50 protein-coding genes and 2 pseudogenes (1 of these 52 cut by a window edge) are annotated in these 47,491 nt (G+C 67.7%); 20 read left to right on the plus strand and 32 right to left on the minus strand.

The features are described 5' to 3' along the window. From hypF to H7I57_RS13305, 13 genes are all read right to left on the minus strand, one after another. Positions 1 to 40, minus strand: partial view of a carbamoyltransferase HypF gene (gene hypF / locus H7I57_RS13250; RefSeq protein ID WP_264023988.1) — the 5' portion only. 2,252 nt of this gene lie to the left of the window's left edge; the window shows 40 of its 2,292 coding nt (coding positions 1–40); the start codon lies at positions 38 to 40; its stop codon lies beyond the left edge, outside the window. Further along, positions 37 to 285: a HypC/HybG/HupF family hydrogenase formation chaperone gene (locus H7I57_RS13255; RefSeq protein WP_264023989.1), complete on the minus strand. Its 249-nt coding sequence runs from the start codon at positions 283 to 285 to the stop codon at positions 37 to 39. The genes hypF and H7I57_RS13255 overlap by 4 nt, the downstream gene beginning before the upstream one ends. Positions 286 to 288: 3 nt before the next feature. Then, the gene (locus H7I57_RS13260) at positions 289 to 774 is read right to left on the minus strand and encodes a hydrogenase maturation protease (RefSeq protein WP_264024047.1); all 486 of its coding nucleotides are present in this window, start codon (positions 772 to 774) and stop codon (positions 289 to 291) included. Between the two features lie 12 nt (positions 775 to 786). Next, a complete protein-coding gene (locus tag H7I57_RS33740) occupies positions 787 to 906 on the minus strand; it encodes a DUF6893 family small protein (RefSeq protein WP_372510214.1) in 120 nt (39 codons plus the stop codon). Beyond that, entirely contained in the window at positions 897 to 2,258 is a 1,362-nt protein-coding gene (locus tag H7I57_RS13265; protein ID WP_264023990.1) for a hypothetical protein, read from the minus strand. Before H7I57_RS13265 ends, H7I57_RS33740 begins: the two co-directional genes overlap by 10 nt. After that, positions 2,255 to 2,908, minus strand: a complete 654-nt coding sequence (locus H7I57_RS13270) for a DUF6084 family protein (protein ID WP_264023991.1) — start codon at positions 2,906 to 2,908, stop codon at positions 2,255 to 2,257. The genes H7I57_RS13265 and H7I57_RS13270 overlap by 4 nt, the downstream gene beginning before the upstream one ends. Beyond that, the gene (locus tag H7I57_RS13275) at positions 2,905 to 3,561 is read right to left on the minus strand and encodes a DUF5947 family protein (protein WP_264023996.1); all 657 of its coding nucleotides are present in this window, start codon (positions 3,559 to 3,561) and stop codon (positions 2,905 to 2,907) included. The genes H7I57_RS13270 and H7I57_RS13275 overlap by 4 nt, the downstream gene beginning before the upstream one ends. Then, complete coding sequence (locus tag H7I57_RS13280; protein ID WP_264023998.1) at positions 3,561 to 4,502, minus strand: NifU-related iron-sulfur-binding protein; 942 nt, start codon at positions 4,500 to 4,502, stop codon at positions 3,561 to 3,563. The genes H7I57_RS13275 and H7I57_RS13280 overlap by 1 nt, the downstream gene beginning before the upstream one ends. A 3-nt stretch (positions 4,503 to 4,505) precedes the next feature. Then, positions 4,506 to 6,302, minus strand: a complete 1,797-nt coding sequence (locus H7I57_RS13285) for a nickel-dependent hydrogenase large subunit (RefSeq protein WP_264024000.1) — start codon at positions 6,300 to 6,302, stop codon at positions 4,506 to 4,508. 88 nt (positions 6,303 to 6,390) lie between these two features. After that, entirely contained in the window at positions 6,391 to 7,446 is a 1,056-nt protein-coding gene (locus H7I57_RS13290; protein WP_264024002.1) for an NADH-quinone oxidoreductase subunit B family protein, read from the minus strand. 129 nt (positions 7,447 to 7,575) lie between these two features. Continuing rightward, positions 7,576 to 8,382: a hydrogenase nickel incorporation protein HypB gene (gene hypB / locus H7I57_RS13295; RefSeq protein WP_264024004.1), complete on the minus strand. Its 807-nt coding sequence runs from the start codon at positions 8,380 to 8,382 to the stop codon at positions 7,576 to 7,578. A 2-nt stretch (positions 8,383 to 8,384) separates the two neighbouring features. Next, entirely contained in the window at positions 8,385 to 8,714 is a 330-nt protein-coding gene (locus H7I57_RS13300) for a hydrogenase maturation nickel metallochaperone HypA/HybF (protein ID WP_264024006.1), read from the minus strand. A 73-nt stretch (positions 8,715 to 8,787) separates the two neighbouring features. Continuing rightward, on the minus strand, positions 8,788 to 9,687 hold the full coding sequence (locus H7I57_RS13305; RefSeq protein ID WP_264024007.1) for an alpha/beta hydrolase: 900 nt from the start codon (positions 9,685 to 9,687) through the stop codon (positions 8,788 to 8,790). A 157-nt stretch (positions 9,688 to 9,844) separates the two neighbouring features. Between H7I57_RS13305 and recA the strand changes: the two genes are divergently transcribed. The 3 genes from recA to H7I57_RS13320 all read left to right on the plus strand — a co-directional run bounded on the left by recA (position 9,845) and on the right by H7I57_RS13320 (position 14,142). Then, complete coding sequence (gene recA / locus H7I57_RS13310; protein ID WP_264024008.1) at positions 9,845 to 11,998, plus strand: intein-containing recombinase RecA; 2,154 nt, start codon at positions 9,845 to 9,847, stop codon at positions 11,996 to 11,998. Then, positions 11,967 to 12,524 (plus strand): recombination regulator RecX, encoded by a 558-nt coding sequence (recX, locus tag H7I57_RS13315; RefSeq protein ID WP_264024009.1) that lies wholly within the window; start codon positions 11,967 to 11,969, stop codon positions 12,522 to 12,524. Before recA ends, recX begins: the two co-directional genes overlap by 32 nt. 91 nt (positions 12,525 to 12,615) lie before the next feature. Continuing rightward, on the plus strand, positions 12,616 to 14,142 hold the full coding sequence (locus H7I57_RS13320; RefSeq protein ID WP_264024010.1) for an FAD-dependent monooxygenase: 1,527 nt from the start codon (positions 12,616 to 12,618) through the stop codon (positions 14,140 to 14,142). Here the strand turns inward: H7I57_RS13320 and H7I57_RS13325 are convergent. From H7I57_RS13325 to H7I57_RS13350, 6 genes are all read right to left on the minus strand, one after another. After that, on the minus strand, positions 14,102 to 14,383 hold the full coding sequence (locus tag H7I57_RS13325; protein WP_264024011.1) for a hypothetical protein: 282 nt from the start codon (positions 14,381 to 14,383) through the stop codon (positions 14,102 to 14,104). The genes H7I57_RS13320 and H7I57_RS13325 overlap by 41 nt on opposite strands. After that, complete coding sequence (locus H7I57_RS13330; protein ID WP_264024012.1) at positions 14,380 to 14,796, minus strand: DUF1622 domain-containing protein; 417 nt, start codon at positions 14,794 to 14,796, stop codon at positions 14,380 to 14,382. Before H7I57_RS13330 ends, H7I57_RS13325 begins: the two co-directional genes overlap by 4 nt. A 28-nt stretch (positions 14,797 to 14,824) precedes the next feature. Further along, positions 14,825 to 15,706, minus strand: coding sequence for an amino acid ABC transporter permease (locus H7I57_RS13335; protein ID WP_264024013.1), 882 nt, complete (start codon positions 15,704 to 15,706; stop codon positions 14,825 to 14,827). A 28-nt stretch (positions 15,707 to 15,734) separates the two neighbouring features. After that, positions 15,735 to 16,418, minus strand: a complete 684-nt coding sequence (locus tag H7I57_RS13340; protein ID WP_264024014.1) for an amino acid ABC transporter permease — start codon at positions 16,416 to 16,418, stop codon at positions 15,735 to 15,737. A gap of 30 nt (positions 16,419 to 16,448) precedes the next feature. Next, entirely contained in the window at positions 16,449 to 17,252 is an 804-nt protein-coding gene (locus H7I57_RS13345) for a glutamate ABC transporter substrate-binding protein (protein ID WP_372510217.1), read from the minus strand. A 70-nt stretch (positions 17,253 to 17,322) separates the two neighbouring features. After that, on the minus strand, positions 17,323 to 18,051 hold the full coding sequence (locus H7I57_RS13350; protein WP_264024048.1) for an amino acid ABC transporter ATP-binding protein: 729 nt from the start codon (positions 18,049 to 18,051) through the stop codon (positions 17,323 to 17,325). 160 nt (positions 18,052 to 18,211) lie between these two features. On the opposite strand from H7I57_RS13350, the gene miaB reads away from it, so the two are divergent. Together miaB and H7I57_RS13360 are read left to right on the plus strand one after the other, a co-directional pair. Continuing rightward, entirely contained in the window at positions 18,212 to 19,744 is a 1,533-nt protein-coding gene (miaB, locus tag H7I57_RS13355) for a tRNA (N6-isopentenyl adenosine(37)-C2)-methylthiotransferase MiaB (RefSeq protein WP_275081238.1), read from the plus strand. Next, on the plus strand, positions 19,741 to 20,337 hold the full coding sequence (locus tag H7I57_RS13360) for an Rv2732c family membrane protein (protein WP_372510218.1): 597 nt from the start codon (positions 19,741 to 19,743) through the stop codon (positions 20,335 to 20,337). The genes miaB and H7I57_RS13360 overlap by 4 nt, the downstream gene beginning before the upstream one ends. A 5-nt stretch (positions 20,338 to 20,342) precedes the next feature. Here the strand turns inward: H7I57_RS13360 and H7I57_RS13365 are convergent, their stop codons facing one another. Next, positions 20,343 to 21,716 carry a DUF349 domain-containing protein gene (locus tag H7I57_RS13365; RefSeq protein ID WP_264024018.1) on the minus strand — a complete coding sequence of 458 codons (1,374 nt, stop codon included), beginning with the start codon at positions 21,714 to 21,716 and terminating at the stop codon, positions 20,343 to 20,345. Positions 21,717 to 21,927: 211 nt separating this feature from the next. On the opposite strand from H7I57_RS13365, the gene H7I57_RS13370 reads away from it, so the two are divergent. The 6 genes from H7I57_RS13370 to H7I57_RS13395 all read left to right on the plus strand — a co-directional run bounded on the left by H7I57_RS13370 (position 21,928) and on the right by H7I57_RS13395 (position 28,327). After that, positions 21,928 to 22,803 (plus strand): DMT family transporter, encoded by an 876-nt coding sequence (locus tag H7I57_RS13370; protein ID WP_264024019.1) that lies wholly within the window; start codon positions 21,928 to 21,930, stop codon positions 22,801 to 22,803. A 26-nt stretch (positions 22,804 to 22,829) separates the two neighbouring features. Further along, positions 22,830 to 23,531 carry a class III extradiol ring-cleavage dioxygenase family protein gene (locus tag H7I57_RS13375; RefSeq protein WP_264024020.1) on the plus strand — a complete coding sequence of 234 codons (702 nt, stop codon included), beginning with the start codon at positions 22,830 to 22,832 and terminating at the stop codon, positions 23,529 to 23,531. Between the two features lie 5 nt (positions 23,532 to 23,536). Beyond that, complete coding sequence (miaA, locus tag H7I57_RS13380; protein WP_264024049.1) at positions 23,537 to 24,454, plus strand: tRNA (adenosine(37)-N6)-dimethylallyltransferase MiaA; 918 nt, start codon at positions 23,537 to 23,539, stop codon at positions 24,452 to 24,454. 4 nt (positions 24,455 to 24,458) lie between these two features. Continuing rightward, a complete protein-coding gene (gene dapF, locus H7I57_RS13385; RefSeq protein ID WP_264024021.1) occupies positions 24,459 to 25,325 on the plus strand; it encodes a diaminopimelate epimerase in 867 nt (288 codons plus the stop codon). A gap of 45 nt (positions 25,326 to 25,370) precedes the next feature. After that, positions 25,371 to 26,768, plus strand: a complete 1,398-nt coding sequence (gene hflX, locus H7I57_RS13390; protein WP_264024022.1) for a GTPase HflX — start codon at positions 25,371 to 25,373, stop codon at positions 26,766 to 26,768. A 224-nt stretch (positions 26,769 to 26,992) separates the two neighbouring features. Beyond that, positions 26,993 to 28,327 carry a DEAD/DEAH box helicase gene (locus H7I57_RS13395; protein WP_264024023.1) on the plus strand — a complete coding sequence of 445 codons (1,335 nt, stop codon included), beginning with the start codon at positions 26,993 to 26,995 and terminating at the stop codon, positions 28,325 to 28,327. 6 nt (positions 28,328 to 28,333) lie between these two features. Here H7I57_RS13395 and H7I57_RS33745 read toward each other — a convergent pair. After that, a pseudogene (locus H7I57_RS33745) lies at positions 28,334 to 29,713 on the minus strand (molybdopterin dinucleotide binding domain-containing protein). 110 nt (positions 29,714 to 29,823) lie between these two features. Between H7I57_RS33745 and H7I57_RS13410 the strand changes: the two are divergent. Together H7I57_RS13410 and H7I57_RS13415 are read left to right on the plus strand one after the other, a co-directional pair. Continuing rightward, the gene (locus H7I57_RS13410; protein ID WP_264024025.1) at positions 29,824 to 31,017 is read left to right on the plus strand and encodes an acyl-CoA dehydrogenase family protein; all 1,194 of its coding nucleotides are present in this window, start codon (positions 29,824 to 29,826) and stop codon (positions 31,015 to 31,017) included. Positions 31,018 to 31,208: 191 nt separating this feature from the next. Next, complete coding sequence (locus H7I57_RS13415; protein WP_264024026.1) at positions 31,209 to 33,233, plus strand: LGFP repeat-containing protein; 2,025 nt, start codon at positions 31,209 to 31,211, stop codon at positions 33,231 to 33,233. Positions 33,234 to 33,244: 11 nt separating this feature from the next. Here H7I57_RS13415 and lexA read toward each other — a convergent pair whose 3' ends face one another. Continuing rightward, the gene (gene lexA / locus H7I57_RS13420; protein ID WP_264024027.1) at positions 33,245 to 33,934 is read right to left on the minus strand and encodes a transcriptional repressor LexA; all 690 of its coding nucleotides are present in this window, start codon (positions 33,932 to 33,934) and stop codon (positions 33,245 to 33,247) included. Positions 33,935 to 34,135: 201 nt separating this feature from the next. Here lexA and H7I57_RS13425 point away from each other — a divergent pair, with 201 nt between their 5' ends. After that, positions 34,136 to 34,627: a LysM peptidoglycan-binding domain-containing protein gene (locus tag H7I57_RS13425; RefSeq protein WP_264024028.1), complete on the plus strand. Its 492-nt coding sequence runs from the start codon at positions 34,136 to 34,138 to the stop codon at positions 34,625 to 34,627. 163 nt (positions 34,628 to 34,790) lie between these two features. Continuing rightward, positions 34,791 to 35,273 (plus strand): transcriptional regulator NrdR, encoded by a 483-nt coding sequence (gene nrdR / locus H7I57_RS13430; RefSeq protein WP_264024029.1) that lies wholly within the window; start codon positions 34,791 to 34,793, stop codon positions 35,271 to 35,273. Here nrdR and H7I57_RS13435 read toward each other — a convergent pair. The 4 genes from H7I57_RS13435 to sthA form a co-directional block, all read right to left on the minus strand. Then, entirely contained in the window at positions 35,261 to 35,947 is a 687-nt protein-coding gene (locus H7I57_RS13435; RefSeq protein ID WP_264024030.1) for a PhzF family protein, read from the minus strand. The two genes, nrdR and H7I57_RS13435, sit on opposite strands and share 13 nt — an antisense overlap. Positions 35,948 to 36,003: 56 nt before the next feature. Next, entirely contained in the window at positions 36,004 to 37,026 is a 1,023-nt protein-coding gene (locus tag H7I57_RS13440) for an alpha/beta fold hydrolase (protein WP_264024031.1), read from the minus strand. Between the two features lie 68 nt (positions 37,027 to 37,094). After that, a complete protein-coding gene (locus tag H7I57_RS13445) occupies positions 37,095 to 38,081 on the minus strand; it encodes a proteasome assembly chaperone family protein (RefSeq protein WP_264024032.1) in 987 nt (328 codons plus the stop codon). Between the two features lie 219 nt (positions 38,082 to 38,300). Then, on the minus strand, positions 38,301 to 39,707 hold the full coding sequence (gene sthA / locus H7I57_RS13450) for a Si-specific NAD(P)(+) transhydrogenase (protein ID WP_264024051.1): 1,407 nt from the start codon (positions 39,705 to 39,707) through the stop codon (positions 38,301 to 38,303). A gap of 183 nt (positions 39,708 to 39,890) precedes the next feature. On the opposite strand from sthA, the gene H7I57_RS13455 reads away from it, so the two are divergent. Next, complete coding sequence (locus tag H7I57_RS13455; protein ID WP_264024033.1) at positions 39,891 to 40,940, plus strand: DUF4192 domain-containing protein; 1,050 nt, start codon at positions 39,891 to 39,893, stop codon at positions 40,938 to 40,940. A gap of 26 nt (positions 40,941 to 40,966) precedes the next feature. Here the strand turns inward: H7I57_RS13455 and H7I57_RS13460 are convergent, their stop codons facing one another. From H7I57_RS13460 to H7I57_RS13470, 3 genes are all read right to left on the minus strand, one after another. After that, positions 40,967 to 41,659: an iron-dependent transcriptional repressor DtxR gene (locus H7I57_RS13460; protein ID WP_264024034.1), complete on the minus strand. Its 693-nt coding sequence runs from the start codon at positions 41,657 to 41,659 to the stop codon at positions 40,967 to 40,969. Between the two features lie 153 nt (positions 41,660 to 41,812). Further along, entirely contained in the window at positions 41,813 to 42,772 is a 960-nt protein-coding gene (locus tag H7I57_RS13465) for a sigma-70 family RNA polymerase sigma factor (protein ID WP_264024035.1), read from the minus strand. Between the two features lie 148 nt (positions 42,773 to 42,920). Then, positions 42,921 to 43,388 carry a DUF3099 domain-containing protein gene (locus H7I57_RS13470; RefSeq protein WP_264024036.1) on the minus strand — a complete coding sequence of 156 codons (468 nt, stop codon included), beginning with the start codon at positions 43,386 to 43,388 and terminating at the stop codon, positions 42,921 to 42,923. A gap of 60 nt (positions 43,389 to 43,448) precedes the next feature. Between H7I57_RS13470 and H7I57_RS13475 the strand changes: the two genes are divergently transcribed. Continuing rightward, positions 43,449 to 43,685 carry a DUF3039 domain-containing protein gene (locus H7I57_RS13475; protein WP_264024037.1) on the plus strand — a complete coding sequence of 79 codons (237 nt, stop codon included), beginning with the start codon at positions 43,449 to 43,451 and terminating at the stop codon, positions 43,683 to 43,685. Here the strand turns inward: H7I57_RS13475 and H7I57_RS13480 are convergent. Both H7I57_RS13480 and H7I57_RS13485 read right to left on the minus strand, forming a co-directional pair. After that, a complete protein-coding gene (locus H7I57_RS13480) occupies positions 43,675 to 44,694 on the minus strand; it encodes a YihY/virulence factor BrkB family protein (RefSeq protein WP_264024038.1) in 1,020 nt (339 codons plus the stop codon). The two genes, H7I57_RS13475 and H7I57_RS13480, sit on opposite strands and share 11 nt — an antisense overlap. 27 nt (positions 44,695 to 44,721) lie before the next feature. Further along, positions 44,722 to 44,913 (minus strand): DUF7455 domain-containing protein, encoded by a 192-nt coding sequence (locus H7I57_RS13485; protein WP_043408089.1) that lies wholly within the window; start codon positions 44,911 to 44,913, stop codon positions 44,722 to 44,724. Between the two features lie 132 nt (positions 44,914 to 45,045). Here H7I57_RS13485 and H7I57_RS13490 point away from each other — a divergent pair, with 132 nt between their 5' ends. After that, on the plus strand, positions 45,046 to 45,417 hold the full coding sequence (locus H7I57_RS13490; RefSeq protein WP_264024039.1) for a DUF952 domain-containing protein: 372 nt from the start codon (positions 45,046 to 45,048) through the stop codon (positions 45,415 to 45,417). A 13-nt stretch (positions 45,418 to 45,430) separates the two neighbouring features. Here H7I57_RS13490 and H7I57_RS13495 read toward each other — a convergent pair whose 3' ends face one another. Then, positions 45,431 to 45,799: a RidA family protein gene (locus H7I57_RS13495; RefSeq protein WP_264024040.1), complete on the minus strand. Its 369-nt coding sequence runs from the start codon at positions 45,797 to 45,799 to the stop codon at positions 45,431 to 45,433. Between the two features lie 47 nt (positions 45,800 to 45,846). Between H7I57_RS13495 and H7I57_RS13500 the strand changes: the two genes are divergently transcribed. Together H7I57_RS13500 and H7I57_RS13505 are read left to right on the plus strand one after the other, a co-directional pair. Then, a complete protein-coding gene (locus tag H7I57_RS13500) occupies positions 45,847 to 46,629 on the plus strand; it encodes a hypothetical protein (protein ID WP_264024041.1) in 783 nt (260 codons plus the stop codon). 308 nt (positions 46,630 to 46,937) lie between these two features. Then, a pseudogene (locus H7I57_RS13505) lies at positions 46,938 to 47,491 on the plus strand (hypothetical protein); the annotation flags it as partial.

The following is a 47,491-nucleotide window of genomic DNA, read 5'->3' on the forward strand; positions in this document are numbered from 1 at the left end:
CGCCGTGCACCATGACCCGCCGCCGGCACCGGCCGGTCATGGCGGATCCTCGCTCCCGCTGCCCATCAGCTTCAGGCCCGCCAGCGCGGTGTCGGCGCCCGCCTTGTCGGTCTTCTCGACGACGAAACCCATGTGGATGATCACCCAGTCACCGGCTTCGAACGTCTCCTCGGGCAGCATGCCGACGTTGACCTTGCGGGACTCGCCCGCGACATCGACGAGGGCGAGTTGGCCGCCGTAGCCCTCGAGCATGTGCAGAACCTGCCCGGGAATGCCGAGACACATCGCTCAGCCCTCCCGCGCCGCGGTGCGCGCCGACAGTCTGGCCACCACGTCCTCGACCGTGTGTACTGCGTCGGGCATCGCCGCCGCGACCACGTCCGAGAGACCGATACCGTCCTCGATACAGCCGACTTCACAACCGATCACTACGGTGTAGGGCGGTTCGCCGCCGAGCGCGCGCAGGCTCGCGAACACCGCCGCCGGGTCCATCGCGTGGGCATCCAGCCCGGTTGCGGCTGAGAGGTCGTGATCCGCCTCGAAGACGTGCAGGGTGCCCGGTGCGCCCCGGTTGGGCAGCGCGTCGACGAGCACCAACCCGCGGTAACCGTCGAGCAGGTCGTATGCCAGGTGCATGCCCCGGATCCCGTAATCCGTTGCCCGCACCGCCGGGTCGGTGAGCCGCGGCGTGACACGGCGCAACACCTCGGGGCCGAACCCGTCGTCCCCGAGGAAGATGTTGCCGATTCCGGCCACCAGAGTGGTTGGCGTGATGAGTCCGCCCTGCTACATCCGGCGCATCTTCAGGTACCGCTTGGCGTCGGGCACCGACCGAACACCGAGCGTCACCGCGAACACTATGACCACCGCCACCATCGCGGTGGCGATCCAGCCGACTACTGCCATCTCGAACTCCTTTCCGGGCTGAGCTCCTGAATGTCGAGAGGTTCGACTTCGTCAGGCGCGAAGTACAGGTAACGGCCGTACCACTCGTGCAGGTCGGCGGCCGGGTCGTCCTCGATCACCACCCCGATGTGGGTTTCTCCGTCGACCGTCTCGTGCACCGACGTAACGCGCGCGACCCGGTCCGCGTAGAACAGGTCCTGGGCGTCGGCGCGCCGCGTGGGACGCAGCCGCACCCGGCTGCCGCAACTCACCCGAACGCCGTCGACCAGCACGGCGTCCACCCCGGGATTCACGGCGTTGTCGGCCATCGGGTCCCACCAGTCGACGCCCTCGGGGATCTCGGGGATCAGCCCGGCAACGTCGGTTCGGGCATGCGGATCACGCAGCACACCATGCAGATTGAGCAATGCCTCCGGCGACATCGTGTCACACCGGTCGATGATCTGTGCGGCCAACGGATCGGTGGCGCGGGCCTGGGCCTTCTCCTCGTCGGTCATCGTCATGATGCGCAGCGTCAGGATCTCGTCGATCTCGGTCGAGTCGTACAGCGCGCCGTCGCTCTGTTCGGCGATCTCGGGATGGTCGTACAGGATGATCGGTGAGATCAGCATCAGGTCGCGGGCGTCGGGCGGTCCGGCCAGCACCGGGAAGCAGCGGTGGCGCCGGCACCGCGCCACCGCGGCGGTGGCCCCGGGTGGGGGTTCGAGCAGCGATACGAACTCCCCGCCCCGCACCTCGGTGAGCATATGAGTGCCTATCAGGGACGTGGCGATCGCCGCGTCCTTGTCGACGGCGGGCGCGGCGATGTTGCGGACCGCCACGCTGACCCGGGTCAATCCGTCGTCGGGTTCGGCGGACAGCATCAGTTCGGCCCGAAGTTCGCGCCGGGTCCGCACCAGCCGACCGCCGTCCACGGCTTCGATCTCGGTACCGGGTGGCACCACGAGAGGGAGGCGCAGCGTGTTCTCGAGTTCGGTCAGGGCGAACGGGCCGAACGAGATCTCGCGCTCGACGGCCTCATCCCACGTCAGCCACGACCGATCGCCGGCGACGAGTTCGTCCGCCGGCTCGAAACCGCCGTCGTCCGTGCGGTGTTCGACCGCGCGGTGCTGTAGCTGCAGGAAGCGCACCACGACCGACAGCGTCGTCGTACCGGCCGGCCGCACCAGCACGTCGGCGGACAGGGTGTCGTCCTCGCCGATGCCGCTGTGTTCGGCGTCCTGCGGGCCGAGCACCCCGAACTGCCAGCGGGACTGGTTCTTGGCCGACGTCGCGCGGTACGGGTACAGCAGATAGCCCTCGTAGAGAACGGCGTCGGCGACCGCACGGGCGCGGTCCCACACGGTGCTCATCGGACGTCCTCGCTGGCCCGCTCCAGCAGCGAGGTGATGGCCGCGTCGTGCGACAGGAGCCCGTGTGCGCGTCGGTACGACGCGAGCGCGTCGACGGTGTCGCGGTCCAGCCGCAGCCAGCCGGTGTTCGGGAAGTGCTGGTCGATGAGGTCCCGCCAGACGGAGACCGGCATGTCATGGCGGTCCTCGCGATCCCACGGCACCTGCTGGACCGAGAAGCCGCGTGCACCCTGCACGAAAACGGTTCCGCTGAACAGGAACTGAAGCGGGACCGCCCCGCCGCGCAGGGCGTGCAGATACTTCGCGGCGGCCACCTCGAAGTCGTAGGTGCACTCCAGCGGCAGGTCGACCTGGGTGGCCCCGCTGAACCCCGGCACCATCGCCGTGGTGTGCTGCCAGAGGAACGTGTGTTGCGTGGTGGACCACCGGTCACGGGTGCCGAACAGGTCGGTCAGGCCTTCGGCTTCGGCGTCGGAATAGGCGCGCCTCAGCGGATCGATGCGCACCTGGCAGCGCAACGCGATCGCGTGGACCGGTTCGTCACCGATGGCGGCGATGCCGACCCGCGCCACGAGTTTCGGCGTCACGGCGTACGGTTCCGGCGTCACGTCCAGCACCGCGAACGTCACCTCGGTCGTCGGTCCCGTCATCGGGGCACCACCTTGCTGCGGTGCGCGACGGTGTCGAAGAACTCGTCGATGTAGCGGCGCGCGTCCTGCCCGCCGTCGAAGCCGCGCCACAACATCCGCAGCCGGCCGACGAATTCGTAGCAGGCGTCGATCGGCAGCAGGTGGCACACCGGCGGCGCGGCCTGTTCCGCCTCCTCCGCCTCGTTCGGCGCAACCCGCACCAGCAGCGCCTCGGTGTCGTCGGCCAGCATGTCCACCCGCGGATCGGCGGCGCGAAGATCGTTCCAGGACTCCAGCTCCAGCTCGGACTCGGTGGCACCGGCCGGCCCCGGATAGAACGCCACCGTCCGTTCGAGGTGGGAGTTGCGGAAGAAGAACGCCAGACCGACCGGGATCTGCAGGGCGTCCCAGCGGCGGCGGTCGAGCGCGAAATCCGGGAAGGCGAGGTAGCGGTCGGGCACCGCGCGATACCGCAGGGCGGCATGGGGATCGGTGAACAGCAGATAACACCCACGGCAGACGCACATCAGCTGGCGGCCTTCGACGTTGACCACATGCTGGTGCTCGTCGGCGATCTGCTCGGCACACATCTCGCAGGCTTCGCCGGCAGGTCGTGGCGCGGTCCGTACCGCGCGGATGCGGGCCAGCACGTCGTAGGCGTTCCCGGCGCTCATCAGGCCACGCTCTCCGCCGGCGAGCCGGGCAGGGCCATCGAGAGCACGCCGTCGCGCGCCAACACCGGAACCGGGTCGAGACGCCCGGTGGTTCCGTCGATCGACGCTCCGGCGTGCACGACATCGAAGTGGGCGTGGCAGCGGGGGCACCGCAGAACCACGTCGGCCGAGGCCATCCGCCGGTGCAGCACCGCGCCGGCGAGGGACTCACCGCAACCGCCGCAGCGGTCCTGATAGGCGTACACGTCGTCGCCGACGCGACACGCGAGCACCGTCGTCTGCGCGACCCGGAAGCCACCGACCTCGCCGGGCGCCAGTTCGGCCAGGGCGGGCACCGGATGCCATGCGGCGGGGGCATGCCGAGCAGCGTGCACCCGGCTCAGCAGTGACTCCGTCGGGATCACCGTGGCTGTGTCCGGTTCCTGCGCAACGACTTCGATCGAGGCGATCTCGGGAGCGGCGGCACGCACCGCATCCTCGACGGCCAACTCGAGCGTGACGGCCGACGACGGGCAGCTCTTGCAGCTGCCCGAGAACTGCAACCGGACGGTGTGGTTCCCGGGGACCCCGACGACGTCCAGCAGGTGCACGTCACCGCCGTGCGACCCGAGATAGGGGCGCACGGTGTCCAGGGCGTCGGCGATGCGGCGCTCGACCGGGTGCGGGTGCAGACCGTGCACCAGCAGCAGGCTGGCGACGAGGTCGTCGGCGACGAGTGCGTCGGCCACCCCCGGGGCGCCCCGCACCGCGAGCCGCACCAACCGCTCCAGCCCGGCGCCGTAGAGGTCGGTGATCTCGCGGACCAGTTGCTCGGCGCGTTCCCGGGCGGCGGCGCCTCCCGCCGCACTCGCCTCGAGCAGCGCCTCGATCCGGTCGCCCGCCGTGCGCCACCGCGCGTCGTCCTCGGGTCCGTCCACGGGTGTCGATCCAGACGGGCCCATCCGTTATTCCCCGGTGACCGACTGGGTCGGGGAGTGCAACAGGTCCAGGCTCTTGCCGTCGCCCAGGTACATGTGCACCCCGCAGGGCAGACACGGATCGAAGCTGCGCACGGTGCGCATGATGTCGATGCCCTTGAAGTTCTCCCGGCTGTTCTCCTCGAAGATCGGCTGACCCTGCACCGCGTCCTCGTAGGGGCCGGGAGTGCCGTAGCTGTCGCGCGGATTGGCGTTCCACGGTGTCGGTGGATAGGGGTGGTAGTTGGCGATCTTGCCGTCGCGGATCACCATGTGGTGGGACAGCACCCCGCGCACCGCCTCGGTGAAACCACAGCCGATGCCCTCGTCGGGGACGTCGAACTTCTCCCAGGTCTTGGTGCGGCCCGCCCGGATCTCCACCAACGCCTTCTCGGCGAAGTGCAGTGCGCTGGCGGCGGCGTAGGCCTGGAAGTAGGTGCGGGCCCGGTTGCGCTCGATCGTGTTGCTGCCGTACTGCGGGATCTTCCACTCCAGTTCGACGGGGCCCTTCAGCGCCGTCTTGGGCAGATTGATCTGGACGCTGTGGCCGGTCGCCTTCACGTAGCCGATGTCGACCAGGCCGGCCAGCGCGGTCGACCACAGCCGGGCCAGCGGCCCGCCGCCGGTGTCCAACGCCAGATGATCGGTGCCGTCGAACCACCGCGGAGACATCACCCAGCTGTAGTTGTCGTCGAAGTCGCGTTTCTGCGGCTTGGGGTTGGTGTGCTGGTTCCACGGGTGCCGTCGATCCACCGGGTTTCCCAGCGGATCGGTCTTGACGAACATCTCCTGGTCTTCCCAGTCGTCGTAGTACGAACTGCCCAGCAGGATCCGGATGCCGAGGTTGATGTCGACCAGCGACGTGGTGACGAGCTTCCCGTCCACGACCACGCCGGGCGTGACGAACATCTTGCGGCCCCAGTTCTCCATGTCCTTGTAGGCGAAGTTGCAGTGCTCGGGGTCCTGGAACGACCCCCAGCAGCCAAGCAGCGTGCGCCGCAGGCCCACCTGGTCGTAACCGGGCAGTGCCTCGTAGAAGAAGTCGAACAGGTCGTCGTGCATGGGCACGACCTTCTTCATGAACTCGACGTAGCGCATCAGCCGGGTCATGTAGTCGGTCATCAGCTGGATCGTCGCGACCGTGCCCACGCCACCGGGGTAGAGCGTGGAGGGATGCACGTGCCGGCCTTCCATCAGGCAGAACATCTCCCGGGTCCACCGGCTGACCTGCAGTGCCTCGCGGTAGAAGTCGCCGGTGAACGGGTTGAGCGCGCGCATGATGTCGGCGATGGTCCGGTACCCGTGCATGTCCGCGCTCGGCGACTGGGTGTTCTCCGCCTTGGCCAGAACGCTCGGGTTGGTCTCGGAGACCATCTTCTCGCAGTAGTCGACCCCGACCAGGTTCTCCTGGAAGATGTTGTGGTCGAACATGTATTCCGCGGCCTCGCCGAGGTTGACGATCCATTCGGCGACATGCGGGGGCTGCACGCCGTAGGCCATGTTCTGCGCGTAACAGGAACAGGTGGCGTGGTTGTCGCCGCAGATGCCGCAGATCCGGCTGGTGATGAAGTGGGCGTCGCGGGGGTCCTTGCCCTTCATGAAGATCGAATAGCCACGGAAGATCGACGACGTGCTGTGGCACTCGACGACTTCCCGGTTGTCGAAATCGATCTTGGTGTAGATGCCGAGGCTGCCGACGATCCGGGTGATGGGATCCCACGCCATCTCCACCAGTTGGCCGGGATCGCGCTTCACGTGGGACGGCTCGGGGATGATCGTGGTCATCGAATTCTGCTTCTTTCGTCTAGATCGACTGCGCCAGAGAAAGATTCGGCACAGGATGTGTCGCCGAGGGCACCGAAGTGACCCGCACCTACCAGGTGCGGGTCGCGCCGGTCTCGAGTTTGGGGCCGCGACGGCGCCACTTGGGCTCCTTGTCGACGGTCTTGCCGGTGACGTGGCGCAGGCTGCGGATCACGGAGCCGTAGAGGCCGGATGCGGCGGTGGAGACCTTGCCGCCCGGTGGTTCGTCCATGAACGGCATGAACTTGTCGGGGAACCCGGGCATGGTGCAGCCGATGCAGATCCCGCCCACGTTCGGGCACCCGCCGATGCCGTTGATCCAGCCGCGCTTGGGGACGTTGCACTTCACCACCGGACCCCAGCAGCCAAGCTTGACAATGCATTTCGGCGAGCCGTACTCGGTGGCGAAGTCGCCCTGCTCGTAGTAGCCGGCCCGGTCACACCCCTCGTGAACGGTCTGACCGAACAGCCACTGCGGCCGCAGCGCGTCGTCCAGCGGGATCATCGGTGCCTGATCGGTCGCCATGTAGAGCAGGTACGTCAAGGTTTCCGACAGGTTGTCCGGCTGAATCGGGCATCCGGGCACACAGACGATCGGGATGCCCGCCTTGCTCTTCCACTCCCACCCGAGATAGTCGGGGACCCCCATGGCCCCCGTCGGATTTCCCGCCATCGCGTGGATTCCGCCGTAGGTGGCACAGGTGCCGACCGCGACGACCGCGGTCGCCTTGGGGGCGAGCCGGTCCAGCCACTCGCTGGTCGTCATCGGTTGACCTGTTGCCGGGTCGTTGCCGAATCCGCACCAGTACCCTTCGTCGTGGAGTTGCTCGTTGGGGATCGACCCCTCGACGACCAACACGAACGGTTCCAGTTCGCCTCTGTCTGCTCTGAAGAACCATTCGAGGAAGTCGTCCGCACCTCCGTTGGGCCCGCACTCGAAATCGATGAGGGGCCAATGCACGGCGATCTTGGGCAGACCGGGAAGAGCGCCAAGGGCGATCTCCTCGATGCTGGGTTGGGTGGCGGCAGTCAGCGCCACAGAATCGCCGTCGCAACTCAATCCGGCATTGATCCACAGCACGTGGATCAAGGCCTCTTCTGCTTTGACTGCAGCCTCCGTCGGCATTTGTCACAGCTTTCCGAGCTCCGGGCTGGGGAGCCCTGCGCCAATGGAGTCGACCCTCGCCCCTCTTGCGTGGCGCTGTCTCTGGGTCTACTCCGGCGGGTTTGTCTTGTCAACGGAATCTTGTGACATCTACCCGGTTTCGGGCCGGTTTGCCAGAACCCCGATCCAGTCGTACCAGTCGGAGATATCATCACCGGTGGTAGCCGACAGCGGCAATATTTTGACGCCGGCGTTCAGCGATCTTGCATACCCGGCGCACGCCTCGAGATCGAAGTCCACGTACGGCAGCAGGTCGATCTTGTTGATGACGATCAGCCCCGCCGCGGCAAACATGTGCGGGTACTTCAACGGCTTGTCGGCGCCCTCGGTCACCGAGATCACGACGACCTTGCTGTGCTCGCCGAGGTCGAACATGGCCGGACAGACGAGGTTGCCGACGTTCTCGATGAACAGCAGCGAGCCCGGCTCGGGATCGAGCGTGTCGAGGGCCCGCCGCACCATGTCGGCGTCGAGATGGCAGCCGGCCCCGGTGTTGATCTGCACCGCGCGGGCACCGGCGGCCCGGATGCGATCGGCGTCGAGCAGCGTCTCCTGATCTCCCTCGATGACGGCGATCGGCTGCTGTTCGCCGAGGTCGCGGATGGTGCGTTCGAGGAGGGTGGTCTTCCCGGCGCCTGGCGAACTCGTCATGTTCAGGGCCAGGATGTCGCGCTCGGCAAGCCACCTGCGGTTCTCGTCGGCGACCCGGTCGTTCTTCGCGAGGACCTTCTGCTCGAGGGTGATGGTCTCGGTGTGGAGGTGCTCGTGTGAATCGCCGTGCTCATGGGGATGGTCGTGCTCATGGGGATGGTCATGTCCGTGGCGATGCCGCGCGCCGTCGTGTCCGGCCAGCGTGACGACCGCGCCGTCTCCGCCGCAGCCGCAGGTTGCGCACATGGTCAGCTCACTTCCATCGACAGGATCTTCAGGTCCCGACCCTCGAGCACCTCGACGTCGGCACTCCCGCACGGACACAACAGGATCGGGTCACTCAGCTCGAAACGGGCGGCGCACGTGCGGCACTGCGCGGCACCGGGGCGCACGTCGACGTCGAGCGTCGCACCGTCGGCGACCGTCCCCTCGGTGGCCAGGCCGAAGCAGAACTCCATCGCGGCGGGCACGATCGCGCACAGCGCGCCGACCTCCAGCCTGACGCTGTGCACGCGCCGGCCCGCGGCGTGCTCGCACACCGCGTCGACAACACTCTGCGTGATCGCCATCTCGTGCATCGGTGCCCATTCTGCCTGGGTGAACCCACGATAGGCCCGCGTCCGGCCGGGCGTCCACGTTCGGTGCGCGCGGTCAGGCGCGGTCCGCGACGTCCGCCGCGAAGACTCGGCGCAGGAAGTCGATCTGGTCGGCCTTGACCTGCGGGTCGTGATAGATGTCGAAGTGCCCGTACGGGTAGTGGCGCAACTCGCCCCGCGGCGCCCGGTGTGCCGCCTCGATCGTCGGACCAGGTGGCGTGGTCGTGTCGCCGTCGCAGACGCACACCAGCAGCGGCATGCGAAGCCGTCCGGCCTTCCTGCCGGGCCGGTAGAACGGGAACCTCAGCATCAACCTCGCCGCGAACTCGTTGCGCCACAACGACCCCGGACCGACGAGGGCCTCGAATCCGGGCTTCGCGTCCGGCGCGGTGAGCGCCGCGTAGCTGCCCGGCACGCCCACCGCGGGCACCAGGCGAGGCGGACGTCCACGCCAGGCGCCGAGTTGATCCCGCAGCCCGGCCAGGGTCAGCGCCGCCGCGGTCCGCAGCGGCACCTCGCGCAGCGCGGCGATGGAGTCGGTGAACGGCGCCTGCGCTATCACCGCCGCGATCCGCGGATCGTCCGCGGCGACCGCGAGCACGTGGCCGCCGCTGAACGACGACCCCCACAGCACGATCCGGTCGGGATCGACGCCGTCGAGGCGGCGGGCCCATGCGACGACCGCTCGGTAGTCGTCCAGCTGCCTGCCGATGTCGAGCAGCTGGCGGGGCATGCCGGTGGACGCGCCGAAATGCCGGTAGTCGAAGAGCACCACGACGTAGCCGGCGTCGCGGAACGCCTCGGCGTAGGCAGGCAGCCCGTCGTCGCGGGTGGCGCTGAAGCCGTGAGCCATGACGACGCACGGGCGGGCCCGGCCGCCGGCGTGCGGGCGGTAGACGTAGGCGGCGAGCGCTTCACCTGCGGCGGGAATGCGGACCTCCGGTGGCGTCGTCATGCCCAAAAGGTAGTCCGTCGGCGTGTCCACTTGAATCGAACACCTGTTCGTCTACTGTGGTGATCGTTCGACGCAGTGACTTGTCGGTGCCCTGCCCTAACGTCACGGCCAACCGACCGAGAACCGGTCAAACAACGACTACCGGAAGAGGTACACCATGGCGCAAGCGCCCGATCGCGAGAAGGCCCTCGAGCTGGCCCTCGCCCAGATCGAGAAGAGTCACGGCAAGGGTTCGGTGATGCGGCTCGGCGACGAGGTGCGCGCACCGATATCGGTCATCCCGACGGGGTCGATCGCCCTCGACGTCGCGCTGGGCATCGGTGGACTGCCCCGCGGGCGTGTCATCGAGATCTACGGCCCGGAGTCCTCGGGTAAGACCACCGTCGCACTCCACGCCGTCGCCAACGCGCAGGCCGCCGGCGGCATCGCCGCGTTCATCGACGCCGAGCACGCCCTCGATCCCGATTACGCCAAGAAGCTGGGCGTGGACACCGATGCCCTTCTGGTGTCCCAGCCGGACACCGGTGAGCAGGCGCTGGAGATCGCCGACATGCTGATCCGCTCCGGCGCGCTGGACATCCTGGTCATCGACTCCGTCGCCGCCCTGGTCCCGAGGGCGGAGATCGAGGGCGAGATGGGCGACAGCCACGTCGGCCTGCAGGCCCGCCTGATGAGCCAGGCGCTCCGCAAGATCACCGGCGCGCTGAGCAACTCGGGCACCACGGCGATCTTCATCAACCAGCTCCGCGAGAAGATCGGAGTCATGTTCGGGTGTGGATCTTGGTATACCAACGTCACGCTGGCTGATGGTTCAACAGAGAAGCTCGGCAAAATCGTGAATCAGAAGATGGACGTTGAAGTCCTGTCCTACGACTTCGAGTCTGGGCAGATCGTGCCGCGCAAGGTGATCAACTGGTTCAACAATGGGAAGACCGAAGAATTCCTGCACTTCAAGGTCGACAGAGCTGGCGGCGGAACGGGGCGTGGTCACGCCAGCCTGGCGATGACACGAAACCATCTGATCAGAACCCCTGGTGGATGGCGCGAAGCCGAAGATATCTTGGTTGGTGACCGGGTGATGTTGGCGCAGCCCGCACTGCTCAGCGATCGACAGTGGGAAGTCATCCTTGGGTCGTTGATGGGAGACGGCTGCCTCTCTCCGGCTGTCCGGCAGGATTCCGAGAGTGCCCGGCTCCGAATGGGACACGGAGCCAGACAGGCGGAGTATCTCAATTGGAAGATCTCGCTGCTCAATAACATCCCTCATTGCCGCACTATCAATGGCAAAGGTGCGGTTTTCGCCGACTTCACCCCACTTGCTGAACTTCATGAACTGCGTAGTGCGGTGTACCTCGGTGACGGCAAGAAGTTCCTCTCCGAGGACTACCTCAAGGCGCTGACCCCGCTGGCGTTGGCCGTCTGGTATATGGACGACGGCAGCTTTACCGTGCGGTCCAAGGGGTTTCAACAGCGGACCGAGGGTGGCAGTGGGCGTATCGAGATCTGTGTGGAGGCGATGACCGAGGGGTCTCAACAGCGACTTCGCGATTACCTGCACGATACGCATGGGCTCGATGTGCGGTTGCGGCGGGCAGGTAAGGCCCGCAAGGCGGTTCTGGTGTTCTCTACTGCTGCCACCGCAATGTTCCAGCAGATGATTGCACCGTACGTTCATCCGGTAATGGCCTATAAGTTGTTGCCGCGCTTTCAGGGTCAGTTTGCAGTGGAACCGCAGTTCGTGGAGCCGACGATGCAATTGATGCCAGCGCGCGTCCTGGAAATCGAATCGAAGACGGATTACCAAAAGATGGACCGCTTCGACATCGAGGTGGAGGGCTCACACAACTACTTCGCCGACGGCGTCATGGTGCACAACTCGCCCGAAACCACAACGGGCGGAAAGGCCTTGAAGTTCTACTCCTCCGTTCGCCTGGATGTGCGGCGCATCGAGACCCTCAAGGACGGCACCGACGCGGTCGGTAACCGCACTCGGGTCAAGGTCGTCAAGAACAAGGTGTCGCCGCCGTTCAAGCAGGCCGAGTTCGACATCCTCTATGGCAAGGGCATCAGCAAGGAAGGCTCGCTCATCGACATGGGTGTTGAGCACGGCTTCATCCGCAAGTCGGGCTCCTGGTTCACCTACGAAGGTGAGCAGCTGGGCCAGGGCAAGGAGAATGCGCGCAACTTCCTGCTCGAGAACGTCGATGTGGCCAACGAGATCGAGAAGAAGATCAAGGAGAAGCTCGGTATCGGCGCCGTGGTGACTGCCGACTCGGTCGATGACGTCCTTCCCGCTCCCGTCGACTTCTAGCCACCAGGAGTCGGCCGACGAGTCCGCCAAGCGCGCGGAGCAGGCGCGGGCGCTGTGCCTGCGCCTGCTCACTGCGCGGGCGCGGACCCGTGCCGAGTTGGAGGGACAGCTCGCCAAGCGCGGCTACCCCGACGACATCAGTGCCGAGGTGCTGGACCGATTGGCGCAGGTCGGGCTGGTCGACGACGAGGACTTCGCCGAACAGTGGGTGCGATCACGGCGCGCCAATGCGGGAAAAGGCAAGCGCGCCTTGGCCGCCGAGCTGCGGACCAAGGGTGTCGACAACGAGGTGATCACTGCCGCGCTGGCGGACATCGACGCGGGAGCCGAGCGGACGATGGCCGAAAAACTGGTTCGGGACAAGCTGCGCCGCGAGAAGCTCGGCGATCCCGACGACAGGGACATCGAGAACAAGGTGACCCGCCGGCTCGTCGGGATGCTGGCGCGGCGCGGCTACAGCCAGAGCTTGGCCCTCGATGTCGTGACCACGGAACTGGCGAATGAGAGGGAGCGCCGCAGGGTTTAGCGGTGGTGATCGCTTCGTCCCCTTCTCACATTATTGGGTAACCCGGGGCTTGCGGCAAGACCCGGGTGTGGTCGCAGAATCGCCTGTCGTGATGACAACTTCGCAGAACGACCGTGGACCCGAGACCGCCGCAGACGACCACTCCGTGGTCATCGCGGGCGGTGGGCCGACCGGGTTGATGCTCGCCGCTGAACTGGCGCTGGCGGGTGTCGACGCCGCGATCGTCGAACGCCGACCCGATCAGGAACTGATCGGCGCCCGCGCGGGAGGGCTGCACTCGCGGACCCTGGAGGTGCTCGACCAGCGCGGCGTCGTCGAGCGCTTCCTGACCGAGGGGGAGACCGCGCAACTGGCCGGTTTCGCGTGGAATCGCCTGGACATCAGCGACTTTCCGACAAGGCACCCCTACGGGCTCGCGCTGTGGCAGGTCCACATCGAGCGCATCCTGGCCACCTGGGTGGACGAGTTGGCGGTGCGGGTCTACCGGGGAACCGAAGTCACCGGTATCGCGCAGGACAGGTACGGCGTCGACGTCGCCGTGTCCGACGGACCGGCGCTACGTGCCCGGTATCTCGTGGGTTGCGACGGTGGACGCAGCCTGGTCCGCAAGGCCGCGGGCATCGGCTTCCCGGGGTGGGAGCCGACGATGAGCTACCTGCTCGCCGAGGCGCAGATCGCCCCGGCGCCCGGTGTGGAACCGACGTGGGGGATCCGTCAGGACAGCCTCGGCGTGCACTCGATGAGCAGATCGTCCGACGACGGATCGGTGCGCATGATGGTGACCGAGGAGCACGTCGGTCCACTCGACGATCCCTCGCTGACCGACCTGCGTGACGGGCTCACCGCGGCCTACGGCACCGACTTCGGGGTGCACACACCCCGGTGGATCACGAGGTTCACCGATACCGCCCGGCAGGCGGCGACCTACCGCAAGGGACGGGTGCTCCTGGCCGGCGACGCCGCGCACATCCACCACTCCGTGGGTGGGCAGGGCCTCAACACCGGTGTGCAGGACGCGGTGAACCTCGGCTGGAAGCTTGCTCAGGTGATCAAGGGGACCTCGCCGGAGAGCCTGCTGGACGCCTACCATGCTGAGCGCCACCCGGTCGCTGCCCACGTGCTGCGCAACACGATGGCTCAGCTCGCGCTCCTGATGCGTCCCGACGACCGCACCAATGCGTTGGGCGACACCGTCTCCGAACTCCTCGGCATGGACGGGCCCCGCAAGCGATTCGGTGCCATGATGTCCGGTCTGGATATTCGCTACGACGTGGGTGAGGGGCATCCGCTGCTCGGTCGTCGCATGCCCGATCTGGACCTGACGATCGGTGACCGGCGCCTGCGTCTGTACACGCTGCTGCACGAGGCGCGGCCCGTCCTGCTCAACCTCGGCAGACCTGGTGCCCTCGACATCACCGGCCGGGAGAGTCGGGTGCAGCTGATCGACGCGAGATGTGCCGGGGTGTGGGAGCTTCCGGTGATCGGCGAGGTTGCTGCTCCCACCGCATTGCTGATCCGGCCCGACGGACATGTCGCCTGGGTCGGCGACGGCTCGGTGACCGGGCTGACCGGCGCGCTCACCACCTGGTTCGGGGCGCCCGAGCCAGCGCGGCGGTGAACCCGGTGAAGTCCATGTTCAGGTCTCGGGTGATCAGCCGGCGCACTGCGATCACGGCCACCGTTCCTGCGATCGTCGCCCAGGATTGGTCGACGCCGAGCCGGAGCAGGCCCGCGGCGAGGAACATATCGAGCATCACGCGCAGTGCGAGCAACGGATGGCGGAACGCGGCGAGCGCGGCGAGGCCGAGCAGGATTCCGGCGACACCGAAGGCCCATGAGGCGACGGCGACCAGGTTCATGGGGCCGGCGGCGGTTCGGCGGGAGAGCGCGGCGGCGACTTCTCCAGCTCGATCTCGCGCTGCTCCTGGGCGATCTCACGGGTCAGCGAGTAGTTCAGCAGCGTGCGGATGGTGGCGATCGCCGCCAGCTTGCCGATCTCCTCGAATGACGGTGAGATCGCCGTCCGCAGCACGTCGGCGGCGAGCTGGAACTCCAGGCCCAGCACCAGGAATCGGGCCAGCGACAGTCGCACCGCCGAGAACTGGCTGATGTTGCGGCGCGCCAGAGCGACGGCGAACTTCGCGATCGCGACGATCGCACCGATCATGATGACGACGGCGCCGCAGGCCTCGATGAGCCGCACCATCAGGTCGACCATGTCGCGCAGCGCCCACTCGGGCAGTATCTCGAATGCGTGCCAGGACTGGATCATGTCAGGGTCGGGGTGCGCACCGCGACGGTCATACGACCTTCGCCCCCGGCACGCCCTCCTGCTCGACCGCGTCGGGCTCCATCGGGGCACCGCCGCGCTGCGCTCTTCGCATGCGCATTTCGAGCCGTGTCGCGAACCACGACAGCGCGAAGTTGACGCTGATCATCAGCAGCGCGATGACGATCAACGCCGGAATGTAGTTGCCGTAAGACGAACCGACGACCGTGCCCTGGCGCACCATCTCGACGAACGTGATCTGGTAACCGATCGCGGTGTCCTTGAGCACGACCACCAGCTGGGAGATCAGCACCGGCAGCATCGACGTGACCGCCTGGGGGAGCAGGATCGCCCGCATCGTCTGCCCCGACGTCAGCCCCAACGCCGCTGCCGCCTCGCCCTGTCCGCGGGGCAGCGCGCGCACGCCGGCCCGCACGATCTCGGCGATGACGGCGCCGTTGTAGAGCGTCAGACCGGTGATGACACCGGCCAACGCCAGGTATTGGGACTGGAACACGCCATAGAAGGCGTACAGGAAGTAGGCGAAGATCATCATGATCAGCACCGGCACCGCGCGGAAGAACTCGACGAACACCGACGACGCCCAGCGGATCCCGGTGTGTCTCGACATGCGGCCCACACCGAGGAGGAAGCCCAAGACCAGTGCCAAAGCGATCGACACCACGGCCGCCGTGAGCGTGCCCTGGATGCCCGGCAAGACGTAGGTGGTCCACAGATTCGACGTCAGGAAGGGCTCCCACTTCGCCGCGGTCAGCTGCCCCTTGGCCTCCAGCTGCGTGTAGACGACCCACGCGACCGCTGCGACGACGACAGCGGTGACCGCGCTGATGATGTGGTTACGCACCCGCGCGCGTCGTCCGGGCGCGTCGAACAGGACCGAGGCGCTGCTCATGATCGTCCGTTCTTCGCGTAAGCGCTCATCATGTCTGCGACACCGCCATGCGCTTGCCCAGCCAGCCGAAGAACAGCCCCAGCGGCAGCGTGAGGACGACGAAACCGGCCGCGAAGATGCCGCCGACGACCAACACCGCCGCGGTGTTCTCGATCATCTCCTTCATCAACAGCGCGGCCTCGGCCACGCCGATCGCCGAGGCGATGGTCGTGTTCTTCGTCAGGGCGATCAACACCGACCCCATCGGGATGATGACCGCGCGAAACGCCTGCGGCAGCAGCACGATTGTCAGGTTCTGCCCGAACGTCAGGCCGAGGGACCTGGCCGCCTCGGCCTGACCGAGAGGCACCGTGTTGACTCCCGACCGGACCGTCTCGCACACGAACGCCGCGGTGTAGACCGTCAAACCGAGCATTGCCAGCCGGAAACCGCTGTCTGAGATGAACGTCGCCGACTGCCGATCGGCCAGCGTGATGCCCAGCGTCTGCGACAGCCCGAACGAGCAGAACAGGATGATCAGGGTCAGCGGGGTGTTGCGCACGACGTTGACATAGCTCGTGCCGATCCAGTTGAGCATCGGCACCGGTGCCAGCCGCATCGCGGCCAGCACCGTGCCGATGACGAGTGCACCGATCGCCGAGAACACCGTCAGCTGGATGGTCGTCCAGAACGCGGCGAAGATCTCCTCGCGATACTCGGTGAAAACCTCCACTGATGAACCCTCTGGTTACCCGGCCCGTCCTCAGTTGTCGAGCGGCGGCGGGGTCGGCGCGGTGATACCGGCGGGCCCGAGGTTCTTGTCGAACGCCTCTTTCCAGGCCCCGCTGTCTTCCATCTTCTTGAGTGCGTCATTGATCTTGGTGCGCATCTCGGTGTCGTCCTTTTTCAGGCCGATGCCGTAGCGCTCCTCGGAGAACGGCTCACCGACGATCTTGAACGCGCCCGGAGACTGTGCGGCGTAGCCCGCGAGGATGACCTCGTCGGTGGTGACGGCGTCCACCGCGCCGTTCTTGAGCGCCTCGATGCACGCCGAGTAGGTGTCGTACTGCTGCAGCTGCACGCCGGGATATTCGTCCTTGATCTTCTGTGCCGGTGTGGACCCCGACACCGAGCACAGGATCTTGTTGTTCTCCAGTGACGATGCGCCGGTGATGTCGTTGCTGTCCGAGCGCACCAGCAGGCTCTGCCCGGTGATCAGGTACGGGCCGGCGAAGTCGACCTTCTCCTTACGGGAGTCGGTGATCGAGTACGTCGCCGCGATGAAGCTGACCTGGCCGTTCTGAATGAGGTTCTCGCGCTGCGCCGACGGGGCTTCCTTCCACTCGATCTTGTCGGGCGCGTAGCCGAGTTCGCCGGCGACATACGTGGCCACGTCGACATCGAAGCCGCTCATCGTGCCGTCGGGGTTCTTCATCCCGAGGCCCGGCTGGTCGAACTTGGTGCCGATGACGATCGAGTCGCCGCCGCCGCCTCCGCCGCCGCACGCGGTCGCGGCGAGGGGAAGAGCGACGGCCAGGGCGAGTGCACCGATGACGCGCTTGGACATGGGTATCGCAAACCTCGGAGACATTTGTGGGTGTTTCCTTTCGCCGGAGCGGGTGGTGTTGATGTGGTGGTCAGTGATGGAGAATCTTGCCCAGAAAGTCCTTGGCGCGGTCGGTCTGGGGATTGTCGAAGAACTGCACGGGTTCTGCGTCCTCGAGGATGGCGCCGTCGGACATGAACACCACGCGGTTGGCGGCCCGTCGCGCGAACCCCATCTCGTGGGTGACCACCACCATCGTCATCCCGTCGGTGGCCAGCGCGACCATCACCGAGAGGACTTCGTTGATCATCTCGGGGTCCAGTGCGCTGGTCGGTTCGTCGAACAGCATCACCTTGGGGTTCATCGCCAGTGAGCGGGCGATCGCGACTCGCTGCTGCTGGCCGCCGGACAGCTGGGCCGGGTACTTGTCGGCCTGGTTGGCCACACCGACCCGCTCGAGCAGGCTCATCGCCTTCTCCCGCGCCTCCGTCTTCGACGCCTTGCGGACCTTCATCGGTGCCAGCGCCACATTCTCGACAATTGTCTTGTGCGCGAACAGATTGAAGGACTGGAACACCATGCCGACGTCGGACCGCAACTGGGCGAGCTTGCGGCCCTCCTCCGGCAGCACCTGGCCGTCGATCGCGATGGTGCCCGAATCTATCGTCTCCAAGCGGTTGATGGTGCGGCACAACGTCGACTTGCCTGAGCCCGACGGTCCCAGCACGACGACGACCTGCCCCTTGGCGACTTCGAGGTTGATGTCCTTGAGCACGTGGAGCTCGCCGAAGTGCTTGTCGACCGACTTCATCGAGATCATCGGCACTGCCGAGGCGCTCTCCATGGGAGGAGACCTTACCCAGGGAACGCTCAACTCGCCCGGAACTCGGCAATCCGCCCAGATCACCGCGGGCAGGCATGCGTTCAGTGCCGTTTCACCAGTGACGGGCCCGCTACGTAGGATGGTCGCCGTGACTTCGATGGTGACGCAGCAGGCGTACGGGGCGACCGCCGTTCGTCGCGCCGACGACGCCGCGCGCACCTACCAGGTCCGGACCTACGGCTGCCAGATGAACGTGCACGACTCCGAGCGCCTCGCCGGGCTGCTGGAGGCCGCCGGCTACCGGCGCGCCGCCGACGGCAGCGACGCCGACGTCGTGGTGTTCAACACCTGCGCGGTGCGGGAGAACGCCGACAACAAGCTGTACGGCAACCTCAGCCACCTGGCGCCGCGCAAGCAGTCCGAGCCGAACATGCAGATCGCCGTCGGTGGCTGCCTGGCGCAGAAGGACCGGGACGCGGTGCTGCGCAAGGCGCCGTGGGTCGACGTGGTGTTCGGCACCCACAACATCGGCTCGCTGCCCGCGCTGCTCGACCGGGCACGGCACAACCGGGTCGCGCAGGTCGAAATCGCCGAAGCGCTGCAGGAATTCCCCTCGGCCCTCCCGGCCAGTCGCGAATCATCTTACGCTGCTTGGGTTTCCATCTCGGTTGGCTGCAACAACACCTGCACGTTCTGCATCGTCCCCGCACTGCGGGGCAAGGAGGTGGATCGCCGGCCCGGTGACGTGCTCGCCGAGGTCCAGACCCTGGTCGACCAGGGTGTCCTCGAGATCACGCTGCTGGGACAGAACGTCAACGCCTACGGTGTCTCGTTTGCTGACCAGGCGCAGCCCCGCGACCGGGGCGCATTCGCCAAGTTGCTGCGGGCGTGCGGTCACATCGACGGCCTGGAACGGGTGCGGTTCACCTCACCGCATCCCGCGGAGTTCACCGACGACGTCATCGAGGCGATGGCCGAAACACCCAATGTGTGTCCGACCCTGCACATGCCGCTGCAGTCGGGTTCCGACCGCATCCTGCGCACGATGCGACGGTCCTACCGCGCCGAGCGCTACCTGGGCATCATCGACCGCGTCCGCGCCGCGATTCCGCACGCGGCGATCACCACCGACCTGATCGTCGGGTTCCCGGGAGAAACCGAGGAGGACTTCCAGGCGACCCTCGACGTCGTCGCGGCCGCGCGCTTCTCCAGCGCGTTCACCTTCCAATACTCCAAGCGGCCCGGCACACCGGCTGCCGATCTGGATGGTCAGGTGCCCAAAGCCGTTGTGTCCGAGCGGTATCAGCGACTGATCGATCTTCAGGAGCGAATCTCCCTCGAGGAGAACACCGCTCAGATCGGGCGCACGGTCGAACTGCTGGTCGCCACCGGTGAGGGCCGCAAGGACGCCAGCACCGCGCGCATGTCGGGACGGGCCCGTGACGGCAGGTTGGTGCACTTCGCCCCAGGCGAGGCCGGTCAGATCCGGCCCGGCGACGTCGTCGTCACCACCGTCACCGGCGCCGCTCCGCACCACCTCATCGCCGACGCCGGCCTCATCGGTCACCGTCGCACCCGCGCCGGGGACGCCCACGCCGCGGGGGAGAAGCCCCGCACCGGCGTCGGGCTCGGCATGCCGGGCGTCGGCGTTCCCGAAGCGGGACCCGCGACCGTGGGGTGTGCACCGTGAGCTCGCAACCCGGCGGCGAGCACGAGTTCGACGACTTCAAGGGTGACCTCGAAGACGCCGAGCGGCGCGTCGCGCGCGAGATCGAGCCCGGCGCGCGGGCGTTGGCGATCTCGGTCTTCGTGTTCGTCCTGCTGGTGACGCTCGTGCTGCCGCACACCGGCGGGGCCAGAGGCCTCGACGTGCTCGTGGGTTCCGACGCGGCGATCGAGAACGGCATCGCGTTGCCGTCGCGCGTGTTCACCTGGCTGGCGCTCGTCTTCGGTGTCGTATTCTCGATGCTGGCGCTGGTGACCCGCAGGTGGGCGCTGGCGTGGATCGCGCTGGCGGGTTCGACGGTGTCGTCGTTCCTGGGACTGCTGGCGGTGTGGTCACGCCAGACTGCTCCCGAACCGCACCCCGGCCCGGCCATCGGCCTGGTCCTGGCCTGGCTGGCCGTCATCCTGCTCGCCTACAACTGGGCAAGGGTGGTGCTGACCCGCTCCGCACTGCAGATGGCCACCGAAGAACATCGCCGCCGCCTGGCGGCCGAACGCCAGCACAAAGGACTGCTCGACGGCTACGGCGACGAGGACGACGGGCCCGCGAAAACCTGACCTGGTCAGCGCTTCCGGCTCAGCGCGTCGGCGGCCGCGTCGGCCCACTGTCGCCACTGCTCGGCGCTGGCCCGGGCCTGCTCGGCGTCCTTGGTGCGGCCCGCGGCCGCAGCCTTCTCCGCCTGCCGTTCGAACTGCTCGGCGCGGACCCGGAACTGATCGGCGCGCGCCTGCGCCTCGGGATCGACCCCGCCGGTCGGGGTGTCGCGGATCTTCTTCTCGACCGCGCGCAGCCGTCGCTCCAGATCCGCGCTGCGTTCGCGGGGGACCTTGCCGATGGCGTCCCACCTGTCGCCGATGGAACGCAGCGCCGCGCGGGCTGCGTCCGGGTCGGCGGTGTCGAGCTTCTCGGCCTCGGCGAGCAGTGCCTCCTTGGCCGCGGCGTTGGCACGGAACTCGGCGTCGCGTTCCGCGGTGGCCGCGTTGCGCGCGGAGAAGAACCTGTCCTGCGCCGCCTTGAACCGGTGCCACAGCGCGTCGTCGACGTCCTTGGCGGCGCGCCCGGCCGCCTTCCATTCGGTGAGCAGATCACGGAAGGTCGCCGACGTGGTCCCCCAGTCGGTGGAGTCGCACAGTTCCTCCGCGCGCACGCACAGCGACTCCTTGGCCTGCTTGGCGCCGACGCGTTCCCGGTCGAGTTCGGCGAAGTGCGAGCCGCGGCGCCGGTTGAACGTCTCCCGTGCCGCCGAGTAGCGCTTCCACAGGGCGTCGTCGGTCTTGCGGTCCAGGCCGGTGATCGTCTTCCACTCGTCCAGGATGGCCCGCAGCCGGTCGCCTGCCGCCTTCCACTGCGTGGAATCGGCCGCCAACTCCTCCGCCTCGACGGCGAGCGCCTCCTTGCGGGCGGTCTGCGCGGCGCGGGCCTCCTCGCGCTTGGCCTTCTCCTCGGCGGTGGCACTGTCGGCGTGCTCGATGACCGCCTGCAGGCGCGCCGCCAGGGAGTCGACATCACCCAGGACGTGGGCCGTCGGCACCGTCTCGGCGAGCGTCGACGCAGCGGAACGGATCTTGCGGGCATCGCCGGCGCCGGACGCCAACCGCTGCTCCAGGAGCATCACCTCGGTGTGCAGATCGTCGAAGCGCCGCCCGAAGTGCTCGTATGCCGCCTCGGTGTCGCCGGCCTGCCACTTCCCGATGGTGCGCTCACCGGACGCGGTGATCAGCCACACCGTGCCGTCGGGGTCGACACGGCCGAAGCGGTGGGGGTCGCTGGGGGGGACCACGCTGACGGCGGCAGGCTTGGCGGGGCCTGCGGGTCCTGGCCGAACAGCGCCCGGCCCCGGCCGAACGGTGCCCGGCCCCGGCCGCGCCGGACCAGGCTTCGGCTTGGGGGCGGGATGCTCGAAGTCCTGGGGATCGCCCGGGTCGGTGATCGTCATGTCCGTACCTCATGCCCTCCGCGCGGATACCCGCGCACCTGCCGCGCACCGCGGCGCCTACCAGCTGACTCACCGCCGACGGATCTCGAAGCCACCGAAAACCGTCGAACGGCGTAGCAGCCATTCAAACAGGTCACCGCCCGCCGCGCCCACGCCTTGGGTGGAGTGCCTGGTATCTAGGCTCGGTGCGAATACTCACCGGAGGTGGTCGATGGCGAAAGCGGATATTGCCGCTCTGCTCGCCCTGGCCGCAGCGTTCTTCATCGCGGTCGGCGACGTCATCCACCAACGCTCGGCGCACGAGGTCACCGATGAGCCCGTCGGCCACCTCGCGCTGTTCCTGAGCCTGCTGCGGGACCGCCAGTGGTGGCTGGGCAGCGGCGTCGCCGCCGCCGGGTTCGCGCTGCAGGCCGCGGCGCTGGGCCTGGGCTCGGTGCTGCTGGTGCAGGCGGTCCTGGTCACCTCGCTGCTCTTCGCGCTGCCGATCAGTGCCCGGCAGTCACACCGGCGGGTCACCCGCTGGGAGTGGATGTGGGCCGTGCTGCTCGCCGGGGCGGTGATCGTCATCGTGACCGTCGGGAATCCGACCGCCGGGCAGTCGCGGGCCTCGCTGCAGTCATGGATCGAGGTGGCCGCCGTGCTGGGGCCCGCCCTGGTGTTGTGCCTGATCGGCGCCGGGGTGTGGTCGGGTCCGGCAGGCGCGGTGCTGCTCGCCGTGGTGTCCGGGGCGCTGTGGGGGTTGTTCGCGGTGCTGACCAAGTCGGTGGTCGACCGCCTCGACGTGACGAGCGTGGCCGGTGTCGGGAAGCTGCTGGCCACCCCGGAGCTCTATGCGTGGGCTCTGGTCGCGGTCGCGGGCACAGCCATGCAGCAGGCGTCGTTCCGCGCGGGCACGTTGACCGCGTCGTTGCCGACGATGACCGTCACCGAGCCGATGGTGGCCTCCGCGCTCGGGGTCGTCGTTCTGGGCGAGACGCTGCGGCCGGGCGAGGCCGGCTGGTTCACCCTTTTCGCCGCGGTGGCCGTCATGGTCGCGGCGACCGTCGCCCTCGCCCGCGGGGAAGCCGCCACCCGAGAACCGGCCTGAGCTGCCGCGGCGGCTACGTTGGTGGCGTGCTGAGCGCTATCGCCATCGTGCCGTCGGCGCCCGTCATGGTCCCCGAACTCGCCGCCGCGGCATCCGCCGAGACCGCGGACCTGCGTGCCGCCGCGATTGCCGCGGTCACCGCGCTGCCGCCGCGCTGGATCGGGGTCGGCGTCGGAGACATGGGCACCGACAGCGTCGCGGGCCCCGGTTCGGTCGGCACCTTCGCCGGCTACGGCGTGGACGTCCGGGTCGGCCTCTCCGGTGAGGCGGCCGCCGCAGGCCGTGACCCGGCGGCATTGCCGCTGTGTGCGCTGATCACGGCGTGGCTGCGCGGGCTCGCGCAGCCCACGGCCAGCGCCGAGGTGCGCGCCTACCGCAGCGATCACGACCACGGCACCGCGGTGACGCTGGGCCGGCGCCTGCGTACGGAGATCGACGCCACCGACGACCCGATCGGCGTGCTCGTCGTCGCCGACGGCGCCAACACCCTCAGCCCGCCCGCCCCGGGCGGCTACGACCCCGAGTCGATCCCGGTGCAGGCGGCCCTCGACGACGCTCTGGCCGCGGGGGACAGCGCGGCGCTGACCCGGCTGCCCGACGGGATCGTGGGCCGGACCGCCTACCGGGTGCTGGCCGGGCTCACAGAACGCGGCCCGCGATCGGCCGAGGAGCTCTACCGCGGCGCGCCCTACGGCGTCGGATACTTCGTCGGCATCTGGCACCCGTGACGACCGTGCGACCGCTGGCCATCGTCGGCCCGACCGGAACAGGCAAATCGGACCTGGCGCTGGCCGTCGCCGAGAAACTCGCCGCCGAGATCGCCGCCGAGGTCGTCAACGCCGACGCGATGCAGCTCTACCGGGGCATGGACATCGGCACCGCGAAGCTGGCGGCCGCCGACCGCCGCGGCATTCCCCACCACCAGCTCGACGTCCTCGACGTCACGCAGACCGCGACCGTCGCCCGTTACCAGCAGGCCGCCGCCGCCGATGTGGAGGCGATCGCCGCGCGTGGGGCGCTGCCGATCGTGGTCGGCGGGTCGATGCTCTACGTGCAGTCACTGCTCGACGAGTGGTCGTTTCCCGCCACCGACGCGCGGGTGCGGGCGCGATGGGAGCGTCGCCTCGCCGAGGTCGGCGTGGCCGATCTGCACCGCGAGCTGGCCCGCGTCGACGCGGCCGCCGCCAGCGCGATCCTCCCCACCGACGGCCGGCGCATCGTGCGGGCACTGGAGGTCATCGAGTTGACGGGACAGCCGTTCGCGGCTTCGGCGCCCCGCATCGGGAGACCGCGCTGGAACACCGCCATCGTCGGATTGGATTGGGAAACAGCAGCTCTCGACGACCGGCTGGTCCGCCGGACCGACAAGATGTTCGCCGACGGGCTGGTCGATGAGGTCGCGGCGCTGCTCGACCGGGGTCTGCGCGACGGGGTCACCGCGTCGCGGGCGCTCGGCTACGCCCAGGTGATCGCCGAGCTGGACGCCGGCGGTGACGGTTCGGCGGCTCGCGAGCTGACCTTCATCGGCACCCGGCGCTACGTGCGCAGGCAGCGATCGTGGTTCCGCCGCGACCACCGCATCACCTGGCTCGACGGCGCCGCCTCCGGAAACGTCGACCGGGTGCTGCGGGTGTGGCGCGACGTATCCTGAGCAGGTGAAGTTCGCCAAGGGGCACGGCACGGAGAATGACTTCGTGCTGTTGCCCGATCTGCCCGCCGCGATCGACTTGACGCCGGCCGCCGTCGCCGCGCTCTGCGACCGCAGGCGCGGGCTCGGCGCGGACGGAGTCCTGCGCGTCACCGTCGCCGGTGCGGCTCGCGACGCGGGCGTTCTCGACGACCTCCCCGAAGGCGTCACCGCCGACGACTGGTTCATGGACTACCGCAACGCCGACGGGTCGGTGGCGCAGATGTGCGGCAACGGCGTGCGGGTGTTCGCCCACTACCTGTGGGCGCAGGGGCTGGAGCGCAGGCAGCAATTCGTCGTGGGCTCGCTGGCCGGTCCGCGTCCGGTCGAGCTGCACACCGTCGACGGCACGTCCGCTGACGTCAGCGTCGAGATGGGCAAGGTGAACCGGCTCGGGGCGGGCGAGGCGGTGGTCGGGGGACGACGTTTCGCGGGGCTGGCGGTGGACGTCGGCAACCCCCACCTGGCCTGCGTAGATCCCGGGCTGACGGTCGATGAGCTCGCTGCGCTCGATGTCGCCGCGCCCGTGCTGTTCGACCACGACCAGTTCCCTGACGGGGTGAACGTCGAGGTCGCCACGACACCGGTGGCGGGGGCGGTGCGCATGCGGGTCCACGAGCGCGGCGTCGGCGAGACGCGATCCTGCGGCACCGGGACCGTCGCGATCGCGGTGGCTGCCTTGGCGACCGCTGGCGAGGAAACCGGCACGCTGGAGGTGCACATTCCCGGCGGGCAGGTCACGGTGCGCGTCACCGAGGCCACCAGCTACCTGCGGGGCCCGTCGGTGCTGGTCGCCGGCGGTGAGTTGTCCGACGTGTGGTGGCGGGCGCAGTAAAACAGATGCACGAACGCACCTCGAAGGGGCAACATCTCCAAGTACATGACTGAACCCAACATCCCCAGCACCGGCGAACTCGCCCTGGAAGACCGTGTCGCCCTGCGCCGCGTGGCAGGCCTGTCGACCGAACTCGCCGACATCTCGGAGGTCGAGTACCGCCAGCTTCGTCTCGAACGGGTCGTGCTGGTCGGGGTGTGGACCGACGGCACCGCCGCCGAGGCCGACGCCAGCCTGGCCGAGTTGGCGGCGCTGGCCGAGACCGCGGGCTCGGAGGTGCTCGAGGGGCTGATCCAGCGCCGCGACAAGCCGGACCCGTCGACCTACATCGGGTCGGGCAAGGCCGCCGAGCTGCGCGAGGTGGTGCTGGCCACCGGCGCCGACACCGTGATCTGCGACGGCGAGCTCAGCCCCGCCCAGCTCAACGCGCTGGAGAAGGCGGTGAAGGTCAAGGTCATCGACCGGACCGCGCTGATCCTGGACATCTTCGCCCAGCACGCGACCAGCCGGGAGGGCAAGGCCCAGGTGGCCTACGCGCAGATGGAGTACATGCTGCCGCGGCTGCGGGGCTGGGGTGAGTCGATGTCGCGGCAGGGTGGCGGCGCAGGCGGCAGCGGTGGCGGGGTGGGCACCCGCGGACCCGGCGAGACCAAGATCGAAACCGACCGCCGCCGGATCCGCGAGCGAATGGCCAAGCTGCGCCGCGAGATTCGTGACATGAAGCAGGTCCGCGACACCCAGCGAAGCCGCCGCCTGGCCAGCGACATGCCCTCGGTGGCCATCGTCGGCTACACGAACGCCGGGAAGTCCAGCCTGCTCAACGCGCTGACCGGCGCGGGCGTGCTGGTTGAGAACGCGTTGTTCGCCACCCTCGAACCGACAACTCGCCGTGGCGAATTCGCCGACGGACGGGGGTTCGTCATGACCGACACGGTGGGTTTCGTGCGGCACCTGCCGACGCAACTCGTCGAGGCCTTCCGGTCGACGCTCGAGGAGGTCGTCGACGCGGACCTGTTGTTGCACATCGTCGACGGCTCCGATGCCAACCCGCTCGCGCAGATCAACGCGGTGCGGCAGGTCGTCAACGAAGTCATAGCCGATCACGACGGCAAGGTGGCGCCGGAGTTGTTGGTGGTCAACAAGATCGACGCCGCCGGCGACCTGGCGTTGGCCAAGCTGCGCCGCGCACTGCCCGATGCGGTGTTCGTGTCCGCCCGCACCGGTGACGGCCTGGACCGCCTGCAGTCGCGCATGGCCGAGATGATCGCCCCGACCGACACAGTGATCGACGTCACAATCCCTTACAGCCGAGGCGATCTCGTCAACCGCGTGCATGCCGACGGGCGCGTCGATGCGGTGGAGCACACCGACTTCGGCACCAGGATCAAGGCACGCGTACCGATCTCGTTGGCGGCGGCACTGAGCGAGTTCGACACGTTCTGACCGCGGCGATGCACTGCGCGCGCCGTCGTGCGGTAGGCTCAACGTGAACGTCGACTGCGGACGACTCGGCAATCTCTTCGAGACACCCCCGCCCACCACCTGGAACGTCGACAAGACCACCCACTACGGCGAAACCGCCAATGTGTGCGCACTCCCGCTGGACGGACTCCGTCCCGGTTGCCCGGGCACACGCAGCCCGAACAGGCCGGAAAGGCACACATCACATGACCACGCAATCCTTCGCCGACCTCGGCGTGCCCGCACCCCTCGTGCAGGCACTGACCGAGCGAGGCATCACCGAACCGTTCCCCATCCAGACCGCCACGCTGCCCGACGCGCTCGCCGGGCGTGACGTGCTCGGCCGGGGGAAGACCGGCAGCGGAAAGACGCTGGCGTTCTCGCTGCCGCTGGTGGCAACCCTCACCGGGCGCCGCAGCCAGCCATCTCGTCCGACCGGTCTGGTCCTTGCCCCCACTCGTGAGCTCGCCACGCAGATCACCGCCGTGCTGCAGCCCCTGGCCGCCGCATCCGGTCTGCGCGTCACCACGATCTTCGGTGGCGTCTCGCAGAGCAAGCAGGTCAGCGCGCTGCGCGCCGGAGTCGACATCGTCGTGGCCTGCCCCGGCCGCCTCGAGGACCTGATGCGACAGAAGCTCGTCCACCTCGACAACGTCAACACGACGGTGCTCGACGAGGCCGATCACATGGCCGATCTCGGCTTCCTGCCCGGCGTCACCCGCATCCTGGCGGCGACTCCCGCCGGGGGGCAGAGACTGCTGTTCTCGGCAACCCTGGACAACGGCGTCGACAAGCTGGTCAAGCGCTTCCTGCGCGAGCCGGTGATGCACTCGGTCGAGGAGGCCGACGAGGTGCCCGCCGTGATGACCCATCACGTGTTCCACGTCGGCGGGGCCCAGCAGAAGAAGGACCTGGTCCACCGCCTGGCATCAGGTACGGGTCGCCGGATTCTGTTCATGCGCACCAAGCACCAGGCCCGCAAGCTCGCCAAGCTGCTCACCGAATCGGGTGTGCCGTCGGTGGACCTGCACGGCAACCTGTCGCAACCCGCCCGCGACCGCAACCTGGCGGCCTTTACCAGCGGCACCGCCCGGGTGCTGGTGGCCACCGACATCGCCGCGCGCGGCGTCCATGTCGACGGGGTCGAACTCGTCGTGCACGTCGACCCGCCGATGGAGCACAAGGCCTACCTGCACCGCTCCGGGCGTACCGCGCGGGCAGGCAGCGACGGTGACGTCGTCACCGTCGTGCTGCCCGAACAGCGCAGGGACACCCAGCAACTGCTGCGTAAAGCAGGCATCACCGTGCGTCCCCAGGAGGTCACCGCGGACTCCGCTCCGGTGCACGCACTGGTCGGGGAGATCGCGCCGCTGCGTGCGGCGCCGAAAGTCGTTGCCCCCGCGCCGAAAGCCGCCGCACCCAAGCATGATCGCGGTCCCGACCATCGGCGTGGTGGCGCCAGCACCCGAGGTGCAGGTGGCAACAGGCGCCGCAGTTCGCGTGGTGCCGGCACCCGCGGGCACGCTCAGCGCACGCCGTAGACCCGGCTATCTGACCAACGGGGGCTGATGGGCGCGTACCGGCGGCGCTGCGGCGGTGAACTTCTCCACCTCCACCAGCACGTGCGCGCCCGTGCAGCCGCGGGCAAGCGATGACGTGCCGACATCGTCGGTGAGCACATTGGGGTTGCCGTGCACGCACATCGCGTCCGGGTCGGCCGGATCGGCGGGATCGAACCACGCCCCGGTCGACAGCTGCACCACCTGCGGGCGCACCGCCGCGTCGAGCACCACACCCGCCAGGCACGCGCCGCGGTCGTTGAACACCCTTACGATGTCGCCCTGCAGCAGGCCACGCGCCCGCGCATCCGCCGGATTCATTCGAATCGGTTCTCGGCCCGCCACTTTCGACTGCTGACTGACCGCGCCACCGTCCAGCTGACCGTGCAGTCTGCTGGCCGGCTGATTGGCCAGCAGGTGCAGTGGAAAGCGGTCCGCCCGTGGTCCGCCGAGCCATTCGGTCGGCTCGAACCATGCCGGATGCCCTACGCAGTCGTCGTAGCCGAAGCCCGTCGATGTCGGAGGAGAATATCTCGATCAGCCCGCTCGGCGTGCCCAGCCGGTGCGTCGAGGGGTCGGCACGGAAGTCGGAGAGCAGTGTCAGTCCGTCCTCGGTCGGCAGTGTCAGCCGGCCGGCCTTCCAGAACTCGTCGAAGGATTGCACCGCGAAATCCAGTGATGAGGACCAGGTTTCGTAGAGATGCGCAAGCCACTGCCGTGCTGTGCGCCCCTCGGTGAACTGATCGTCGACGCCGAGCCGGCAGGCGAGTGCGGCGAACGTCTCGTAGTCGTCGCGTAGTCGTCGCGCGCCTCCGCGTACGGCTCGGTCAGTTTCGGCATGGCCATCAGCACGGGATCGTTTCTGGAACCGGAGAAGTCGTCGTGGGTGCCGACCACCCGGGGCATGATCACCCCGGTGGCGCCGAGGCTGTAGGAGTGGCGTGAAAAGGTATAGCCCCCAAGACAGTTCAGGAACCGATGTATCTGGCTCTGGGCGTGGTGGAAACGTCCTGCGCTGGCCCAGCCATAGGAACCCCCGTAGATCGCCTGGTTTCCGTGGGTGTCGATGACGCGGCGGAGTTCGCCTGCCAAAAGCTCGGTGAGCTCGCCCCACGACACCGCGACGAAGTCGTCGGCGCCACGCCGGGGGTGGCGCCCGGCCCGTTGTCGAGCCAGCCGCGCCGGACTGCCGGCGACGTGATGCGCGAGATGTGTCGCACCGATCCGGGCAGGTTGCCCAGAACGGGGGACGGATCGGCATCGCCGTGAAGCGGCGTCACCGACGTGATGTCGCCCGGCGTCGACGGTCGCGGTGAAGGCTCCCCAGTGCGTCAGGCTCGTCAGGGCTGAGGATGCGGCCGAGGCCATGGCGGTGAGTCTACGACGACGGGACCAACCCCTGGGCGGCCCGACCAACCATCCGGTTGGATGGGGTACGTTTGGTGGTAACAGCCCGTACCACACCACGGAGGATATCGATGGGCAGCGGAGCCAGTCCGGCAGCCAAGGCACCCACGTCAGTCGTCGCCTACGAGCGCACCCTGTTCGAACCCGAACACGACATGTTCCGTGATTCCTTCCGCTCGTTTCTCGAACGGCACGTCGCGCCGTTCCACGGGGAGTGGGAGAGGGACAAGATCGTCGATCGCGGCGTGTGGCTGGAGGCGGGCAAGCAGGGCTTCCTGGGCATGGCGGTCCCCGAGGAGTACGGCGGCGGCGGTGTCGCGGACTTCCGGTATAACACCGTCATCACCGAGGAGGTCACCGCGGGCCGCTTCAGCGGACTGGGGTTCAGCCTGCACAACGACGTGGTGGCGCCGTATCTGATCAGGCTGGGCACCGAGGAGCAGAAGCAGCGCTGGTTGCCCAAGTTCTGCACGGGTGAGCTGATCACCGCGATCGCGATGACGGAGCCGGGCACCGGCAGCGACCTGCAGGGCATCAAGACCAAGGCGGTCAAGGATGGGGACCACTACATCCTCAACGGCTCCAAGACGTTCATCACCAACGGCATTCACTCCGACCTGGTCATCGTGGTGGCCCAGACCGACCCCGACAAGGGGGCGCTCGGGTTCTCGCTGCTGGTGGTCGAGCGTGGCATGGAGGGGTTCGAGCGCGGCCGCCATCTCGACAAGGTCGGCCTGGACGCCCAGGACACCGCCGAACTGTCGTTCAACGACGTCAAGGTTCCTGCGGAGAACCTGCTCGGCGAAGAGGGCCAGGGCTTCATCTACCTGATGCAGAACCTGCCGCAGGAGCGAATCTCGATCGCCATCATGGCCGCCGCCGCGATGGAGGCGGTGTTGACGCAGACCGTCCAGTACGCCAAGGAGCGCAAGGCGTTCGGCAAGCCGATCGGCAGCTTCCAGAACAGCCGCTTCGTATTGGCCGAACTCGCGACGGAAGCCACGGTGGTGCGGATGATGGTCGACGAGTACATCCGCCTGCACCTCGACGACCGGTTGACCGCCGAGCAGGCGGCCATGGCCAAGTGGTATTCCACCGAGAAACAAGTCCATCTGATCGACCGGTGCCTGCAATTGCACGGCGGATACGGGTATATGCGCGAATATCCGGTGGCGCGCGCTTATCTCGACGCCCGGGTGCAGACCATTTACGGGGGGACGTCGGAGATCATGAAGGAGATCATCGGCCGCAGTCTCGGCATCTAGTCCAGGGCATCCGACCACGCCGCAGCCGACGATCGATCTCCGCATATTCTTTTCGCTGAATCGGCGAGGTTACTTGGTAATCGACGTCCACTGACGCAAAGTGAACGGACGCGGTACTTTCGCAGGGCTTTTCGAAGTTGTTTCGGAGGGTCTGTCGAAGCAACGTGTGTCGCCGACCGCGGGGAGGATGAATGATCCGGCAGCCGATGCTGCGCATAGGTGTGGTCGGTCGCGCGACGATCGGGCTGCTGGGGGTCGCCGCGGCGCTCCTGTTGGCGCCGGTCGCCACGGCGCAACCCGAGGTCGAGGCCAACGACGCGATCACCGCGGCCTGGCAGGCCAATGGGGGAGACACCGGTCCGCTGGGTCCCAAGTCGGGCGACGTCTATCCGGCCGGCGACGGATTCGCCCAGAACTTCGCCTCCGGGAAGATGTTCTTCACCCCCGACACCGGCGCACATCTGATGCAGGGCGCGATCCTGGAGAAATACGAGGCGCTCGGCGGTCCTGCCGACAGCGACCTGGGGTTTCCCACCATCGACGAGGGGCCGGGCCGAGCGCCGGACAGCCGCAATTCCACGCTGAGCGCGCCGGACAACCCGGTGATCTTCTGGACCCCGGCGACGGGTGCGCGGGTGGTCCGCGGGGCGATCAATGCGGCGTGGGACAAGCTGGGTGGCTCCTCCGGTGTCCTCGGAGTGCCCGCCGAGGACGAGACCTACGACGGTGCGGTCGTCAGGCAGAAGTTCACCGCTGGCGAGTTGTCTTATGACCGCCGCGCCAGGACCTTCACGACCGTACCGCCCGAACTGGCCACTCAGCTGACGGACCTCGAGATTCCCGACGATCCGGTGTCGGCGATCAACGCCGCGCGCCGGGCGGCCGGGGGACCACTCGGGCCGTTGGGCGCCGCGGAGGGGGAGCCCTACCCGATCGGCTCCGACGGCATGGGCCAGGACTTCGTCAACGGCAAGATCTTCTACAGCCCCGAAACCGGGGCCAACGTCGTGACCGGTCAGGTGCTCGCCAAGTACGAGAGTGTCGGCGGGCCGGAGGGCGACCTCGGATTCCCGGTCACCAGCGAGGTGGACGGTGGGGTGGCGCCGGCTAGTCGGATGAGCACTTTCGCCGCCGAGGACAAGCCGGTCATCTTCTGGACGCCCGACCACGGTGCCGTGATCGTCCGCGGACCGATGAACGCGGCGTGGGAGAAGCTCGGAGGGGCCACCGGTGAGCTGGGCCCGCCCGTGGCGGACCAGACCGAGAACGGCCAGGAGACCACCCAGCGGTTCAGCGGTGGTGCCATCTCGTGGAACTCGGCGACCAAGAGGTTCAGCACCGAGCCCGCCAACCTCGCGTCGCAGTTGGCCGGCCTCGAGGTGCCCGAACAGGATGCGCCGCCCGCGCCCGCGCAGACGACGAACGACGACGGAAAGGGTCTGCGCTGGACGTGGTGGTGGTTGCTCGCCGTCGTGCCGCTGTTGTTGCTCGGCGGGCTGATCGCTTTCGCCGTCGTGCGGAATCGTCGTCGCGGTGACGACGACGATCTGTTCGGTCCGAACGCCGGCGCTCCCGTCGACGACGGCCGGGGTTACGAACCCGCCCTGGCAGGCGGGGACGGCCGGGCTGAGGACGGTCGCGAGGACACGCTGTTCGCCGATCGCTATGCCCGTGAAGGACTGGGCTCATTGTCTTCGGCCGCCCCGGCGCAGCAGCCTGCCTCCGATGAGTTCCCGTCGGGCCCGCTGAGCTTCTGGGGCGTGCCGGTGCAGAGCGAAGCTCCGGTCGAGTCGGGCATCGGTCCGTCCGCGGTCGAGCAGGAAGACCAGGACGCCATCGACACCGCGCCCACGCGGGTCCCCACGGCCTCGGAGGTCTCCGCGGTGGCGGCCGACCGCGAACCCATCGTCGCGCCGGAGGACGAGCCGGCGGCCGCCCCGGAGCCGGAACCGGTGGTCGCGTTGGGACGTGATCCGTTGACCGACACCGGCCGCCACGCCCGTATCGATATCGACGAGCCCCTGCCGTCGGCCCCGGCGCTGCGCCTCCCGCTCGATGATCCGAACGAGATCCCCGAGGGCTATCCGGTCAAGGCGGACACCGGCTCGGGTCTGTACTGGGTGCCCGGCGACGCCGACTACGACGAGGCTTCGGCCCACATCTGGTTCGCCAGTGAGGAAATGGCCCGCACCAACGGCTTCGTCCGAGGCGAGTAGCCGGGCGGCCGCTACATCTTGCGGATGACGGTGACGACCTTGCCAAGGATCGCGGCATCGTTGCCCGGGATCGGCTGGAAAGCCGGGTTGTGGGGCATCAGCCAGACCTGACCGCGCGTGCGCTTGAACGTCTTGACGGTGGCCTCGCCGTCGATCATCGCCGCGACGATGTCACCGTTGTCGGCGACGTTCTGCTGCCGGACCACCACCCAGTCGCCGTCGCAGATCGCGGCGTCGATCATGGATTCGCCGACCACCTTGAGCAGGAACAGCGATCCCTCGCCGACCAGTTCGCGCGGCAGCGGGAACACGTCTTCGACGGCTTCCTCGGCGAGGATGGGGCCGCCTGCCGCAATGCGTCCGAGGACCGGGACGAACGTGGGCTCCGGCAGTGCGTCCGAGCCCGCGACGTCGGTGGTCACCACCGGGGCGCCGGCGTCGTCGGCGCCCCGCACGTCGACCGCGCGGGGCCGGTTCGCGTCACGGCGTAGATAGCCTTTGCGCTCGAGGGTGCGCAGCTGGTGGGCTACCGACGAGGTCGAGGTGAGCCCGACCGCGTCGCCGATCTCCCTGATGCTGGGCGGATACCCGCGGGTGGTCACCGACGCGCGAATGACATCGAGAATCGTGCGCTGACGTTCGGTCAGGCTCGAACGGGGTGCGGGGGCGCTGTCCGTGCTTTCGCTGCTGTCGTCGCTCATGTGCCCGAATCTAACCCGGGCAGCGCCAAGAATCAAACATGTGTTCGAGGTGTGTCGGCGCCCGTTCGGTGTCGCGCCGGACTTGTCGGTGGGCTGCGTTAGCGTTCGCAACAGTTCGATCACATGTTCTATTCATCGAACACATGATCGACTACGATTCGAACACAAGAGCGAAGACGTCCCGGGATGAAAGGCAGACAGATGACGATCCTCCACACCCGCGAGGCCGGATACGAGTTCGAGCGGGCCCCCCGACCCGACGCAGGCAGGGCGGGCACCGTGCTCGACCGTCCGCGGTCGCGACCGGCCACGGCACGGCGTAGGCCGCGGTCGCGACGGCCCGCAGGTGCGCCGATGCGCTACCGCGGAACGGGTGTGCTGGTGTCGCGCGCCTCGCATCGACGGCGTCCGATCACACCCGCGACCACCGTGGTGTTGGCGTTGATCGCCGGCGCGATCACGATGTGGCTCGGGCTGGTCGCCCAGTCCGGGGGCGTCGTCGGCAGTGAAGCCCAGATTCCGGGCCGGCTGGCGGTCGTGCAGGTCCAGACCGGCGAGTCCCTGCAGCAGGTGGCCCAGCGGGTGGCCCCCGAAGCGCCCGTCGGCGATGTCGTCGCGCGGATCCGCGAACTGAACGAACTCGACTCGGTGGCGCTGGACGCGGGGCAGACCCTCATCGCCCCCGTCGGCTGACCGCACGCGTCGACTCCACCAAACACCCAGCCGCTCAACCACTCTGAGGGAACCTGACGTGAGGTATGCGCCAATCGGTCCGGCGCTGGGCCGGCCACGAACCGCGCAGGTACGCTCGAGGGCGTTCGAAGCGGTTGTCTGCAGGTGTGGCGAAGGAGCGGTGATGCACTGTCCGTTCTGCCGTCATCCCGATTCCCGGGTTGTCGATTCCCGTGAGACCGACGAAGGCCAGGCGATTCGGCGGCGCAGGTCATGCCCGGAATGCGGGCGGCGGTTCACGACGGTCGAGACCGCGGTGCTGGCGGTGGTCAAGCGCAGCGGTGTCACCGAGCCCTTCAGCCGGGACAAGGTCATCAAGGGCGTGCGCCGATCCTGCCAGGGCCGTCAAGTCGACGACGATGCGCTGAACCTGCTCGCCCAGCAGGTCGAGGATGCGGTGCGGGCGACGGGTTCTCCTGAGGTGCCCAGCCACGAGGTGGGGCTGGCGATCCTCGGGCCGCTGCGCGAACTCGACGAGGTGGCCTATCTGCGGTTCGCCTCGGTGTACCGGTCCTTCTCGTCCGCCGAGGACTTCGAGCGCGAGATCCAGGCGCTGCGCGCACACCGCCAGGCGCCGGTGGAGGGCGAGCCCGCTCAATCGATCTGACGTGTCCCGTCGTCGGCGACCCGTCCGGCGACCTGCACCCAGCCCTCGGGGCTCCACGTGGTCTGGATGATCGACCCCTGCCCCTGCACGATGGTCAGATCGCGGCTGAGGTACTCGGTGATGCGCACGGCTGCCGCACCCGTCGCCTCGTCTTCGCGGATCCCCAGATGTGGGGCGAACATCCTGGACCTGATCCTGCCGGCAGGCTTGTCCAGCCACGTCCACAGATAGTGCTCGACGTCGTCGCCGTAGTCGTCGGGGTCGGCGGCTTCCAAGTCGTCGACCGTGGGGAGATCGTAGATCGAGAAGTCCGGTGCCCAATCGGCTCGCGCACTGACCGAGGTCAGGTCGTCGGTATAGCTAACCTGCACGATGCCCGCGGGCACCTGCAACGTCTTGACCGGCGTCCCCCGGTTCTTGAGCCACCAGGACGCACCCACCGTCGGGTGTCCGGCGAAGGGGAGTTCGGTGGTGGGCGTGTAGATGTGAGCGTGGGCGGTGCTGCGTCCCGTGTCAGGCAAGGCGACGAATACGGTTTCGCTGTAACTCAATTCGGCGGCGAGGCGTTGTCGATCAGCTGGGTCTACGGCGGCCGCGTCGACCACACCGAGAGGGTTGCCGAATCTGCCGTCCTCGTCGGTGAATACGCGCAGCACTGTCACGTCGATGGCCATGCGCCGATGCTACGTGCTGGGCACGTCGGCGAGCCGACAAACTGCTCCGGCGCCGGTCAGGTTGCGCTGCGTTCGTCGGCGCCCATCGCGTCGAGCACCGCGACGCGGGTGTCCACAGGCCCCGAGATCGTGCCCTCGCTGATACCGGCGCGCAACAGACTTCGCAGGTAGTCCTGGTCATAGACGGCCGGTTCGGTGGTGTCGATGAACCGCTCCACGATCTCGACGAAGCGATCCGGGTCGTCGTGGAACGGGAAGTGTCCCGAACCTTCGAAGATCTCCAGTCGCGACCCCGGCATCGCCGCGTGCGCCATCTCGGCGTGGCTGACCGGGATGACCGAATCGGCGCTGCCCCAGATCAGCTGAACGGGAACCGATTGCGTCAGGTAACAGCGGTCGAGCATCGTCACCACCTGGCCACGCCAATCCACCACCGCGCGCAGCGTTCGCGCGAACGCCGCCGACGCGGTCGGTTCGGGCAGGTCGGCGAGGATGCGCAGCATGTTGGGGAGATCACGGCCCATCCCGGTCGATCCGAAGAGGCCGCCGCCGATCCGTCCGATGACCTGCAACGCGGGCAGTACCAGAGGCAGCCGCAGCAGGGCCAGCGCCTCGCTGCCCATGGGCATTGACGCGACCCGCAGAGCGATGTTCACCTCCTTGGTGACGCCGCCGGCCCCGACGAGGATCAAGCGGTCGACCAGTTGCGGGAACTGGTAGGCGAACTGCATCGCCACCCCACCGCCGAGGGAGTGGCCGACCACGGTGACGCTGTCGATGTCCAGCACGCTGAGCAGGTCGCGCATGCCGTTGGCGTACGCGGCCACCGAGTAGTCGGCGCGCGGCTTGTCGGACTTGCCATGGCCGAGCAGGTCGGGCGCGATGACGGTGAACCGCTGCGCGAGCTTGGTCTGCACGGTGCTCCACGTGGTGGAGTTGTCGCCGATGCCGTGGATCAGCAGGATCGCGGGACCCGACCCGGCTATCCGGTAGGCCCGGCGATAGCCGTGAATCGTCTTGAACTGCAACGTCGGGGTCAGCTCCCGCACAGATCGCAGGTTCGGTTTGCGGTCGGTCACGGTGCGAGCCCGAGGTCCACGGTCATGTCGCCCACTTCGTCGTCGGGACGGATGGCAGCTACGTGTTGCTAGTGACCGTCGCCGGGATGGTCCTTGTCTTTCGTGTCGTCGCCGGTCTGTTGGGCCAGGAATCGCTCGAACTCGGCGCCGAGTTCCTCACCGCTTGGCAAATCCTCGTCGTGCGCCAGAAGGGATCGGTTCTCCTGAGCGGCAACGAACGCATCGTACTGGCGCTCAAGAGCCTCCACCACTTGAGCGACCTCGGGGCTGGCCGCGACCTGCTCGTTGATCTTGTCATGGACCTCGGCGGCCGCCTGCGCCAATGCCGCGGTCGGGATTTGCAGCGAACCACTCCTGGCGACCTCCGACAGCAGCGTCTCGGCGGCTGACGGGTAGTCGGTCTGCGCCAGATAGTGCGGGATGTGCACGGTGAACCCGACGACCTCGTGACCGTGCTGGGCCATCCGGAACTCGAGCAGGTTGGACACGCTGCCCGGGACCTGAACCTCACCGACCCAGGGCTGGTGGTCGGAGATGAGTTCCTTGTCGTTGGAGTGGGCGGTCAGCGTGATCGGCCGGGTGTGGGGGACGGCCATCGGGATGGCGCCGAGCCCGATGACCCGTCGCACCCCGAGACTCTCGGTCAGCAGGCGCACCGCGGTGATGAAACGTTCCCATCGCAGATCGGGCTCCAGCCCTGCCAACAGCAGAAACGGTGTGCCCACGCTGTCGTGCAGCGCGTAGAGGTTCAGCTCGGGATCGTCGTAGTGCGTGAAGTGATCGGTCTTGAACGTCATCAACGGCCGCCGCGACCGATAGTCCAGTAGTTCATCGATCGCGAACGACGCCACCAGTTCCGTGTCGAGGGTGTTCTTGAGGTGCTCGGCGGCCAGCTTGATCGCCCGGCCGGCGTCTGAGAAGCCCTCGAGGGCGTGGATCAGGACCGGCCCGCGGCCGTCCGCAGCGGAGAGCTGCGGAGCGGGGAACTCGAGTTCGTACATGCCGGTCTGGTCTGGTTGGTACTGCCGGCCGGGATCGTCTGTGTTGTCAGCCATCTCTCGCCTCCTTTTCGCGGTGCGCCGCGACGGTGATGTCGGCCGCACCGTGAACCTCTAGTGTCCCGCATGCGGGGATTCCCGCCACGGCGGTATACCCCGCGTCACCCATTTGTTCGAACGCGCGCATGCCGATGTGACATTCCGCATGAGCGAGGTGGGGACGATCATGGGCATTCGCCACCGCGCCGTTGTCGGGGCGGCTGCCGATAGCGTGGTTCAGGAACGGAACTGGTTGAGCGCGCGCAGCTTGTTCATCACGTCCAGTGCCGCGACCTTGTAGGCCTCGGAGAACGTCGGATAGTTGAAGACGGCGTCCACGAGGTACTCGATCGTGCCGCCGCAGCCCATCACGGCCTGGCCGATGTGCACCATCTCGGTGGCGCTGGTGCCGAAGATGTGCACCCCGAGCAGTCGCAGGTCCTCCGTCGAGACGAGCAGCTTGAGCATGCCGTAGGAGTCGCCGGCGATCTGCCCGCGCGCCAGCTCGCGGTACCGGGACACCCCGACCTCGTAGGGCACCGAGTCCTTGGTCAGGTCCACCTCGGTCGCACCCACGTAGGAGACCTCCGGAATGGAGTAGATGCCGATGGGCTGGAGCTCGGTCATGCCCTTGGAGGGCTCACCGAACGCGTGGTAGGAGGCCAGCCTGCCCTGGTCCATGGACGTGGCGGCCAGCGCGGGGAACCCGATGACGTCACCGACGGCGTAGATGTGGTCGACCTTGGTCTGGTAGTTGTCGTCGACGAAGATGCGACCGCGGCCGTCGGCCTCAAGGCCGGCGTTGGGAAGGTCGAGGTGGTCGGTCTGGCCCTGGCGGCCCGCCGAGTACATGACGGTCTCGGCGGGGATCTGCTTTCCGCTGGCCAACGTGGTGACGGTGCCTGCGGACCCGACGTCGACGGCGGTGACCTCCTCACCGAAGCGGAAGGTGACGGCCAGATCGCGCAGGTGGAACTTCAGCGCCTCGATGATCTCGGGGTCACAGAACTCCAGCATGTTGTCGCGCTTCTCGACGACGGTGACCTTGGTGCCCAACGCGGCGAACATCGATGCGTATTCGATGCCGATCACGCCCGCACCGACCACCACCATCGAACCGGGGATGGACTTGAGGTCGAGGATCCCGTCGGAGTCCAGGACGCGGTCCTCGTCGAACTCGACGCCCAGCGGGCGCGCCGGCTTGGTGCCGGTGGCGATGACGATGAAGCGGCCGCTCACCGTGACGCGTTCGGCCCGGTTCGGGTCGTCGACGTGGATGGTGTGCTCGTCGATGAAGCGGGCGTGACCGACGTAGAGCTCGATGCGGTTGCGGATCAGCTGTGAGCGCACGACGTCGATCTCCCTGCCGATGACGTGTTGTGTTCTCGCGAGCAGGTCGGCCGGGGTGATCTTCTCTTTCACCCGGTAGCTGGCGCCGTACAGTTCGCGCTGGCTCATGCCCGTGAGGTAGACGACGGCCTCCCGCAGGGTCTTCGACGGGATGGTGCCGGTGTTGACGCACACCCCGCCGAGCATGCGGCCCCGCTCGATCACGGCGACGGACTTGCCGAGTTTCGCCGCGGCGATGGCGGCCTTCTGTCCGCCTGGGCCGGAACCGATGACGACGAGGTCGTATTCCTGCATGGAACCCATGGCACAAGGTCTACGCCCGCTGCCCCGATCTCGTATGTCACCGACGTCAACTCCAGGTGAACACTGCCGAGGGCGCGGCGCTCACCTGTCCCCAATCGCGGTTCCATCCACAGTTCAGGTCCGCGGGATCGTCGTCGCCGGTTTGCCGTCGGCGGCGGTTGCGAGGTTTGCGGTATGTCCTCAACACATCATCCCGATACCCCGCTCGACCGACCCGGGGCCCTCATCGCCGCGCTGCCCGCTGTGCTCGGCTTCGTGCCGGAGAAATCGCTGGTGCTCGTGACCGCCGCCCACGGAGAGATGGGCGCGGTCCTACGGGCGGATCTCGACGGTGAGGTCGGTGGCTCGCTGCACCGCCTCGCGGAATTGGCGGCCGCGTCCAGAGCGGAGATCGCGATCGCGGTGATCGTCGACGGTGAAGGGGCGTCGTGCCGCATGTGTGCCGACGAGTACCGCGAGCTGGCACGCGATTTGGCCGTCGGGCTCGCGCAACGCGATGTCGAACTTTTCGCAGCGCACGTGGTCGACAAGGTCGCCGCGGGCGGCCGGTGGTACTGCGCGGACGGCTGCGGCAACTCGGGTGTGGTCGAGGACCCGGCCGCGTCACCCATCGCGGCGGCCGCCGTGCTCGACGGCAGGCGTCTCTACCGGCGGCGTTCTGAGCTCGTCGCGGTGGTCGCGGTCGCCGACCCCGAGCGCAGCGCCGCGCTGGCCGAGGCGATCGAGGAGCTCGACCCGATCGATCTTGACCGTCCGGACGGGCAGGCCAGAAGTGACATCGAGCACACCCTCGCCTGCGCCGGGCAGATCGGCGACGGACGTCCGCTTACCGATGACCAGCTGGCTCGACTCGCGCTGGCGCTGACCGACCCCCGGGTGCGCGACACCCTGTATGCGCTCGCGGTCGGTGACCACGCGGGTCCTGCCGAATCGCTGTGGGCCGATCTGGCCCGCAGGCTGCCGGAGCCGTGGCGGGTGGAGGCGCTTGTGCTGCTGGCCTTTTCGGCCTATGCGCGCGGGGACGGGCCGCTTGCGGGCATCTCACTGGACGCGGCACTGCGCTGTGCGCCGTCACACCGGATGGCCGGCATGCTGGACACGGCACTGCAATCGGGGATGCGGCCAGAACAGATCCGCGAACTGGCGCAGACGGGTTATCGCCTCGCCAGGCAGCTGGGTGTGCGGCTGCCGCCGCGGCAACTGTTCGGCCGCCGGGCCGGTTAATCGTGAGGTCCAGGGAGGTTGGTCGGTCAGACCTTCTCGACCTTGACGGTGTGGGCCATCTCGTGGGGGAGCTCGACCTGTTCGTGGCCCGGGATGACGATCATGACGCCGCCGTGGTTGTTGACCTCGACGGTCACGCGGGCGTTGGGCACCACACCGGCGTCCTTGAGCCGGGCGATCAGGTCGGCGTCGCCCTGGACATGTTCGGTCAGCTGCCGCACCACCACCGCGACCGGCATGCCCGCGGGAAGCTCGGTCAGGCGGACCAGGTTCATGGCGTCGTTGATCAGGTCGTCCCCGACCCCGAGCTCGGACAGGCCGGGGATGGGGTTTCCGAACGGGGATGTGGTGGGGTTGTTGAGCACCTGGACGAGGCGGCGCTCGACGTCCTCGCTCATCACGTGCTCCCAGCGACAGGCTTCGGCGTGCACCTCCTCCCACGGCAACCCGATGACGTCGACCAGGAGCCGCTCGGCGAGGCGGTGCTTGCGCATCACCGCGACGGCCAGCCCGCGGCCCTTGTCGGTCAGCTCGAGGTGCCGGTCACCGGCGACGTGCAGGAGCCCGTCGCGCTCCATCCGGGACACGGTCTGGCTGACGGTGGGTCCACTCTGATCGAGACGTTCCGCGATCCGCGCACGCAGCGGGATGACGCCCTCTTCCTCGAGGTCGTAGATGGTTCGCAGATACATCTCGGTGGTATCGACCAGATCGTTCATTCGCACACCCTCCGTCTGTCGAGAGTCTACCGGTCGACCCGTCTGAACAGCGGTGCTTCCTGGGGCGACACGGCCCACACCACCGGCGACAAGGGACAGCAGAAAGCCCGCCGGGGATCCGGCGGGCTTTCCCACGAGATTGGTCGGGGGTCGTCAGCTGGCGTAGGAACGCAACCGGTCGGCACGTTCGCCGTTGCGGAGCTTCGCCATCACCTCGCGCTCGATCTGGCGCACGCGTTCGCGGGACAGCCCGAACAGCTTGCCGATCTGGTCCAGGGTGCGCGGCTGACCGTCGTCCAGCCCGAACCGCAGGCGAATGACCTGCTGTTCGCGCTCGTCCAGGGTGGTCAGCACGTACCGGATGTCGGTGTGCAGCAGCTCGGAGATCACGGCGTTCTCCGCGGACATCGCCTCGGCGTCCTCGATGAAATCGCCGAGGGGTGCTTCCTCGTCGCTGCCCACAGGCATGTCCAGGCTCACCGGGTCGCGGCTGTGCGACAGGAGGTCGGCGATCTTCTCGGCGGGGATCCCGGATTCTTCGGCCAGCTCTTCGTCGGTGGCGTCGCGGCCCAGATTCTGGTGCATCTCGCGCTTGATCCGGGCGAGCTTGTTGACCTGCTCGACCAAGTGGACGGGCAGCCGGATGGTGCGGCTCTGGTCGGCCATCCCTCGCGTGATCGCCTGCCGGATCCACCACGTCGCATACGTGGAGAACTTGAAGCCCTTGGCGTAGTCGAACTTCTCCATCGCGCGGATCAGGCCCAGGTTGCCCTCCTGGATCAGGTCGAGCAGCGGCATCCCGCGGCCGGTGTAGCGCTTGGCCAGCGACACCACCAGTCGCAGGTTCGCCTCCAACAGATGGCGGCGCGCCGCCTCACCGTCGCGGACCACAGCGGCGAGGTCGCGTTTGCGGTTGTCGCCCAGACGTTTACGGGTATCGAGCAGATGCTGCGCGTACAGGCCGGCTTCGATCCGCTTGGCGAGTTCCACCTCGTCGGCCGCGTTGAGCAGCGCGGTCTTGCCGATGCCGTTCAAATAGACGCGCACCAAGTCCGCGGCAGGGCTCTGAGCATCAAGATCTTGGTCAACGCGACTGCTGGTGGCAATTGCCATTTACGGCCTCCTGATCGGGTCGAACTTTCATGAGCTACAACGCCCTACGCCCGCAAAGAGTTCCCAACCTTGCCGTCGTTCACACCTGCTGAGCTGCGGTTATCGCAGCCAGACCTGAGAATGTGCTGAGAAGTGCGCCTGAAGAAGCTCAGCGCGGAACATCGCCACTGGAACGGTCGGAATCGTGGAAACCGTCTGCCTCGTGCCGCGACTCGGCGGAGTCGTGCGGCTCGGTCAAGGGCGGCTTGCCGTAGATCGCCGGACGGTCCGCGCTCGGGAACAGGGGAATGCGGCCCTTCGAGTCGTAGCGCCGCGGCTCCTCAGCGCGGCGGGGCGGCCGGTCGTTGGCGATCAGAACAGCCATCCACGGCAGCGGAATCGACAACACGATGATCGCCAGTGAGAGCAGGCCGTTGTGCCAGATGCCGTAGGCGGCGGCGGCGAGGATGAGGGCAGGCACGCGGAACGACATCAGCGTCAGGTACTTGCGTACCCGCTGACGGTGCTGCTCCTCGTAGGCGGGGGCGGCCCTGGTGATCAGAACGGGCCGGCCCTCGTCGTCGAAGCCGTCGAAACTCAGCTCTTGGCCGTGTTTCATGCCTCTACTGTTCCACATCTGGACCCGGGTGCGCCCATCGCGTTTCTTACCGATCTCTTGCGGGGCAGAATGGACCCCATGGACACCCAGACCATCGAACGCACCGAGACCGACGAACGCGTCGACGACGGGACGGACAGCGACACTCCCAAGTTCTTCCACTACGTCAAGAAGGACAAGATCGCCGAGAGCGCGGTCATGGGCACCCACGTCGTCGCGTTGTGCGGCGAGGTGTTTCCGGTGACGCGATCGGCCAAGCCGGGGTCACCGGTGTGCCCCGACTGCAAGAAAATCTACGAGCAGCTCAAGAAGTAGCGGTGTCGCCGTTGGCGACCCCGCCGGGCCCATCCGGGCGGGCGGCCGCGCCGGCGCCGCCGTTGAGTGATTCGGCCTTGCCCTCCAGCCACCACCGGAAGCGCTTGGCGTGGGTGTCCGGAGCGGGCCACTCTTCCTGGACGGCGGCGTTGAGTTCGGCGCCGAGCATGATCGCGAAGCCCAGGAAGAACGCGAACAGCAGGAACGCGATCGGTGTCGCCAGCGCGCCGTAGGTGTAACCGGTGCCGGTGATCCAGGTCAGATAGACCCGCAACCCCCATGTCGCGACGAGGAACACCACTGCGGCGAGCACCGAGCCGGTCAGCAGCCGATGCGACGGCAGCGGCTTGGGCAGCGACACCCGGTACAGCAGGTTGAACGCCACCACCAGGGCCAGGAAGAGCACCGGGTAATAGCCGAACTGCAACACCTTGTCCCAGCTGTCAGGGATGAATTCGGCGACCTTACGCGGCCCCAGGGCGAGGAACGGTGCGCTCAGGATGGCACCGACGAGCATCACGACATACAAGCCCAGCGCGTAGAACCGCTGCCGGACGGGATGGCGCAGCGGCGTCTGGTCGTGGGCTTCGGTGATGGAGTCCACGAACGCCGAGATCGCCGACGACCCCGCCCACAGCGAGATCACGAACCCCAGCGACACCACCGCGCCACGGGCGCCGAGGACGATGTCGCGCACGGTCGGCTCGATGATCTCGACGACCACGTTCGGGGAGAAGAACCGCCCGGCCGTGCTGATCAGCTGGTTCTCGATCATCGGCAGGGTCTCGGGACCGAACATCGGCGCGATGTAAGCCAGACTTCCCAACATTCCCAGCAGCAGCGGGGGCAGCGACAGCGCGCACCAGAACGCTGCCTGGGCTGACTCCGAGAAGATGGAGTCATCCCAGCTTTTCAAAAGTGTGCGTCCGGTGATGTGTCGAATGTGGTGGCGTGACGGCTTGGCCCTCGTTGATGGCCGCCCGGGTGAGCGTGCTGACTGGTCAGTCATGACCAGACCAGCATCGCCGATTCGAGGCTATGGCTCCAGCGGGCTGACTTCGATGACCGCGGCCAGCTCGACAAGCTTCGCCTCGTGCTCGTTGGCGTGATGCTGGCAGAACAACAGTTCGGCGCCCGAAGGAAGCTTCGCCCGCACCCGGGCCGCGGCGCCACAACGATCGCAGCGATCAGCCTTGGTCAATTCGGGACTGGTGAGCGTTGCGGTCATGGCACCTCCATAGGGTGTAGCGACGTACATCTACTCTGTCAGACGCTTGGGCTTCCGGCCTTGTTCCCCGGGGGTTTACGGGTGTGTCGTGTCTCACGGATACCCGTGTTGCGACGGTTGGGGGCTGACGGTATGACTTCCGAGCCGGATTCCGTCGTCGACGTGCTCGTTCATCTGTGTACCGCCAAGGAGTGGGACGCGGCGCGCCGTTGCGGTGCGTTGCGGCCCGATTCGCTGGACGGCGCGGGCTTCGTGCACCTGTCGAGCCCGCAGCAGGTGCATCTGCCGGCCAACCGGCTGTACGCCGGTCGGACCGATCTGGTGCTGCTCCGCATCGACGCCGCACGTCTCTCCTCGCCTGTGTGCTGGGAACCCGGAGTCCCAACGGATCCCGATGGCATGGTGTTCCCACATTTGTACGGACCCCTACCTGTCACGGCTGTGATTAGCGTCACTCGCTACCTGCCCGATGGGGCCGGTCGGTTCGCGGCTCTCGACGGCTGAACGGGCGCTCGACTCAGTCCGTCACGTACGCGTCGACCTCGATCTCGACCACCAGTTCCGGTGCGATCAGGGCAGACACCTCCACCATGGTCGTCACCGGCCGGATGTCACCGAACACCTCGGCATGCACCGCACCGACCTCACGCCACGCCGCGACGTCGGTGACGAAGATCCGGCTGCGCACCACGTCCGACAGCGACGACTCCACCTCGGCCAGCGCGATCTCGATGCGGCGCAGGGCTTCCCGGGTCTGGGCCGCCGGGCCGTCGCCCGGTGCCGTCGTGCCCGCGACCACGACGTGCGGTCCGATGCGCACCGCGCGCGAGTAGCCGACGAGGTTTTCGAACTCCGAGCCCGAGGAGACATTGATGCGCTGTGTCACGGTGCCAACGTACGTCGCCGCGATGTGACTCAATACACTCACCGCTCGTGGGAATACTCTTTGGGTTCGCGCCGTGGATCGTCTACTGGGTGCTCGTGGGCAACGTCCCCTTCGTCGCGGCCGTCCTGGTCGCGTTCACCGTCGCGATTGCCGCGTTCGTCCTCGCGCGGCTCAGCGGGTCGCCGGGGCGGACACTGGAAATCGGCGCGGTTGCAACCTTTTTCATCCTGACCGTGCTCACCTTCACGGTGAGCCAGGGGTTCATGGAGCGCTGGATACAGCCACTGAGCACCGGCGGGATCTTCCTGGTGTCATTGATCAGCGCGCTGATCGGCAGGCCGTTCGTGCGCGAGTTCGCCGAAGCCGGTCAGCCCAAAGAGGTCGTCGAGAGCGAACCATTCCTCCGCATCACCTCGCTGCTGACCTGGATCTGGATCGCGGTGTTCGGCGGCATGACGGTGTCGTCGGCGATCCCGCCGATCGTGCAGGGCGATGCGACCCTTCTGGACACCCGCACACCGCTGTCGTTCGTCTGCTACTGGGTGGTGCCGTTCGCGCTGCTGGGCCTGGCCGCCCTGCTGACGCGGGTGCTGCCCGACCGGATGACACCGCCCGCCGAGGAACTCGTCCGCAAGACGACGTTCGTCGCCTTCGCCGAGGCGGAGATCGACCAACTGATCTACCTGGCCACCGAGCACGCCAACCGGGAGGTCGGTGCGGGGAAAGAGGCCTACGACGTCAGGATCGGCAGCAAGGGCATCCCCCTCGTCGGCGACGAGACACGCGAATCCTGGCCATCGACCTACAAGGTGCGCGAGCGCAAGCGCTGACACAGAAAAATTTGTCGTCGGCCGCGAGCTATGGCATTCGCAGCGAAGTTTGCGAGTTCTGCACACCACTTGTGAAGGCGATACCGCGGCCCGTTACCTGCGAATTCATGGCGGGCGCCGAGCTTCGCCCGATTCTGCGAGTTCCGGCCCGGAATACTGATTCGGCAAACAATCGCACGACGTGATTATCCGGACCTGCGGAAGTAATTGACCGAGTTGACGATTTGCCGTGTTAGATTCCGGCGAATTCATGAGCACCAGCAGATCGGGGGATCCGCATGCCTGAAAGTCACCGGACCGCACGTGGCGTGACCGACAGCGGTGGGGCGACCACCGCCAACCGTTGGCTCGCTGCCGGGATGAGTGGAGCCGCCGTCGTCGGCTTCGGGCTGCTGCTGGCGGCGCAGTCCGATGCCCCGACCGCCACCGTCAGGGCCGTCGAACTGGCCTCCTTCGATTCGCTGCTGACGCCGAATGCGCCTGTTTCCGAAGAACTCTGGTGGTTGTCAGACGGCGACTCCTCACGTGACCGCGTCGGCGCCGCGAATTCGCCCCAGGTCCGTGCCGCGGTACCGATGATGGGCGACGGCGGGTGGCTGATCGGCGATGGCGTCGATGCTTCCGCGGACTGCACGGGATCGGCGTGCAACGGCCGCAATGGCGGGCTGCTCTGGGGAAGTGGCGGCGACGGAGCCAACGGCGGCCATGGCGGTCACGCCGGGTTGTTCGGCGGCGACGGCGGCCGCGGCGGCGACGGCACGCGTCCGGGACAAGCCGGCGGCGACGGCGGCAATGCCGGACTGCTCGCCTCCTCCGGTGACGGCGGCGACGGGGGACACGGCGCCGACGGCGCAGAGGGCAT

The sequence above is a fragment of the Mycolicibacterium pyrenivorans genome, from assembly GCF_025821625.1.
Classification (GTDB): Bacteria; Actinomycetota; Actinomycetes; order Mycobacteriales; family Mycobacteriaceae; genus Mycobacterium; species Mycobacterium pyrenivorans.

Coding starts and splice junctions, on each gene's coding strand:
- H7I57_RS13255 (WP_264023989.1), bottom strand. CDS start 285: ATGTGTCTCGGCATTCCCGGGCAGGTTCTGCACATGCTCGAGGGCTAC.
- H7I57_RS33740 (WP_372510214.1), bottom strand. CDS start 906: ATGGCAGTAGTCGGCTGGATCGCCACCGCGATGGTGGCGGTGGTCATA.
- H7I57_RS13265 (WP_264023990.1), bottom strand. CDS start 2,258: ATGAGCACCGTGTGGGACCGCGCCCGTGCGGTCGCCGACGCCGTTCTC.
- H7I57_RS13270 (WP_264023991.1), bottom strand. CDS start 2,908: ATGACGGGACCGACGACCGAGGTGACGTTCGCGGTGCTGGACGTGACG.
- H7I57_RS13275 (WP_264023996.1), bottom strand. CDS start 3,561: ATGAGCGCCGGGAACGCCTACGACGTGCTGGCCCGCATCCGCGCGGTA.
- H7I57_RS13280 (WP_264023998.1), bottom strand. CDS start 4,502: ATGGGCCCGTCTGGATCGACACCCGTGGACGGACCCGAGGACGACGCG.
- H7I57_RS13285 (WP_264024000.1), bottom strand. CDS start 6,302: ATGACCACGATCATCCCCGAGCCGTCCCACGTGAAGCGCGATCCCGGC.
- H7I57_RS13290 (WP_264024002.1), bottom strand. CDS start 7,446: ATGCCGACGGAGGCTGCAGTCAAAGCAGAAGAGGCCTTGATCCACGTG.
- hypB (WP_264024004.1), bottom strand. CDS start 8,382: ATGTGCGCAACCTGCGGCTGCGGCGGAGACGGCGCGGTCGTCACGCTG.
- H7I57_RS13300 (WP_264024006.1), bottom strand. CDS start 8,714: ATGCACGAGATGGCGATCACGCAGAGTGTTGTCGACGCGGTGTGCGAG.
- H7I57_RS13305 (WP_264024007.1), bottom strand. CDS start 9,687: ATGACGACGCCACCGGAGGTCCGCATTCCCGCCGCAGGTGAAGCGCTC.
- recA (WP_264024008.1), top strand. CDS start 9,845: ATGGCGCAAGCGCCCGATCGCGAGAAGGCCCTCGAGCTGGCCCTCGCC.
- recX (WP_264024009.1), top strand. CDS start 11,967: ATGACGTCCTTCCCGCTCCCGTCGACTTCTAGCCACCAGGAGTCGGCC.
- H7I57_RS13320 (WP_264024010.1), top strand. CDS start 12,616: ATGACAACTTCGCAGAACGACCGTGGACCCGAGACCGCCGCAGACGAC.
- H7I57_RS13325 (WP_264024011.1), bottom strand. CDS start 14,383: ATGAACCTGGTCGCCGTCGCCTCATGGGCCTTCGGTGTCGCCGGAATC.
- H7I57_RS13330 (WP_264024012.1), bottom strand. CDS start 14,796: ATGATCCAGTCCTGGCACGCATTCGAGATACTGCCCGAGTGGGCGCTG.
- H7I57_RS13335 (WP_264024013.1), bottom strand. CDS start 15,706: ATGAGCAGCGCCTCGGTCCTGTTCGACGCGCCCGGACGACGCGCGCGG.
- H7I57_RS13345 (WP_372510217.1), bottom strand. CDS start 17,252: ATGTCCAAGCGCGTCATCGGTGCACTCGCCCTGGCCGTCGCTCTTCCC.
- H7I57_RS13350 (WP_264024048.1), bottom strand. CDS start 18,051: ATGATCTCGATGAAGTCGGTCGACAAGCACTTCGGCGAGCTCCACGTG.
- miaB (WP_275081238.1), top strand. CDS start 18,212: ATGGTGACGCAGCAGGCGTACGGGGCGACCGCCGTTCGTCGCGCCGAC.
- H7I57_RS13365 (WP_264024018.1), bottom strand. CDS start 21,716: ATGACGATCACCGACCCGGGCGATCCCCAGGACTTCGAGCATCCCGCC.
- H7I57_RS13370 (WP_264024019.1), top strand. CDS start 21,928: ATGGCGAAAGCGGATATTGCCGCTCTGCTCGCCCTGGCCGCAGCGTTC.
- hflX (WP_264024022.1), top strand. CDS start 25,371: ATGACTGAACCCAACATCCCCAGCACCGGCGAACTCGCCCTGGAAGAC.
- H7I57_RS13395 (WP_264024023.1), top strand. CDS start 26,993: ATGACCACGCAATCCTTCGCCGACCTCGGCGTGCCCGCACCCCTCGTG.
- H7I57_RS13410 (WP_264024025.1), top strand. CDS start 29,824: ATGGGCAGCGGAGCCAGTCCGGCAGCCAAGGCACCCACGTCAGTCGTC.
- H7I57_RS13415 (WP_264024026.1), top strand. CDS start 31,209: ATGATCCGGCAGCCGATGCTGCGCATAGGTGTGGTCGGTCGCGCGACG.
- lexA (WP_264024027.1), bottom strand. CDS start 33,934: ATGAGCGACGACAGCAGCGAAAGCACGGACAGCGCCCCCGCACCCCGT.
- H7I57_RS13425 (WP_264024028.1), top strand. CDS start 34,136: ATGACGATCCTCCACACCCGCGAGGCCGGATACGAGTTCGAGCGGGCC.
- nrdR (WP_264024029.1), top strand. CDS start 34,791: ATGCACTGTCCGTTCTGCCGTCATCCCGATTCCCGGGTTGTCGATTCC.
- H7I57_RS13435 (WP_264024030.1), bottom strand. CDS start 35,947: ATGGCCATCGACGTGACAGTGCTGCGCGTATTCACCGACGAGGACGGC.
- H7I57_RS13445 (WP_264024032.1), bottom strand. CDS start 38,081: ATGGCTGACAACACAGACGATCCCGGCCGGCAGTACCAACCAGACCAG.
- sthA (WP_264024051.1), bottom strand. CDS start 39,707: ATGCAGGAATACGACCTCGTCGTCATCGGTTCCGGCCCAGGCGGACAG.
- H7I57_RS13455 (WP_264024033.1), top strand. CDS start 39,891: ATGTCCTCAACACATCATCCCGATACCCCGCTCGACCGACCCGGGGCC.
- H7I57_RS13460 (WP_264024034.1), bottom strand. CDS start 41,659: ATGAACGATCTGGTCGATACCACCGAGATGTATCTGCGAACCATCTAC.
- H7I57_RS13465 (WP_264024035.1), bottom strand. CDS start 42,772: ATGGCAATTGCCACCAGCAGTCGCGTTGACCAAGATCTTGATGCTCAG.
- H7I57_RS13470 (WP_264024036.1), bottom strand. CDS start 43,388: ATGTGGAACAGTAGAGGCATGAAACACGGCCAAGAGCTGAGTTTCGAC.
- H7I57_RS13475 (WP_264024037.1), top strand. CDS start 43,449: ATGGACACCCAGACCATCGAACGCACCGAGACCGACGAACGCGTCGAC.
- H7I57_RS13480 (WP_264024038.1), bottom strand. CDS start 44,694: ATGACTGACCAGTCAGCACGCTCACCCGGGCGGCCATCAACGAGGGCC.
- H7I57_RS13485 (WP_043408089.1), bottom strand. CDS start 44,913: ATGACCGCAACGCTCACCAGTCCCGAATTGACCAAGGCTGATCGCTGC.
- H7I57_RS13490 (WP_264024039.1), top strand. CDS start 45,046: ATGACTTCCGAGCCGGATTCCGTCGTCGACGTGCTCGTTCATCTGTGT.